We start from the raw sequence: 52992 nt of genomic DNA on the forward strand, positions 1-52992 counted from the left end.
CACGGGGGGGGGCGGGGCACCGCGGGCCCCGCCCCGCCCGCGGGGGCGCGGGCGCCCCCGGGCACCCGGGCCCCGCGACCTTCCCGTCTCCGCCCGCTGGCCGGGCTCACCCCGCGGAACGCCGTCCGCGAGATCCTCGCCGGGATCACGCTGCTCGCCATCGCCATCCCGCTCAACATCGGGTACGCGCAGATCGCCGGGCTCCCGGCGACCGCCGGGCTGTACGCGCTCGTCGTCCCCGCCGTGCTCTACGCGCTGACCGTGTCCTCGCGGCAGCTGGTCGCCTCGCCCGACGCCGCCGCGGCCGCGCTGGTCGCCTCGTCGCTCGGCGGCCTCGCGGTCGCCGGGCACCAGGACTACATCACCCTCGCGCTCGCGCAGGCCCTCATCGGCGGCGTGCTGTTCCTCGCCTGCTCGTTCTTCAAGCTGGGCTTCCTGGCGAACTTCCTCTCCAAGCCGATCCTGGTCGGCTTCGTCGGCGGGCTCGCGCTCGACATCCTGGTCTCGCAGGCCGCGAAGATGCTCGGCGTGAAGATCGACTCCGGTGGCGAGTTCGTGGAGAAGCTGACCGGGCTGGTCACCGGGCTGCCCGGGGTCAACATCTGGTCGGTGCTGATCGCAGCGGGGGCGCTGGTCGTGCTGCTCGTCGGCCGCCGGATTGCCGCGGCCGTGCCGTGGGCGCTGATCGTGCTGATCATCGGGACGATCGTCGTCGTGCTCGGCGATGCCGAGAAGGCGGGCGTCTCGGTCCTCGGACCGGTGGACGCGGGGCCGCCGACGCTCACCTGGCCCGTGATCGAGTGGGGCCAGTGGGCGGCCCTCATCCCGTCCGCCATCGCGCTGACCGTCGTGACGATGGGCGAGGGACTGCTCGTCTCCCGCTCGTACGGCGAGAAGCGCGGCTACCCGACTCGCCCCAACCGCGACCTCTTCGCCTTCGGCGTCGCGAACCTGGGAGCAGGCATCTCCGGCGGCTTCACCGTCGGATCGTCGACCTCGCGGACCGCGGCGATGGACCAGGCCGGATCGCGCACCCAGCTGCCGACACTCATCACCGCGCTCGGGACGCTCCTCCTGCTGATCTTCGGCACCGCGCTCCTTGAGCACATCCCCTCCCCCGCGATCGGCGCGATCGTCGCCGTCGCCGTCGTCCCGCTGCTGGGCATCCCCGACTTCGTCCGGCTCTGGCGCCTGGACCGCTTCGAGTTCGTCATCGGCGCCGTCTGCTTCCTCGGCGCGCTGCTGATCGGCCCGATCGCCGGCATCGTGATCGCGTTCGTGCTCGCGGTGATCAACGTCACGCGCCGGGCGGCCAACCCGCCGATCGACACCCTCGCCGCCGACGGCGACCCCGACCACTCCCTGCTGGAGGCCGCGCCTGTCGGGTCGCCGACCGTGCCGGGCGTCGTGGTCGTCCGGCTCGCCGCTCCCCTCTTCTTCGCCAACTCCACGTCCTTCGAGCAGGCCGTCGAGCGCGCCGCCCGTGAGGCCGGCGCGCGCCACGTCGTGCTCGACATGGAAGCGGTGACCGACGTCGACGTCACCGGCGCCGAGTCATGGGAGGCCGTGCAGGCCTCGCTCACCGGTCGCGGGACGGACCTCGCGCTCAGCCGCGTGCGTCCCGGCATCCGCGACCGGCTCCAGCACCTCGGGCTGATGGACGGGGTGCGCGTCTTCGACACGAACAGGGAGGCCATCATGGCGCTCCGCACCGACGCCGCGGAGGAACACCGTGGCTGAGACGAGCTGGTGGCCCTTCCACCGTCGCCCCAAGGCTCCCGAGGCGCCACCGCCGGAGGGACCGGACCCCGACCAGCAGGCCGCAGAAGCGTCCGGCCGCGCGGTGCGCATCCTGCTCGGGCTGGCCGCCGGCGTTGTGGTCGCGGTCGGGATGCACGCGATCGGGAACATCCTCGCCCCGTCGCTGCTCGCCCTGGTGCTCACTATCTGCGCGCAGCCGGTGCGGGTCTGGCTCACCCGGCACGGGACGCCGACCGGGATCGCGACCGGCGCCGTCGCGCTCACGACGTTCGCGCTGCTCGCCGCGTTCGCAGGCCTGATGATCGTCGCGCTCGCCCAGTTCGTGGGGATGCTGCCGCAGTACAAGGACCAGCTCGACCAGTTCGGTTCCGACGTCGCCACGTGGCTGCAGAGCATCGGCGTCAGCCAGCAGGAGGTCCAGTCCGTCGCCGCCGGCTTCGACCCGACCAAGCTGGTGAACTTCTTCACCGGTCTGCTGGGCGGCGCGTTCGGGTTCGTCGCCTTCGGGGTGATCGTGCTGACCATGCTGATCCTGATGCCGGCCGACGCCGCGTACACCCCGACGCTGCTGCGGCAGCTGAAGCCGACGAAGCCCAACCTCGTCTACGCGATGGGCGGCTTCGCGCACAGCGTCCGGCGCTACATGGTGGTCACCACCCTGCTCGGCATCGCGCAGGGCGTCATCAACGGCCTCGCACTGCTGGCGCTCGGCGTCCCCGCGGCGCTGTTGTGGGCGATCCTCGCGTTCCTGTGCTCGTTCATCCCGAACGTCGGCTACTTCATCGCCATCGTCCCTCCGCTCGTCTTCGGCTACCTGACCGGCGGCTGGGGCACCGTGGTCGCGATCATCGTCGTGTACGGGATCATCAACGCCGTCGTGCAGTCGATCGTCCAGCCGAAGGTGGTCGGCAACGCGGTCTCCCTCAGCCAGACGCTCACCTTCTTCTCCGTGCTGTTCTGGGCCGTCGTGCTCGGCCCGATCGGCGCCATCCTCGCGGTGCCGCTGACCCTGCTGGTGCGGGCGGTGCTCGTGGACTCCGACCCGCGCGCACGGGTCTGGCGCGCGGCGATCGGCGACCTGGGCGAGACACGCGAGCTGATGAAGGAGGAGTCGGCGGCCGCGAAGGCGCAGCGCCGCGAGCTCAAGGCCGGCCACCACCCCGGCCCGACGACCGGAGAGGACACGAGGTAGACGTTCATGGGAAGCGCGATCGGCGACACCCTGCCCCTGGCCCTCGGCATCGCGATCAGCCCGGTGCCGATCATCGCGGCGATCCTGATGCTGCTCTCGCCGAAGGCGCGCGGCACCAGCGTGGGCTTCCTGCTCGGCTGGGTGGTGGGCATCGTGGTGGCCGTCGTGGTCTTCACGCTGCTCTCCGGGCTGCTGCCCGAGAACGACCCGGACGCCTCCAAGCCGATCGCGGGGACGGTCAAGATCGTGCTCGGCGCCCTCCTGCTGCTGCTCGCGCTGCGGCAGTGGCGCTCGCGGCCGCGGCAGGGCGAGCCCGAGAAGCTGCCGAAGTGGATGGACGCGATCGACTCGATGACCGCCGGCCGCGGCTTCGTGCTGGCGTTCATCCTCGCCGCGATCAACCCCAAGAACCTGCTGCTGGCCGCCGGCGCCGGCGTCGCGATCGGGACGGCCGGCCGGTCGGTCGGAGCGGCGACCCTGGTGATCGTGGTCTTCGTCGTGATCGCGGCCAGCTCGGTCGCGATCCCGGTGATCGGCTACCTGCTCGCCGCCGACCGGATGCGCGGACCGCTGGATTCGCTGCGCGGCTGGCTGGTGCACAACAACGCGGCGGTCATGGCGGTGCTGCTCCTGGTGATCGGGGTCGTCCTCATCGGCAAGGGGATCGCGAGCTTCTGAGGCCGGCGATTAGCGGAGCTCGATGAGCTTCTGACCGCTTTCCACCACGGTCACGATCTCGGCGATCAGCGGCTCGAACCACGAGAGCAGGGCGGCGCGACGCGTATTACCGATGCGAACCCAGACGACCGCGGCCGGTTCGCCGCCCAGAGCGAACAGCAGCGAGAAGTCCTCATCCTTTGTGACGATGACGGCATCGTTCTCCCGCGCGAACTCCCACAGGGAGCGATCGGGGGCATCGCCCGGCCCGATGTCGTTGACATGGTCGGCCTGGTGTCCGTGCGCCCGCAGCAGCGACGCCAGCGCCGGAGGCAGCTGGGCATCGACGAGGAACCGCACGGGTCAGGATGCGATCAGGATCGTGTGGTCCACCTGCGCTGCGGCGTACTCCAGGCAGGCGGTGACGTCCTCGCCGCTCAGGTACGGGTAGTCCTCGAGGATCTCGGCCTCATCGGCGCCCGCGGCGAGCAGCGCGAGCACATCGCTCACCCGCATGCGTGTGCCGCGGATCACGGGCCGGCCGTGGACGACCTCGGGGTCGATCACGATCCTGTCGAGGTGGGACATACCGCGATGATACCGGCACCCGTCGTCTTCCGTCAGGAGCGCCGCCTCGTTGCCGCCGCCGCGCCGCCAGTGGCTCGGCTACGTAGGCGCCGTACATGTGGCGCAGATGCCGGTCGCGGCGGCCTTCCGACCGACACTCGGCGCAAATGTCGTCCACGGCAGACTGGTCGCCCGACGGGAGAGGGTGGCGCAGCTCAGTGCTGCAGCGACGTCTTCAGCACGATCACGACGACGCCGAAGAGGCCGGTGACGACCGCGCTGGTCAGGCAGACCAGGACCGGGCGCCCCCGCACCAGGAACACGAGATACCCGAGCAGCGCCAGCATCAGGACCATCAGCCAGAGCGAGAGCAGCACCCCCAGGTCTGCCGGCAGCACGTGCAGCGCCGCCAGCAGGAGCGGGATGCTCGGGATGATCGCGGCCTCCAGCATCCCGCTCGACTCGCGCAGGGCGTGCCGGAACGAGTCGCGCAGCCGGTCGCCGATCCGGTCCGCGTCGCCGTGGAAGCCGAGCGCCGTCGAGTAGACGTGCGCGACCCAGAAGACGACGATGCTGACGACGCTGAACACCAGCACCTGCACCGCGGACGCGTGACCCTGATTGCCGATCGAGGAGGCGGCGACGACGCTCGCATAGACGATCGTCCCGTAGATGGCCGCCGGCGTCCCCCAGTGCCGCCAGAGCGCGCGGTGCAGCCGGACGTCACCGCCCTCGCCGGACGGCGACTGGTTCAGGTCGAAACCGTCGTCCTGGCCGCGCTCCGCCTCCCCGCCTGCCGTCACGCCATCGCCTCCACGGACAGGTCGCTGCCGCCTTCCACGGTGAGCCGCCTGCCGACGCGCACCAGCTGCGGCTCGTCCGAGAACGCCCCGGCGAAGAGCGCCTCGCCCTTGCGGAACGACGGCGACTGCTCAAGGAGGTGCTGCGGGACGAAGCCGAACACGTTCGCGATCTCGCCAAGGTCGCGCGGCGAATTCATCCGCATCAGGCCCAGGTTGTCGCACTGTGAGAGCACGTTCGGGTGGATCTTGGTCGGCCGCTGCGTCGACAGGAACAGCCACAGCCCGAACTTGCGGCCTTCTGCGGCGATCTGGATGATCTGCTCGGTCAGCTGGGCCTCCACGCTGTTCCGCGGCGACGGCGGGCAGAAGTTGTGGGCCTCGTCGATCACGATGAGGATCGGGTTGCGGTCCATCCTCCGCTCCCACAGGTGCTCGAGGACGCACAGCGCCGCGGCCTGCGGTTCGGCGGGATGCGCGAAGCCGCCGACGTCGAGCACGGTCACCCGCGACCGTTCGTCGATCGTGTCGACCGCGGACTCTCCGCCGAACGCCCACAGCGGCCAGTCCAGGATCTCCAGGTTGTCGATGCGCAGGCCGAGCCGCCGCTGCGCCGGGTCGTCCGAGGTCAGCAGACGCTCGAGGAACCGGCCGCGCTCGTAGTGCTCCGGGCTCTTGTCCAGGTGCAGCAGGGCGTTGTACTCCTCCTCGTCCGCGATCGGGTCCAGCCGGCCGATGGCGGCCTGCGACCGCACGCTCAGGTCGACGAACCGGGCGTGCAGCTGCGGCTCCTCGCGGGTGCTGGAGTGGAAGACCCGGATGTCGATCCGGCCGAACCGCTCGCGCAGCTCCGGCTCCACCTCGTCCCGCAGCCGGTGCAGCCGGGCGAAGTCCGCGTTCGGGTCCAGCACGGCGACGGGGAGGATCGTCTCCAGCAGCAGCTGCTCCAGGACGACGCCGAGCGCGTAGGTCTTGCCCGACCCGCTCTGACCGCACCAGAACGTGTGCCGGTTGAACCGCGAGCCGTCGATGACCGCCGGGCGGTCGGGGGCGTCGGCGCTGGTGCCGATGGTGAGGGGGATCATCGTGCTCCTCGGGTGGTGAGGGCCGCGTCCAGGGCGATCGCGGCGCGGATCAGGGCGAGGTGGGTGAACGCCTGCGGGAAGTTGCCGAGCTGCAGGCCGCTCTGGTCGATCTCCTCGGCGTACAGGCCGAGGTGGTTGCCGTAGGTGAGCATCTTCTCGAACGCGTACTGCGCCTCGTCCAGCCGGCCGGCGTCGGTGAGCGCGCACACGTAGAAGAACGAGCACAGCGAGAAGGTTCCCTCCGAGCCGGCGAGCCCATCCGGGGACGCGGACGGGTTGTAGCGGTAGACGAGGCTGTCGGCGACGAGCTCCTCGCCGATGGCGTCGAGCGTGGACAGCCACATCGGGTCGTCGGGCGAGATCATCCCCACCAGCGGCATCAGCAGGGTGATCGCGTCGACGACGTCCGTGCCGGGATGCTGTGTGAACGCCTTCCGCTCCGGGTTCCAGCAGCGCGTGAAGACCTGCTCGTAGATGGCGTCACGCGCGGCGATCCAGCGCTCCAGCGGTGCCGGCCTGCCGCGCTTCTGCGCGAGCTTGATGGCGCGGTCGAAGGCGACCCAGCACATGATCCTGCCGTAGGTGAAGTCCTTGCGTCCACCGCGGGTCTCCCAGACCCCCTCGTCCGGCTGGTCCCAGTTGTCGGCGAGCCAGTCCAGGATGCCGACGAGCTTGATCCAGCCGGGGTGCCCGATCGGGCGGAAGCCGTCCGCGATGGAGAGCGCGTCGATCGCCTCTCCGTAGATGTCCAGCTGCAGCTGGTCGGCGGCGCCGTTGCCGATGCGCACCGGCTGCGACCCGGCGTAGCCCTCGAAGTCGTCCAGCGTCAGCTCCTGAAGGTCGGAGGAGCCGTCGATGCGGTACATGATCTTCAGCGGGCCGGAGGCCTCCCCCGCCTGCTCGGCGACGCGGTCGGAGATCCACAGCGCGAACCCGATCGCCTCCTCCTCGTAGCCGAGGGCGAGCAGCGAGTACACCGAGAACGAGGCGTCGCGCACCCAGGTGTAGCGGTAGTCCCAGTTCCGCTCGCCGCCGAGCTGCTCGGGGAGCGCCGCGGTCGGCGCCGCCACGAGCGCGCCGGTCGGCGCGTACTGCAGGAGCTTGAGGACCATCGCCGAGCGCTCGACGGCCTCCCGCCAGCGGCCGGAGTACCCGCTGCGGGACAGCCAGTCGCGCCAGAACGCCACCGTCTCGCGGAATCGGCGGTTCCCACGGCTGCGGGCGAAGTCGCGCGGCTCACCGCGCGCCTCGGTCTCGAAGCCGAACAGCCGCAGTCCGCCCTCCTCCAGGGTGAACTCGGTGTCGACGTCGATGCCGTCGAGCGCGTCCGGCTCGACGCCGTGCAGGGCGGCGCTGGTCGTCCCGTCGTCGAACCGCACCCCCCGCTCGGACGCGGTCGCGGTGTGCTCGCTGCGGCCGTAGTCGAAGCGCGGCCGGCACTCCAGCCGGAAGGTGAGCGTCCCGCGCACGACGCGCACGGCGCGCACGATCAGGCGGTTCGGCGTCGCGACGGTCGGCTCATCGGCGACCGGCATGAAATCGATGACCTCGCCGACGCCCTCCGACGACATGAACCGCGTGATCAGCACGGCGGTCTGCGGGAAGTACATCTGCTTCACCCGCACGCCGTCGCCGAGCGCGTGGATGCGGAAGTAGCCGCCCTTCTCCCGATCCAGCAGCGCGGCGAACAGCGACGGCGAGTCGAACCGCGGAGCGCAGAACCAGTCGATCGAGCCGTCCGTGCTCACGAGCGCGACCGATTGCAGGTCGCCGATGATGCCGTGCTCGGCGATGTCGGGGAAAGGAATGGTCACGTCGCCGCCTCCTTTTCCGATTCGGTCTCCGGCACGCTCGCCGGCAGATGGCGTGAGAAGAACAGCGCGGCGCACGAGATGAGCGCGAGCGCCGCGAACGAAAGCCGCAGCGCCTCCAGCTGCGACTGGCTGTACAGCGCGGCGAGCTCCTCGCCCTGGGAGGAGGACAAGCCCTGCTCCTGCGCGATGTCGGCGACGCCGGAGACCGGGACGACCCCGACCCCGTGCTGCGTCTCCTGCTGCACCTGCGTCTGCACGTCCTGCGGGAGATCGCTCGCGGCCACGTTGCCCGCGAAGGCGGTGGAGAGCGCAGCGATCATGACGGAGCCGACCAGCGCGGTCCCGAGCGACGAGCCGAGGTTCTGGAACACGCCCTGGACGCCGCCCGCCTCGCTCAGCTGCTCCGGCCCGACCGCCGACATCGTCACGTTGCCGAGCTGCGACGCCAGCAGTCCGAGCGCGGCCCCGGCGAGGAACATGCCCACCCCGAAGACGAACGTATCCAGCTGCGGGTCCACCGATCCCAGCAGGATCAGGCTCGCACCGACGAGGGTGAGCTGGCCGATGCGCGCGATCCGCTTCGCCGACACCCTCCTGGCGAGGATCGTCCCGAGGATCGAGAACAGCACGAGCGCGACCGAGAGCGGGAAGATGCGCAGCCCGGTCGTCAGCGCGTTCAGGCCGAGAGTCAGCTGCAGGTAGATCGGGACGACGAAGAACAGGCCGGCGGTCACGGTGTACTGCAGTCCCAGGCTGCCGACTCCGGCGCGCAGCTGCCTCAGGCCCAGGATGCGGGTGTCGAGCAGCGGCGCCCGACCCTTCTCGAGCAGCCGGCGCTGCCGGAGGAAGAAGAGCCAGAGCACCACGGCCCCGCCCGCGACCATGAACGGCACCGGGGACAGGCCGAGGATCGACGTGTCGGTGGTCGGCAGGATCCAGCCCCAGACCTTGGTCTGCAGCATGCCCCACACGATCAGCACCAGCCCGACGGCCGACAGCGCGACCGACAGCAGGTCGATCCTGACCGGGACCCGCGCCCCGGAGTCGTGCACCAGCCGGTTGAACAGCAGCACGACGGCCATCACGACGACCTCGCCGGCGAAGACGTAGCGCCAGCTCGCATACGTGGTCAGGAAACCGCCGATCAGCGGGCCCGCGGCGACGGCGACGCCCGATGCCGCGCCGATGACGGCGAACGCGGTGACGCGCGCGTGCCCCTTGTAGTTGTCGGCGATGAGCGCCGCGATAGCGGGGATCACGAGCACGGCGCCGAGTCCCTCCACCACCGACCAGCCGATGAACAGCACCGCGATGTTCGGGCTGATCGCCGTGGTCCCGGAGCCGACGGCGTACACGATCGAGCCGATGACGAGGGCCCTGCGCCTGCCCCAGACGTCGCCGAGCTTCGCGCCGAGCAGCATGAAGGCGGCCATCGTGAGCGTGTAGAAGGTGATGGTCGTCTGCATCGCGGCGATCGTCGTGTTCAGGTCGGAGACCACGGTCGAGATCGAGACGTTCATGACGGTGCTGTCCAGCACCATGACGAACTGCGCGGCACCGAGGACGGTCACCGCACCCCACCGCTGAGCCATCGCGCCGCCTTCCACCCCACCAGCCGGATGCCGACTAGCCGGATGCTAGCGCCGGGCCTTCGCGCCGCACTAGCCCCGTCCCCCGGGCGGCTACGGAAGCGGTCGCAGGGTGTCCGGCATCGGGAAGGGCAGGGTGAAGTAGACCTGCGGGATGCCGACGGCGCCGAAGTCGTCCTTCTTCGCCACGATGCGCGTCGGAGAGACCTCAGCCAGCCGCACGCGCAGCAGACTGCCGTCGTCCAGGCGCAGCTCGAACATCCCGGCGAGGTAGCCGATCCCGGTCTCCTCCAGCAGCTCCTCCGCCGCCAGCCAGTCGAGGGGGCCGCTCAGGTCGCGGCCGAGCAGGTCGACGGGGACGAACTTCTCGCCCTCCTGCCGCATCCAGCCCAGGCGTTCGCCGTCGCCGCGGCGGTGCTCGATCCAGTCCTCCATCGGCCTCTACCCTAGCCGCCGGGGCGGGAGCTACCATGAGCGCGCTGCGCAGGAGGTGGGACATGACGACGATCGCGACCCCGCTCACGGAGGCCGAGCTCTACGAGGCGGGACGGGCCGCCAGGGCCGACGTGCCGCGCTCGGCCCAGGCCGAGTACACGCCCTCCCCCGACCGCGACCCGCTCGGCATCCTGCGCACGCAGCACGAGTCCCGGCTGCCGTGGCTCGTCCAGCTGCGCATCGAGCGGATGAGCGCCGACCCGTTCGCCTTCTACCGCGGCACCGCCGCGATCCAGTCCGCCGACCTGCACGACGGCGTCGACTCGGGAGCCGAGGTCATCATCTGCGGCGACGCGCACCTCGCCAACTTCGGCGTCTACCGCTCCCCCGAGCGCGCGATGGTCTTCGACATCAACGACTTCGACGAGGCGTTCATCGGCCCGTGGGAGTGGGACGTGAAGCGCCTGCTCGCCAGCGTCGTCCTGGCCGGCCGGTCGCTCGGGATGGACGACCCGCAGCTGCGCCCGATCGTGCTGTCCGCGTCGGCGATGTACCGCAACGCCCTGCGCACCGCGCTGCGGCTGCCGCTCTACGGCCGCTACTTCACGCCGACGGACATGAACAACCGTCAGGTGCTCTCCCCGGACTCGGAGCGGATGGTCAAGCGCACGCTCAAGCAGTCGGAGAAGCGCACGAGCGAGCGCGTCGCCGCGCGGACGCTGGAGGAGGGCGGCGACGGCACGATGCGGTTCGTGGAGCGGCCACCGGTGCTCACCCGGCTGGAGCCGGAGATCCGCACGCTCATCGACGGTGTGTTCGCGGCGTACCGCGCGAGCGTGCCGCCGAACCTCGCGCTGATGCTGTCGCAGTACACCGTGCTGGACGTGGCGCGCCGCGTCGTCGGGGTCGGCAGCGTCGGCACCCGGTGCTTCATCATCGCGCTCGGCGACCCGACGGGGGACGTTCTGATCCTGCAGCTGAAGGAGGCGGGCGCCTCCGTCGTGCAGCAGTTCGGGCAGGTCTCCCCCGTCTTCGGCTACCTCGACCCGGTGCTGTTCGACCAGCACCAGGGCTATCGGGTGGTCGGCTGCCAGCGGATCCTGCAGGCGGTCTCCGACCCGTTCCTCGGCTACCTGAACGTGGAGGACTACGGCTTCTACATGCGCATCTTCCGCAACCGCAACGCGTCGTTCGAGATCTCGGAGATGAACGCGACGCAGTTCACCGACTACGCGCAGGCGTGCGCGATCGTGCTCGCCAGGGCGCACGCGCGCTCGCCGAAGGCGGCGTTCGCCGCCGGGTACATGGGGACCGGCGGCGCGTTCGTCCGCGCGGCGGCGCAGTGGGCGCACGCGTACGCCGACCAGGCGGAGCAGGACTACGAGCTCTTCGTGGACGCGGCCCGGCAGGGCTACTTCGCCTGATCGGCGCCCCGCTCAGCTCAGCGGGTGCGCGGTGCGGATGACGCCCTTCGGGTCGTAGGCCGCCTTCACCGCGCGCAGCCGATCGAGCGCGTCGGCCGGCCAGAGCCGGGCTGCGGGGACGGAGGTCTCGCGGAAGTTGGCGTAGTCGCGCTCCGCCGCCCACGGCGCGAGCGCCTCCCTGACCGCGTCGACCGCGGCCGAGACGGCGGGGGCGAGCGCGGGGTCCGGCACGATGCCGACCGCGTAGACGAGGAACCGGCCGGGCAGGTGGTCGACCGCCCCGCCGCCCGGCGCCGGCCGGCCGGCTGCGCCGCCGAGGTTGCGCAGATCGACCGCGAGCAGCGGCGTCTGAGCGTCGGGCCCTGCCACCGCCAGCAGCCGCTCGATCGCGTCCTCCGGCAGGTCGTCCAGGATCGTCCCGTCGCCGATCGCCGGCACCGGGGTCGGCGGGTCCATGTTGATGACGCCGAGCGCGGACGCGGGCATGGTCGCGAACGTGTCCAGCTCCGGGCCGAGGGCGCGCAACCCGGCGAGCAGCTCCGCCGCCTCGGCTTCCGGGAGGTCGATCGCGCCGTTGACGCCGACGAAGGCGCGGCCGCGCAGCGGCTCGGGGACGTCGGGCAGCGGCGGCACCCGCAGCAGCCGGACGCACGTCGTCGCGGCCTCGGTCAGCCCGCGCGTCCAGTGCTCGTACGCGCGCACGACCTCGCCGGCGCGCTCCAGCGGGAACAGCAGCATCCCCGCGTAGATCGTCGCCAGCGGCAGCACGCGCATGGTGATCGCGGTCACGATGGCCGTGTTCCCGCCGCCGCCGCGGAGCGCCCAGAACAGCTCCGCGTCGTCCTCCGCGGTCACGTGACGCTGCGCACCGTCCGCGGTCACCACATCGAGCGCGATCACCGACGTGCAGCCGAGGCCGTGCTCGCGGGCGAGCCAGCTGTAGCCGCCGCCGAGCAGATAGCCGGAGATGCCGACGTCGGGCGACGAGCCGGCGAGGGCCGCGAGCCCGTGCGGGGCGAGCGCGGACGTGACGTCGGCCCACACGCAGCCGGCGCCGGCGCGCACGACGCGGGCGTCCGCGTCCACCTCGACGCCCCGCAGCGCGGACGTGTTCACGAGGACACTGCCGGCGAGATCGCCGAGCGGCGCCGCCAGGTGGCCGGTTCCCTGCGGGACGACGGTGCGCCCGGTCTCGCCCGCGAAGGCGAGCGCGGCGGCCACATCGGCGGGGCCGGCCGGCACGACGACGACATCGGGATGCTGGTCGAAGGCCAGGTTCCAGGCCCGGCGGACGGTGTCCCACTCGGGGTCGGACGGGGTGACGACGGAGCCGGCGACGCGACCGGCGAGGTCTCGGAAGGCATCCGAGACGTCGGTCTCGGTGAGAGACATAGTGGTGCTCCTGTTCGGGTTTCGGGTTCTCTGGTGTGCGTCGCCGCGGCACCCCACGGCGACGGCACCAAGGATGCTCCTGCCCGGTCGGCTCGCACCACCCCCCAATCGACACGCATCCGATCTCGATCCGGCCCGTGTGATATATTGGCAGGACAACCCCCGGTGCATCGCCGCCGGGTCTAGGGCCTCTTCGGAGGCCCTATTTTCTTGGGTCGCCGTCGCGGGAGTCCCTGATCGCCGCACGGTCGAGGTCCGGCAGCCACTGCGCGGGTCGGAAGAGGGGCGTCCGGCCGGACATGACCGGATTCGGCAGCTGACTCGCCGCAAGCTTGCCCGCACTGATCCAGACCACGCGCTCGTGCCCGCATGTCATGAGATCCCGGCTCTCGAATCCGTGTGGGAAGATCAGGAAGACGCGCTTCCCCAGCTCGGACGCGACGATCCGAACGGGTGCCTCCAGGTCGGAGTCGTTGCTGACAACGACGAAGACGTCCGCCTCGCGCCTGAACGCGTCCCGCACTAGGTAGGTCGCCAGGTTGACGTCGGACCCCTTCTCCTCCGGGCGCCACACGTCGACCAGCGCCGACTCGCCCGGGGCCGGACGCCGGCGGCGGTACCGGCTCGCGCGCACTTCGAAATGACCGCGATGGATGTGCAGCCTGTCGAGAGTCGCCAGCGCCCGCAGGTAGACCTGCTGCCGCTTGACGATCCCGGGATCGTCCGGGCTTGCCTTGCCTTTCAGATCTGCCGTGAAGTAGCGGACGAGTCGGACCTCGTACGACGGGAACACGGTGTCGAACAGGGCGACGAGGTCCAGCCAGCGATGGTCACCGCCACGGAGCAGCCCGTTGTAGAGGTTGAAACCATCAACATAGACGTTCATCGACGGCCGCTGCACCGCGCCAGTGTAGCCGCGCGCTCGGCGGCGGGCCTGCCGTCCCGGCAGGATTCCGTGTCCCGTAGCCGACGGACCCGTGGGAACGGACGCCGGCGACCGCATCCGACGCGCCGGCGCAACCTCCCCTCAGTGCCGCTGCCCCTCCGGGAGCAGGAAGTCGCGGACCGCATCCACGACGGTGGGGGTGTCCAGGTGCAGGCCGTGGCGGGCGTCCAGCTCCAGCAGGTGGGCGTGCGGGATGGCGTCCGCGAGCCGGCGGGCGTGCGCGATCGGCGTGAGCGCGTCGCGCTCGCCGTGGATGACGAGGGTGTCGGCGCGGATCCGGGCGAGGGCGTCCGTGGCGTCGTGGTCGCGGCTGGCGGCGAAGTGGCCGCGCAGCGCCGGGCGGGAGGCGACGCGGTGGAAGAAGCCGTCGACCGCGGCGGGATGCGCGGCCGCCCAGGCGTCGTCGAAGAACAGCGGGAGCATCCTGGCGCGGTCGCCGCTGAGCAGGTCGGCGATCGCGGCCGGGTCCCTGCGCTGCGCCGGTCCTCCCGCCCTGTCGGTCGCGGTCGTCGCGATCAGCACCAGTCTGCGCACGCGCCCCGGGTCGTCCGCCGCGAGCCACTGGGCGACTCTGCCGCCCATCGAGTGCCCGACCACGTGCGCCGCCGCGACGCCCGCCGCGTCGAGCACCGCCACCGCGTCCGCGGCGAACGCGCGCGTCGAGTAGCGCGCCGCATCGCCCTCGCCGCTCGCGCCGATGCCGCGGTGGTCGAAGACGATCACGCGGAAGTCGCGGGCCAGCGCGTCGGCGAACGGCCCCCAGCCGTGCATCCCGGTCGCCTGCCCGGCGATGAGCAGGAGCGGGACGCCGCTGCCGTGCTCCTCGAACGCGATCCGCTCGCCGTCGTCGGCCGTCGCGAACGCGATCACGCGCGGTCCCCGTCGCCCGGGCGGGACGGCCGCGCGCGCAGGTGCACGCGCTCGCCCTGCTTGCCGAACAGGCTGAGGAACTCCACGGCGTCCCGGCCCGCGCGCTCGAACCAGTGCGGAACGCGGGTGTCGAACTCGGCCGCCTCGCCGGGACCGAGCTCGATGTCGTGCTCGCCGAGCACCAGGCGCAGCCGGCCGTTCAGGACGTAGAGCCACTCGTAGCCTTCGTGCGTCTTCGGGTCCGGGACACCGGGCGCGGGGCTGCCGCCGGGGATCACCGTCTTGTAGGCCTGGATGCCGCCCGGCCGACGCGTGAGCGGCACGACGGTGCGATCGCCGTGCCGCACCGGCCGCAGGTGCACCCGCGGGTCGCCGGTCTGCGGCGCGTCGACCAGCTCGTCCAGGGTCACGCCGTGGGCCCGCGCCAGCGGGAGCAGCAGTTCGAGCGTCGGCCGGCGCGTCCCCGATTCGAGACGCGACAGGGTGCTGACCGAGATGCCGGTGCTCGCCGCCAGGTCCGCGAGGGTCAGGTCGCTGCGGGTGCGCAGGGCCCGCAGCCGTTCGCCCACCGCGTCGAGCGTGCGGTCGGGTCCGGGGCCGGTGTCATCGATCATGGTCGCCATTTTGCCACTCTGGCAACAGAACTTGCCAATTCCGACATCTCCGCCGCAGCCTGGATGCATGGACGACTTCGATGTGATCGTGATCGGCGGCGGCGCGGCCGGACTCAGCGCCGGGCTGATGCTCGCGCGGGCCAGGGTGGCCGTACTCGTGGTGGACGCGGGGGCACCGCGCAACGCGCCGGCCGGCGAGGTGCACGGCCTGTTCGGCCGCGACGGCACGCCGCCGGCCGAGCTGCTCGCCCGCGGGCGGGACGAGGTGCGCGGATACGGCGGCACCGTCCTGGACGGCACCGTGACGGACGCGCGCGCCGCCGGCGACGGGTTCGTGGTCACCGTGGACGGCGGCAGGCGGATCGGCGCGCGCCGACTGATCGTCGCCACCGGCCTCGTCGACGATCTCCCGGACCTCCCCGGCCTGCGCGAGCGCTGGGGTTCCGAGGTCGTGCACTGCCCGTTCTGCCACGGCTGGGAGGTGCGGGACACCGCGATCGGCGTCCTCGCGCTGAGCGAGCGGGCCCTGCACCAGGCGCTGCTGTTCCACCAGTGGAGCCCGGACGTGACGGTGTTCGCCAACGGGCAGCCCGGCCTCGCCGAGCAGGCGGTGGAGCGCGGCATCCCCGTCGTCGAGGGGGCGGTCGAGGCGGTCGAGCTGCGGGACGGGCGCGTCGCGGGCCTGCGGGTGGCGGGGACGGTCCACCCCGTCGAGACGGTCGTGATCGGTCCGCGTTCGCGCATCGACGCGCCGTTCCTGGCCGGTCTCGGCCTCGCGGCGGCCGAGCACCCGGCGGGGATCGGCGAGCACCTGCCCGCCGACGCCCAGGGCCGCACGGCCGTCCCCGGCGTCTGGGCGGCGGGCAACGTCACCGATCCGTCCGCCCAGGTGGGGATGGCCGCGGCCTCCGCCGCGCTGGTCGCGGCACAGCTGGCGATGGAGTTCGCGCTCGAGAAGGTGCCCCGGCGCTAGCATGCGGGCATGCTGGTTCGACTCCGCGCGGTCAGGGACGACGACGCCGACGCGATCTTCGAGATGATGCGCGACCGGGAGTCGATCCGGCTGGCCGCGTTCACCGTCGCCGATCCCGACGATCGCGCTGCGTTCGACGAGCGCCTGCACCGGATGCGCACCTCGCCGTCGATAGCGGTGCGCGCCGTGGAGGCGGACGGCGTCTTCGCCGGCACAGTCGGCGCGTTCACGCTGGGCGGCGAGCGCGAGGTGACCTACTGGATCCGCCGCGAGCTCTGGGGCAACGGCATCGCGACCGCCGCGCTCCGGCTGCTGGTCGCGTCGGAGCAAGAGCGGCCGCTGCACGCCAGGGTCGCCGCGGCGAACGTCGGCTCGCTCCGCGTTCTCGAACGCGCCGGCTTCGCCCGGGCGGGCAGCGAGGCCTCGTTCGCCGCCGGCACCGGCCGGGAGGTCGAGGAGCTGCTGCTGCAGCTGGGCTGAGGCCGCTACCCGCCGACCCGCTCGCGCACGGCACGGGCGCTCCAGCGGCCGTCCGCGCGCTCCACCCGGATCGGATGCTCGAAGGCGCGAGTGACGTTCTCCGTGGTGATCGCGTCCGCGATCGGCCCGACGGCGACGATGCGGCCGTGCGAGATGAGCAGCGCGTGCGTCGTGGTCTCCGGCAGCTCCTCCAGGTGGTGCGTCACGAGCACGGAGGCGAGCTCCGGCGCGCTGTGCGAGAGGTCGTCGATCGTCTCCAGCAGCTGCTCGCGCGCGGCGACGTCGAGTCCGGTGGTCGGCTCGTCGAGCAGCAGCAGCCGGGGGTCGGAGATCAGCGCCCTGGCGATCAGGCTGCGACCCCGCTCCCCCTGCGAGAGCGTCGGCCAGCGCGACTCCCGGTGGTCGTCGAGCCCGACCGTGTGGATGAGCTCGCGCGCGCGGGCGAGCTCGGCGGCGGTCGGCTCCCAGCGCATCGGCCGCTCCAGCGTCCCGGTGATGCCGGTGAGGACGACGTCCGTCACCGACAGCGGCGAGCGCACCGGGTGCCGCGGGTTCACGTGGCCGATGTGCCGCCGCAGCTCCTGCAGCTCCACCCGGCCGAGCCGCCGGCCGAGCACGTCCACCGTCCCGCTGGTCGGGAAGGTCAGCGCGCCGCAGAAGCCGAGCACCGTGCTCTTGCCCGCGCCGTTCGGGCCGAGAAGCGCCCAGTGCTCGCCGGCGCGGACGGTCAGGTCGATCCCGTCGAGGATCCGTGTGCCGTCGCGGCGGAAGGTGACGTCGCGGAGTTCGAGGACTGTGTCGGTCATGGCTCTCCTAGGCGAGTCTGGTCTTCAGGGAGGCGAGGTGGCCGCGGCTCTGCCGGGCGGCGGCCTCCGGGTCCTGGCGGGCGATGGCGTCGACGAGCGCGGCGTGCGCGTCCTGGTCGGCCGCGGCGTCAGGCGCCGGGCGCAGGCGCAGCAGCTGCACCATCGCCTCGCGGGAGCGCGGCACGAACCCGTCGAACAGCTCGCTCAGGATGTCGTTGTGCGCCGCGGCGACGACCGCGCGGTGGAAGGCGGTGTCGGCGTCGACGTGCGCCTCGATCGTCGCGGCCGGGACGGCCCTGGCCTGCAGCGCCCTGCGCAGCGCGCGCAGCTCGGTCGGCGTCCGGCGCTCGGCAGCGAGGGCGGCCGCCTCCGACTCGATCGCGGTGCGCGCCTCGATCACGGAGACGATGCCCGCCCTGCGGAGCACAGCGTCCCAGTCCTCCGGCACGTCGAGCGCCGTGACGAAGACGCCTGCCCCCTGGCGCGACTGGAGGACGCCGCGGCCGGCGAGCTGGCGGATAGCCTCGCGCACGGTCGACCGGCCGACGCCGAGCTGCGGCGCCAGGGTGGTCTCGCCGGGCAGGCGCTCGCCGAGCGTCCACTCGCCGGCGCGGATGCGCGCGAGCAGCGCGTCTGCCGCCTGGTCGGCGAGCGGGGAGCGGAGGACGGTCACGCGCCCATCCTAGCGCGGCCCCTCGCTTGCACTTGTCTACTTGTCTGAGGAGTGCTACGGTCGCTGCATGCACATCGGACGCCTCCTCCTTCCCCGCCGCGGCGGGGTCTGACCGGCGCCCCGCCGCGGAGTCCGCGGGTTCCTCGTCGCGCCGGTCGCCGACCGAACGCGAGAGAAGAGAAGGACCCGTGACCGAGACCACCGCCCCCACCGCCGCATCCTGGAACCGCCAGCGCCCCTCCGGGATGCCGTCGCACCGCTACCGCGACGTCCACACCCGCGTCGACGTTCCGCTCACCGACCGCAGCTGGCCGTCCGCCCGCATCGCCGCCGCCCCGCTCTGGGTGCCGGTCGACCTGCGCGACGGCAACCAGGCGCTCGCCGAACCGATGGACCCCGCGCGCAAGCGCCGGTTCTTCGAGCTGATGGTGCGGATGGGCTACACCGAGATCGAGGTCGGCTACCCCAGCGCCTCGCGCACCGACTACGACTTCGTTCGCCTGCTCGCCGAGGAGCGGATCGCGCCGGAGGACGTCACCATCGTGGTGTTCACCCCGGCCAGGCGCGACCTGATCGAGCGCACCGTGGAGTCGGTGCGCGGCCTGCGCAACCCGGTCGTCATCCACCTCTACACGGCGACGGCGCCGATCTGGCGGGACGTCGTGCTCGGACGGCAGCGCCGGGAGCTGCTCGACCTGATCCTGGCCGGGGCGGACGACGTTCTCCGGCTGGCCGGCGACCGGCCGGACACCCGCTTCGAGTTCTCGCCGGAGGTGTTCAACCTCACCGAGCCGGAGTTCGCCCTGGAGGTCTGCGACGCGGTGACCGCGCGCTGGCTGGCGACGCCCGACCGGCCGGTGATCCTCAACCTGCCGGCGACGGTGGAGGTGGCGACGCCGAACGTCTACGCCGACCAGATCGAGTGGATGCACCGGAACCTCGCGCGCCGCGACTCCGTGATCCTGTCGGTGCACCCGCACAACGACCGCGGCACCGGCATCGCGTGCGCGGAGCTCGCCGTGCTCGCGGGCGCGCAGCGCGTGGAGGGCTGCATCTTCGGCAACGGCGAGCGCACCGGCAACGTCGACCTCGCGACGCTCGCGCTGAACCTGCACGCGCAGGGCGTCGACCCGATGGTCGACTTCTCGCGCATCGACGAGGTGCGCGCGGTGGTCGAGGACTGCACGCGCATCCCGTTGCACCCGCGCCACCCGTACGTGGGCGAACTCGTGCACACCGCGTTCAGCGGCACCCACCAGGACGCCATCCGCAAGGGATTCGCCGAGCACCGGGCGCGCGCCGCGGCGACCGGGGTCCCGGAGGCGGAGCTGGAGTGGCGGGTGCCGTACCTGCCCATCGACCCGGCGGACCTCGGCCGTAGCTACGAGGCGGTGATCCGCGTCAACTCGCAGTCGGGCAAGGGCGGCATCGCGCACCTGCTGGAGGAGCAGGGCATCGTGCTCACGCGCGAGGAGCAGGTCGCGTTCGCCCGCGTCGTGCAGGAGCACACCGACCGCACGGGAGCGGAGCTGACCGGCGCGCAGCTGGCGGAGCTGTACCGGGCGCGGGCCGGGATTCCCGGGGCCCTGGCAATCCCCTGAGCGGGACTCGATCGGGGGCGGAAACGGGTCTACCGTGCGGAGTCGGTCTGCGAACTCCCCCGTTCGCCGGCCCGGAAGGAGTCCCGTGGCCCTCAATCTGCCCCTGCCCCCGCACCTGAGTGCGCGCTTCGGCACCGACGCGACCGGCGAGCTGGTCGTCGACGGCTCCCGCGAGGAGTTCGCCGAGGCGAGCACGGAGCGCCTGCGCGAGGCGGTGCTGCGCCGCGTCGGCGAGATCGCCGCCTCCGCCGGACGCCCGGTGCAGCTCATGGTCTCCGACGAGGAGGGCGACTGGCTGCTCGTCGTCCACCCCGACGGCTCGATCGGCGACGAGGAGCCGCTGCCGGAAGGCGCCGGGGACGAGGAGGCGGCCGCGCCCGTCGCCGCCGCGCCCGTCGCCGCCGCGCCTGCCGCCTCCGCACCCGCCTCCGCCGCACGCGCCGCCGGCGCCGGCCAGGAGACCCCGTCCGCCCCGGTGACGCTGCTGCCGCGGCCCGCGCCGGAGCGCGAGTCCTTCCTCTACGTCGAGAACCCGCGGCCCGACCGGGCGAAGCAGGGCGTGCGCGGCGCGCTCGCCCGCGCAGGCATCCCGCTGGCTCCGTCCGCCGCCGAGCTGCGCGAGCGCGCCGAGCTGGATGCCGTGAGCAGGCACTGGGCGGGTCCGCGTACGATCGCGATCGTCAACGGCAAGGGCGGCGCCAACAAGACGCCGACCACCGCACTGCTGGCGGCGGTGTTCGCCAGGAACGGCGGCGCCGGCGTGCTGGCGTGGGACAACAACGAGACCCGCGGCACGCTCGGCTGGCGCACGGAGCAGGACGCACACGACGCGACCGTGCAGTCCCTGCTGCCCGCGACCGACACCCTGCTCTCCGCCGGCGCGCGCACCGCGGACATCGGCCACTTCGTGCACCATCAGAACGCCGACAAGTACGACGTGCTCCGCTCGAACCCGACCATGCTGGCCACCGAGCAGCGCATCTCGTCGGAGGACTTCGACCGGCTGCACGAGGTCGCCACCAAGTTCTACCGGCTGGTCATCATCGACAGCGGCAACGACGAGTCGGCCGAGCGCTGGCTGCGGATGATCGACCACACCGACCAGCTCGTCATCGCCACCACGGCGCTCGGCGAGCACGCCGAGGCAGGCGCCCTGCTGCTGGAGGCGCTGATGCAGCGCGACGCGCAGTCCGCCCGGCTGGCACGGGATGCGGTGGTGATCGTCTCGCAGTCCGAGCGCACCGGACCGGCGTCCGACGTGCGCCGCGTCGCCGCGGGCTTCGAGCCGCTCGCGCGCCGCGCGGTGACCATCCCGTTCGACCCGGAGATGCACGGCGGCCGGCTCTCGTTCGACACCCTGGCCCCGCGCACCCGCCGCGCGTGGCTCCATGCCGCCGCCGCCGTCGCCGAGGGCCTCTGACCCGCCGAGTACGCAGAAACTCGGGCCGTAACGGTCGAGTACGCAGAGAATTCGCGTACTCGACCGGTGGGAGGCGGGAATCGGGGAGGCGGGGACGGCGTTGGGAGGGGGCATGACGACGATCGGTTTCATCGGGTCCGGACACATCGGTTCTCAGCTGGCGCGGCTCGCGGTGGCGCGAGGGTACGACGTGGTGATGAGCAATTCGCGGGGACCGGAGACGCTCTCCGCCCTCGTCGGCGAGCTCGGAGAGCACGCCAGGGCGGCCACGCCCGCCGAGGCGGCAGCGGCCGCCGACATCGTGGTGGTGACGACCCCGCTCGCGGCCGAGGCGACCCTCCCGGTCGCCGAGCTCGCCGGCAAGATCGTGATCGACACGAACAACTACTACCCGCAGCGCGACGGCAACATCCCGGAGCTCGACGACGAGTCGACGACGGTCGCGGAGCGGCTCCAGGCCGTGCTGCCGCAGAGCCGCGTCGTGAAGGCGTTCAACCACATCGGCGCCGCCGCGCTGACCGCGGAGAGCGCTCCCGCGGGGACGCCTGGCCGCCGGGCGCTCGCCGTCGCGGGCGACGACCCCGACGCCCGCGCCAGAGTCGCCGCCCTGGTCGACGAGTTCGGCTTCGACGCGGTGGATCTGGGCGCGCTCGCCGAGGGCTGGCGCGTGCAGCGCGACACCCCGGGATACGTCGTCCGGCTCGACGCGGACGGCCTGCGCGAGGCCGCCGCCGCCGCGAAGCGCTACCGCGACATGTGAGCGCCGGCCGCCCCCGCGGGGTGGAGGCGCCAAAGTGAGTCTGTACATTTGCATAGGGACGTCACACAATGACATAACATGAGCGCCCCTCATGTAATCAGGACTCCCGATCAGCGATTACGGATCTTCGTCTCCTCCACCCTGCAGGAGCTCGCGGCCGAGCGCCGCGCCGCCCAGACGGCCATCGAGCGGCTGCACCTGGCGCCGGTGATGTTCGAGCTGGGCGCCCGTCCGCATCCCCCGCGCGAGCTCTACCGCGCCTACCTGCAGCAGTCCGACGTGTTCCTCGGGCTCTACTGGGAGCGCTACGGCTGGGTCGCGCCGGAGGAGACCGTCTCCGGCCTCGAGGACGAGTACAACCTGTGCCCGGACGACCTGCCGCGCCTGCTCTACGTCAAGGCGCCCGCCACGAACCGCGAGCCGCGGCTGAGCGAGCTGCTCGACCGCATCCGGAACGACGACCGCGCCGCGTACAAGTACTTCGAGACGCCGCGCGAGCTCGCCCGGCTGGTCGAGGCCGACCTGGCGACCCTGCTCGCGGAGCGCTTCGACCAGAGCCGCACCTCGCCCATCCCGGTGCAGCGGGGCGCGGAGGCGGCAGCGGACCCGGTCCGGCTGCCGACCCCGCTCACCGGGCTGGTCGGCCGGGAGGGCGACGTCGCCGCGCTCACCGGGATGCTGCGCGGCGGGACCCGGCTGGTCACCCTGGTCGGCCCCGGCGGCATCGGCAAGAGCCGGCTCGCGATCGCGGCGGCGCGGGAGGCGGCGCCGGACTACGAGGACGGCTCCGTGTTCGTCGACCTCTCCGCGGTGCACGATCCGGCCCGGGTGCCCAGCCGCATCGCGCAGGCGCTCGGCGTGCGCGACACCGGTGACGCCCCGATCATGGAGAACCTGTCGACGGCGCTGCAGGGCCGCAGCATCCTGCTCGTCCTCGACAACTTCGAGCAGGTGCTCGACGCCGCGCCCGCGCTCACGACGCTGCTCGCCGCGTCGCCCGACGTCGCCATCCTGGTCACCAGCAGGGCGCTGCTGCGGGTGAGCGCCGAGCAGAGCTACGAGGTCGGCCCGCTCGCCGACCAGCAGGCGCTCGACCTCTTCGTGGAGCGCGCGCACGCGGTGAAGCCGGACTTCGAGATCACCGACGACAACGCCGCCGCCGTCGCCGGGGTGTGCGACGCGGTGGACGGCGTCCCGCTCGCGATCGAACTGGCGGCGGCACGCGTGCGCGTGCTCTCCCCCGCCGAGCTGCTGGACCGGCTGGACCGCCGGCTCTCGGTCCTGGTCGGCGGCTCCCGCGACCTACCGGAGCGCCAGCAGACCATCCGGCGCACGATCGAGTGGAGCACGCAGCTGCTCGACGACGACCAGCGCCTGCTGCTCGCCCGGCTCGGCGTCTTCGAGGGCGGCTTCACGCTGGAGGCGGCGGAGTTCATCGGCGGGCAGGACGCTGACGTGCTCTCCGGCCTCGCCGCGCTCGTGGACAGCAGCCTGGTCGGCCAGCACGACGGGGAGGACCGGCCGCGGTTCTCCATGCAGGCCATCGTGCGCGAGTACGCCAGGGAGCAGCTGGCGGCGAGCGGCGAGCAGCCGGCGGTCCGCGACGCGCACGCGCGCTACTTTCTCGCGCTCGGCGATGCCGCCCGCCAGGACCTGAAGGGCCCGGGCCAGCGCGAGTGGATGCAGCGGCTCGGCGACGAGCGCGACAACCTGCGGGCGGCCGAGCGCTTCCTGCTCGACGGCCACGACTGGGACCGCGCGGCGCAGCTCGCCTTCAGCCTGTACCTCTACTGGTGGGTGACCGGCCTGCTCGGCGAGGTGCGCACCTGGATGGACGAGGCGCTCGCCTCGCGCGATCCGCTCGCCGACCATACCCGCGCGATCGCGCTCTACTTCAGCAGGACCATCATGTTCTGGAAGGACCCGGACGGCAGCGTCGCCGCCGACCTCACCGAGAGCGCCGACCTCTTCCGGCGCACCGGCGATCCCGACGGCGAGGGGCTCGCGCGGATCTCGCTCGCGCTCGCGCTGCTCGCGGGAGAGCAGCCGGACACCGACCGGGCGCGCGAGGTGATGGAGACGGCGCTGGAGCTGTTCCGCGGCGTCTCCAGCGTCTGGGGCGAGTCGATGGCGCTCGTGCTGCTCGGCAGGGTCGCGCTCCGCCAGGGCAGGCTCGACGAGGCGCAGGACCACTTCGCCGCCAGCCTCGCGCTCACCCAGCACGCGGGCGACCGCGTCGGCGAGCGGATCGCGAGCTACCACCGCGGCTGGACGGAGCTGATGCGCGGGGATGTCGCCGCCGCCAGGGCCGACTTCGCGCTGAGCGTCACCGTCTCCGCCGCACTCGGCCACGTCGAGGGGATCGCGTACGGGCTGGAGGGGATGGTGGCGGTGGCCGCGCTCTCGGGCGACGCGGAGCGCGCCGGCCGGCTGGCCGGAGCGTCGCGGGCCCTCCGCGAGCGCAGCGGTCTGCACAACGGCCCGACGTTCACCTTCCACCAGCGCTACCTGGACGACCTGCTCGCCGGAGAGCACGCGGCCGAGGTGGCCGAGGCGATCACGGCCGGCCGCGAGCTGACGGTGGAGCAGGCGGTCGCCGAGGCGCTGGCGGGCTGAGGGACCGCGCGGCGGCGCAGCGCGCCTACGGCTGCTCGGCGGCCGCCGGGCCGCTCAGGAGCACCGCGCCGACGACCGCGGCGAGCAGCGCGACCGCGGCGACCACCGCGTCCACCACCGCCAGCCCGAGCTGGCCGGGCGGATTGGTCACGTAGAGGGCCACGGCCGCCACCGCGACGAATCCGAAGAGCGCGACGACTCCCCACCACGTCTGCTTCATGCGTCTCCCTCCCCCGAAGGATCACGCGCCCGGCACGGGCGCCCGCACGCCCCAGTGTGCAGCCCGCGGCCGCCTCTGGCTAGCCCCACGCTGCGCGGGCGCGCCGGCGCGGAGGGCGTGAGAGCGCGGGGTGGCTCACGGCAGCACGATGTCGAAGCCGGGATCGCCGGCGTCCAGCACGCCCGTCAGCGTCTCCAGCACGCCGGGGTCGCCCTCGACGGTCAGCCCATCCGGGCGGGTGTCGCCGCCGACCAGGGTCAGCAGCCGCGGCTTGGTCAGACTCAGGTGCAGCTGGGCGTCATCCCTCGGCTCGCGCTCCACGGTGACCAGGACGCCGTTGTGCAGCGTCAGCCGGAAGCTGCGGCCCAGGTCGGTGAGGGTGATGTCGATCGCCAGGTCGAGGTCCCACGCCCGCGGGCCGTCGACGCGGATCGCGACCGCGTCGAAGAGCTGCTCCGGCGACAGCTGCGCCAGGATCGCCGGGGCGTCGGCCGACGTCGGCGTCCCGAAGTTCCCCTCGCGCAGCTCGGTGGCGCCGGAGAGGAAGAAGTTGCGCCAGGTGCCGTTCTCGGCGCCGTAGCCGAGCTGCTCCAGGGTGTCGGCGAGCAGCGCCTTCGCCTCCTCGGCGTCCGGGGCGGCGAAGACCGCGTGGTCCAGGAGCGTCGCGGCCCAGCGGAAGTCCCCGCCGTCGTACGCCTCGCGCGCGAGCTCGACGACGCGATCCAGCCCGCCGATCGCGGCGACGTAACGGGTGGCGAGCTGCTGCGGCGGGTGCGGCCAGAGCCGGGCCGGGTTGCCGTCGAACCAGCCCATGTAGCGCTGGTAGACCGCCTTGACGTTGTGCGAGACCGATCCGTAGTAGCCGCGCGTGCTCCACTCCGCCTCCAGCGCGGGCGGCAGCGGGAAGTCCTCGGCGATCTCCGCGCCGGTCAGCCCCTTGTTGAGCATCCGCAGGGTCTGGTCGTGCAGGTAGGCGTACAGGTCGCGCTGCACGCCGAGGAAGTGCACGACCCGCTCCGCTCCCCAGGTGGGCCAGTGGTGGGACGCGAACAGCACGTCGGTCTCCGCGCCGTACCGCTCGATCGCCTCGGTCAGGTACTGCGACCACACGTGCGGGTCGCGCACCAGCGCGCCGCGCAGCGTGAGCAGGTTGTGCAGGTTGTGCGTGGTGTTCTCCGCCATGCACAGCGCGCGGTAGCGCGGCAGGTGGAAGTGCATCTCGGACGGCGCCTCCGTCCCCGGCGCGAGCTGGAACTCCACCTCCAGGCCGTCGAAGGTGTGCCGCTCTCCCGTCGCCCGCACGTCGATGGTCGGCACCAGGATGCCGGGGTTCCCGGTCGAGGTCGTCTGCCCGAGGCCGGCGCCGACCTGACCGGAGGGACCGCGGTCGAGCGCGGCGCCGTACATGTAGCCGGCGCGGCGGCCCATCGCGGTCCCGGCGTACACGTTCTCGGCGATCGCGTGCTCCAGGAACCCGACCGGGGCCACGATCTGCACGCGCCCGGCGTGCACGTCCTCGGGGTCGAGGATGCCGAGCACGCCACCGAAGTGGTCGATGTGGCTGTGCGTGAAGATCACCGCGACGATCGGCCGCTCGCCCCGGTGCGCGCGGTACAAGCCGAGGGCCGCGGCCGCGGTCTCCTGGGAGATCAGGGGGTCGACGACCACGACGCCGCCGTCCGTCTCGAGGAAGGACATCACCGAGAGGTCGAGCCCCCTGGCCTGGTAGACGCCCTCCACCACCTCGAACAGGCCGTGCTTGGCGACCAGCGCGGACTGCCGCCAGAGGCTCGGGTTCACCGTCGCCGGCGCCTCCCCGGTCACGAAGTCGTAGCGGGAGGCGTCCCACACCACCGACCCGTCTGCCGCACGGATCACCGGGTCGTCGAGCGTGCCGAGGAAGCCGCGATCGGCGTCCTCGAAGTCCTGCGCGTCGGCGAACGGCAGGCTCTCGGCGAGCGCGCGGTTGGCGGACGCGATGACGGCTGCAGGCAGGTTCTGCTTCATGGGGGCTCCTTCGCCGGTGGCTGTGCGCCGAGGCTCCCGCATCCGCCCGCCGCGCGTCTAGACCCCGCCTGCGCCCGCGCAGGTCGTGCGGGGGCGACGCCCGCCCGGCTCACACGGGCCGCGCGTCCCGCCACATCGTGGTGACCGCCGCCTGGTCGATCACCGAGCGGAACCCGCCGACCGGCCGGAAGCCGGCGCGCGCGTAGCGGTGGTCGTTGCCGGGGTTGGTCGACTCCAGGTACGCGGGCAGTCCCTCGGCGTCGAAACGGGCCAGGGTGTCGGCGAGCAGCCGCTGCCCGATCCCGCGGCCGCGGTGGTCGGGATGGGTCGCGAGCAGGCTGAGGTACATGTGCTCCTGCTCGTGCGGGTGCGCGTCGTCGAAGAGCGTCCAGAGCCGCTGGTAGTCCGCGAACCGCTCGGCCGTGAGCGTCGACGCCATCAGCGCATCCACCTCGCGCTCCTGCTCCTCGGTCAGCTCCGGTACGCCCGGCGGCAGCCAGACCGCGACGGTCGCGGCCTCGCCGGCAGGCCCGTCCTGCAGGAACACCCTGCCGTGCGGGACGGCCCCGGCCACGAAGAACCGCCAGAACGCCTCCAGGTGCGAAGTCCCGCCGTCCGCGCTCGCGAGCGCCGGGCCCCAGACCGGGTCGTCGAGAAAGGCGAGCGCGATCGCCGTGGTCACCGCGTCGATGTCGTCCTGGCCAGCGATCCGTGTCTGCATAGGGGAACTGTATCCAGCCGCCGCGCGGTCGTCACTGCGGGTGCGGGGTCTCCCCGCGCTCCAGCATTCCGACCAGCTTCGCGATGCGGTTCGCCCTGCTGGTCGCGCTCGGCGCGGTCGTCACCCGGTGCAGCACGGAGTACCGGTTCGCGCCGTTCAGCCGGCCGAACAGCTCGGCGGCGGCCGGCGACCCGGCGAGCGCCGCGGCGAGGTCGTCCGGGAGCTCGATGGTGGCGGCGCCAGAGTACGCCCGCCCCCAGCGTCCGTCGGTCTTCGCCCGCTCGATCTCGGCATGGCCGCGTTCACGCATCCTGCCCGCGTCGATGAGCGCCGTGACGATGCCGATGTTGCGCTTCGACCACAGCGATGCGCCCCGGCGCGGCGTGTAGCGCTGCAGGAAGGTGGTGTCGTCCCTGCTCTTGCGCTGGCCGTCGATCCAGCCGGAGCACAGCGCCTCGTCGAGCGCCTCCGCATAGCTGAGCGAGGTGGGGTCGGTGACACCCTTCTTGGCGAGCACCAGCCACACGCCGTCCGAGACGTCCTCGTTGGCGTCCAGCCACCCGCGCCAGGCGGCGACGTCGGGCAGGATCAGTGGAGCGCTCTCGTCGGCCATGCTGCCGATGCTAGGGGACGCGACCGACACCGGACCGTCGCGGGCTGCCCGCGTAGGCTCGGAGGATGACACCGCCGAGCCCAGCCGTCTCCCGTCCCGTCGCCCTCGTCACCGGAGCCTCCCGCGGGATCGGCCGCGCGGTCGCCGAGGAGCTCGGCCGCACCCACCACGTGCTCGTCGGCGGCCGGGATGCGGACGCCGTCGCCGCGGTCGTCGCCGCGCTGCCGTCTGCGGAGCCGTTCGTCGCGGAGCTGACCGGCGGCGAGCTGCCCGCGCTCCCCGAGCGGCTGGACGTGCTCGTGCACTCGGCGGGCGTCGAGGACGGCGACACCGTGGAGGCGACGACGCTGGAGACCTGGCGGCGCGTGTTCGAGGTGAACGTGTTCGCCGTCGCCGAGCTGACCCGGCTCGCACTGCCGGCGCTGCGCCGCGCCGAGGGCATCGTCGTCGTCATCAACAGCGGCTCCGGCCTCGCCAGCGGCGCGGGAAGCGCCGTGTACTCCGGCTCGAAGTTCGCGGCGAGGGCGCTCACCGACGCGCTGCGCGAGGAGGAGCGCGGCCGGGTCAGGGTCAGCAGCATCCACCCCGGCCGCGTCGACACCGACATGCAGCGCGCACTCGTCGCCAAGGAGGGCAACGCGTACGACACCGACTTCACGATCACCCCGGAGATGGTCGCAGCGACCGTGCGCGTCGCCGTCGACCTGCCCGCCTCCGGCACCGTGGAGTCGCTGAGCGTGCGCCCGGTCCGCCGGCGCTGAATCCCGCACGCCGGGCGGAGGGACGCGGTGCCAGACTGGGCGGCATGACCGAACCCGTCCTGCTCATCACCGGAACGTCCTCCGGAATCGGCCTCGCCACCGCGGTCGCCGCCGCCCGCGCCGGCTTCCGGGTGGTCGCGACCATGCGCGACACCGGCAAGGCCGGCCGGCTGCGTTCCGCGGCCGCCGACGCCGGCGTCGACCTCGACATCCAGCCGCTGGACGTCACGGACCCCGGCTCGGTCGCCGCGTGCGTCGACCGCATCGTCGGCACGTACGGCCGGCTGGACGCGCTGCTCAACAACGCCGGCGCCGGCCACGTCGGCACGATCGAGCTGGAGACGCTGGACGAGGTCAGGGCCGTCATGGAGGTCAACTTCTTCGGCGTGGTCGCGGTCACCAAGGCGGTGCTCCCGCTGCTGCGCGAGAGCCGCGGCCGGATCGTCACCGTCTCCAGCGTCGGCGGCGTCGTCGGGCAGCCGTTCAACGAGGCGTACTGCGCTGCCAAGTTCGCCGTCGAGGGCTTCCTCGAATCGCTCACGCCGGTCGCGGCGACGCTCGGCGTCCGGGTGACGGTCGTCGAGCCGGGCGCGGTGACCACCGAGTTCGTCGCCAACGTCGGCCTCGACGAGACGCCTGCCGCCGTCGGAACGCCGTACGAGCCCGCACTGCACGCCTACCTCGACCGCACGGCGTCCGCCTTCGACCCGTCGGTCGCGCAGACGCCGGAGGGCGTCGCCGAGGTGATCGTCGGGGTGCTCACCGACGACGCCCCGCCCGCGCGCGTCCAGACCTCCGAGCTCGCCGCCCGATTCGCCGGCGTGAAGCTCTCCGACCTGGACGGCGCCCACGTGCAGCACGTCACGGCCGGCTGGGTGCGCGAAGCGCCGGCGGCCTGAGGGGCGCTCAGCGCGTCGCGCGTTCCAGCTGCTGCAGGATGTGCTCGTACGGCCGGCCCGTCGCCCGGGTGAGGCCGAGCTCGCAGGTGCGGTTGAGCGAGGCGTAGAGGTCGTGCTCTCCCGCCGCCACCTCGGCGGCCTCGCGCGCGGTCGCCGACGCCGTGAGCTCGGGATGCAGCAGCCCGCGGTCGCCCGCGAACCCGCAGCAGTTCCAGTCGACCGGCACGTCGACCCGTTCGGCCACCGCCCCGGCGATGGCGTGCAGGTCCGCGTCGATGCCGAGCTGCACGGACGAGCAGGTGGGGTGCAGCATGAGCGACCCTGCCCTCGCGGTGACCGTGAGCGCCGGCAGCAGCCGTTCGCGGGCGAACGCGACCGCGTCCAGCACCCGGACGCCGGCCCCGCCGAGCGCGACGATCAGCCCCTCCGTGCAGCTGCTCGCGTCGCACACCACCGGCAGGCGGCCGCCCTCGGTCGCCGCGAGCAGGTCGTCGCGCAGCCGATCGGACATCCGGGCGTAGCCGGACAGGTGGCCCTTCGACTTCCACGGCGTGCCGCAGCAGAGCCCGCCGATCCCGTCCGGCACGCGCACCGGCACACCGGCCCGCTCGCACAGCGCGAGGAACGCCTCCGAGACGTCGGGACCGTCGGCGCTGCCGAACATGGTGCCGACGCACGCGGGCAGGTACACCGCCTCCGCGTCCGGCGAGGGGCGCGGACGGCGGCCGCGGCCGCCGCGCGGCAGCTCGGCCGAGTACGCCGGCACCTGCTCGGCGCCGAGCACCGCCCTGGCGGCACCGGTCACCGCGGCGACGGCCGGGGCGGGCAGCGCGTCGGCCACGGTGAGCGCGGCGGACACCGCGCGCGTCGCCGGCCCCCAGGCCAGCGACGCCGCCGACCAGGCCGCGTCCGGGACGCCGTGCGCATCCTCGGCGCGGAGCGAGCGCACCAGGTCACCGGTGTTGATGCCGACCGGGCAGGTGGTCGCGCACATCCCGTCGACGGCGCAGGTCTGCACCCCCTGGTACGTGTAGTCGGCGCGCAGCCGGGCCGCCAGCGCGTCGTCGCCGCGCTCCTGCGCCTGAGCGATCTCGCGGAGCAGCACGATCCGCTGGCGCGGGGTCAGGGTGAGGTCGCGGGACGGGCAGACCGGCTCGCAGTACCCGCACTCCACGCAGCGGTCGACCACCGGGGACACCGCGGGGGTCGCCTTGAGGTCGCGCAGGTGCGCCAGGGCGTCGTCGGTGATCACGACGCCGGGGTTCAGGATGCCGTGCGGGTCGACGAGCTCCTTCAGCTCCCGCATCACCGCGTACAGCTCCGGCCCGTACTGGCGCTCGACGAAGGGCGCCATCACCCGTCCGGTCCCGTGCTCGGCCTTGAGCGCGCCGCCCAGGTCGAGCACGAGCTCGACGATCTCCTCGGTGATGCGGGCGTAGCGTTCGACCGCGGCCGGCCCGTCGAAGCGCTCGGTGAGCATGAAGTGCAGGTTGCCGTCCTTGGCGTGGCCGAAGATCACGGCGTCGCGCTGGCCGTAGCGCTCGAAGAGGGCGGTGAGCCGCTCACACGCCTCCGCCAGGTGCTCGACCGGAACGGCGATGTCCTCCAGCAGGGCGGTCGTTCCGGTGGGACGGGCGCCGGCGACGGAGGTGTAGAGCCCCTTCCTGATGTGCCAGAGCGCGCCGCGCCGCTCCGGCTCCCTGCTCAGCGCGTCCGCGAAGCCGAGCTCGGCGAGCGCACCGGCCGAGCGTTCGGCGGCGGCCAGCAGGGCCTCGTCGTCGCGCTCCTGCAGTTCGACGAGCAGGGCGGCGTGCCCGGCGACATCGAGCGCCGCCACGTCCGGCGTGCACTCCGGCAGCCCCTGGGCGACGCGCAGCGCGGTCGCGTCCATCAGCTCGACGGCGGCGAAGCCGGCAGCGGCCAGAACGGGCGCCACGGCCGCCGCGGCGGCGAGCGTCTCGAAGACCAGCAGGCCGGTCGCGACGGCCGGGCGCAGCGGCAGCGTGCGCAGCGTCGCCTCGGCGACGAAGCCGAGGGTGCCCTCGCTGCCGATCAGCAGATGGGCCAGCAGGTCGACCGGCGTCTCGAAGTCCAGGAACGCGTTGACCGCGTATCCCATCGTGTTCTTCCTGGCGAACAGCCGCCGCACTGTTGCTACGGACTCCGGGTTCGAGCGCACCCGGTCCCGCAGCCGGAGCAGCCCGGCGTGCAGTCCGGGCTCCGCCGCGACGAGCGCAGCGTCGGCGTCGGCTTCCGCGGTGTCCAGGACGGTGCCGCCCGGCAGCACGACGATCAGCGACTCGAGCGTGCGGTACGCGTTGTGCTCGACGCCGCACGTCATTCCGCTGGAGTTGTTCGCCAGCACGCCTCCGATCGTGCAGGCGACCTCGCTCGCCGGGTCGGGGCCGAGCATCCTGCCGTGCCTGGCGAGCGCGGCGTTCACCCGGCGGACGGTCGCGCCGGGCCCGACGCGCACGCGCGTTCCGCCGTCGAGCACCTCGACGCTGCGGAAGTGCCGGCGGGTGTCGAGCAGGACGTCGTCCGTCACGCCCTGGCCGCTCAGGCTCGTGCCTCCCGACCGGAAGGTGATCGCCCGTCCGGCCTCCCGCGCCTTCGCGAACTCCGCGGCGACGGCGTGAGCGTCCTCGGGCGCGAGGACCGTCTTCGGCACCAGGTGGTAGTGCGAGGCGTCTCGCGCGACGGCGTGCCGTCCGGTGTCCGCGGACGGCACCCGTCCCGCCGCCGGGCTCACGGACCCGCGAGCTCGAACTTCGAGCTGCCGCCGCGCGCGAAGCCGCACGCGCGCTCGACGCCCGCCAGGCAGCCGCGTGCCGACATCATCGCCGTGTAGTAGTCGATGTAGCGGAAGCCGTAGGTCTCGCCGCGCGCGAAAGCCTGGCCCTGGATCGCCGCCGACCAGCGCTGGAAGGCCTCCTCCGGGATCGGCACGTACACGTCGGGGTCGAAGCCCTCCGCGTCCTCCCAGTTGTCCGCGTGCAGGAAGGTGGCGACGCTGTGCCGCCCGAGCGGGCTGTCCACCGGCAGCGAGGCGAGGAACCGCGCCCGCTCCGCGAGGGTCGCCGCGTGCTCGTGGTCGCGGTGGATGCTCTTCGTCCAGTGCGTGATGATCGTGTCCGGCTTCTCGGTGCGGATGATGTCGGCGATCTGGTTCGCCGCCTCATCGTCCGCGGGCAGGAACCCGTCCGAGTAGTCGAGCACCCGGAACTCGGCGCCGATCCCCGCGGCGAACTCCTCGCCCTCGCGCACCTTCTGCACGCGATACTCGTCCGGCGAGAGCCGCGGGTGGCCGCGCTCCCCGTAGGTGCAGGCCAGGATGATCGTGCGCGTGCCCTCCAACGCCAGCTTCGCCAGCGTCGGCCCCGCCGTCAGGTCCATGTCTCCGATGTGCCCACCGATGGCCAGCACTGTCCTCATGCGATCCTCTTTCGTCTCTCTCGTGTCGTCGTCCGCGTGTTCACTTCATGCCGGAGAGCACGACGCCTCTGACGTAGTACTTCTGCAGGAAGAGGAACAGGATCAGCACCGGGAGGGTGCTGATGACGATGCCGGCCATCACGATCGGCATCGTCCGGTTGGGGTCGATGAAGCTCTGCAGCAGCTGGATGCCGACCGGGAGCGTCATCAGGTCCGGGTTCGTGGAGGCCATCAGCGATGTCCAGATGTACTCGTTCCACTGGCCGACGAAGGTGATCAGGCCCAGTGTGATCGCCACCGGCTTCGCCTGCGGCAGCACGACGCTCCAGAACAGCCGCCACTCGCCGGCGCCGTCGATGCGCGCCGCCTCCAGCATCTCGTTCGGCACGCCGACCATGAACTGCCGCATCAGGAAGATGCCGAAGCCGCTGACCAGGAACGGCAGCATCAGCGAGACGATGTTCGTCGTCATGCCGCCGTCGCCGCCCTGGCCGAGGATGTTGTTCCCGCCGACCAGCGGCCAGTTCAGCATGATCAGGAAGTCGGGGATGAGCAGCAGGAACGGCGGCAGCATCATCGTGGCGAGGATGAACCGGAAGATCACGTCCCTGCCGCGGAAGCGCAGCTTGGCCAGGGCATAGCCGGCCATCGCAGAGGTGATCAGCACGGACGCCGTGACGGCGACCGTGACGATCACGCTGGTCAGGAACAGCTTGCCGAGCTGCAGCTCCTCGAACGCGGCCCCGTAGTTGCTCCAGGTGAAGTCCTGCGGCAGGAAGTGGTACGGCAGGATCCCGTACTCGCCGGAGCCCTTGAAGGAGCTGGAGACCATGTCGAAGAACGGCAGCGCCATCGCGACACCGCCGGCTGCGACGACGATGTAGGAGAACCACGGGGTGCGCACGCGCTTGTTGCGGCGGCCCGTCCGCGGCCGGCTCTGCGGCCTCGTCCGGCTCGTCAGTGTGCTCATCAGTCGTCGTCTCCCGCTCGTCGGCTGACCCAGAGCTGGATCAGGGTGATGATGAAGATGATCAGGAAGAGCACCATCGCCATCGCGCTCGCCGTTCCCCAGGCACCGAACTTGAACGCCTGCTGGTACATCTCGAACGCGGCGACGTTCGTCGAGTTCACCGGGCCGCCGTCCTTCGTCATCACGATGATCAGGGCGAACGACTGCAGTCCGGCGATGCACTGGGTGATGAAGACGAAGACCAGGGAGGGTCGCAGCAGCGGCAGGGTCACCCCCCAGAACGTCGTCCAGCTGTTCGCCCCGTCGAGCTCGGCCGCCTCGTAGACGCTGCGGTCGATCGCCTTGATACCGGCGGTCAGGATGAGCACCGCCGCGCCGATGGATGCCCACGCCTGCACCACGGCGACCGACGGCAGCGCGATCTTGGGATCGGACAGGAAGCCGATCGAGTTGACGTGCAGCGCGTTCAGCAGGCCGTTGATGAGCCCGGACGGCTGGTACATCATCTTCCACACGTTTCCGATCGCCACGACGGTGGCGACGACCGGCAGGAAGTACAGGAAGCGCCAGAACCCCTGGAACTTCAGCCGCTCGATGCACTGGGCGACGATCAGCGAGCCGCCGACGGCCAGGATCACCGAGAGCGCCGCGAACACCAGGGTGTTCACCAGGATCGGCGAGACGAACGTGCTGTTGAAGTTGAGGATGTCGCCGTAGTTCTTCACGCCGATGAAGTGGATCTGCGTGAGGTCGTATCCTCCCCACTGCGAGAGCGAGAGGAAGATCGCGAAGAACGACGGCAGGATCAGGAAGACCGTGAAGAACAGCAGCGACGGCGCCAGGAAGAGGTAGCCGGCCCGTCCTTCTCTCCTGAACCTCCTGCTCGTCGCCCTGGCGCGTGGCCGGGCCGCCTGGAGCTCGCTCGCCGCCTCCCGGGTGGCGCTCGCGACTGTGCCTGTCATCGGTCTGTGCCTGTCATCTGTGTCTCCGCGGTGCGGGAGGGGTGGTGGGGGGACCGCCCCTCCCGCAGTTCGTGTCGGGCTACTTACGGTTGATCTCTGCGACCAGGTCGTCGAACGTCTTGCCGACCGGTGCGTTGTTGACGAGGATCTGGTCGAGCGCGTTGTGCAGCGAGGTCTTCGCCTTGTACGCGTTCGCCGCGTTCGACTCCGCCATCGCGTAGCCGGCCGCCTCGTAGATGGGCTTCAGGTTGGGGTCATCCGCCTGCAGCTTCGGCCCGAGCGCGTCGGCGTCGGCCTTGCGCGGCGGGATGAGCCCGTTGCTCGCGAGGAAGTCGCCCATCTCGGTGACGCCGGCGGAGTTCTTGTTCGAGTTCAGCCAGGTCAGGAACTGCCAGGCCTGCTCCTTGTGCTTGCTGCCCGCGTTGACGCCGGTGAAGAACGCGTACGCGAGCGAGCCCTGCTCGCCGGCTTTCGGGCCGGGGACCGGAGCGGTACCGACGTCCGAGTACTTGTCCTTCATCTGCGCCTTGAGGCTGCCGATCCACCAGCTGGCCTGGATGGCCATGGCCACCTGGTTCGCCGGGAACGCCTTGGTCGGCATGATCGACGTGGTGGTCGCGCCCTTCTTGGCGAGCGTGGACTCGAGCTCCATGACCGCCTTCGCCTTGGAGTCGAGCGCCGAGTCGCCGTTCGGCTTGAGGAACTTCCCGCCGGCGGCGTCCAGCAGCGACAGGAACGGGTGCGCCGTCTGGTTGTCACCGTCCTGGATGAGCGAGATGCCCTGCACCTGGTAGTTGCCGGAGGAGTCCTTCTTCGTGGTCTTCTCGGCGATCTCCTTCAGCTGCGCCCAGTCGGCGGGCGGGGAGTCGTAGCCGGCGTCGGCGAGGATCTTCTTGTTGTAGTAGAGGACGTAGGTGTTGAACTCCGTCGGGTATCCGAAGACCTGGCCGTTGCCGCCGGTGACCGCCGCTGCCGCCGCCGAGCTGTAGTTGCTCTTGATGTCCTTCGCCACATCCGCCGGGGGCTTGTCGAGCACGTTGTTGGCGGCGAGCTGGCCGCCCCAGAGGGCGTACGAGCTCAGGATGTCGGCGCCGCGGCCGCCGGTCTGGCGGACGTTCAGGGTGGTCAGCAGGTCGTCGAACTTGACCGTCTGCTGCTTCACCTGGATGTCCGGGTGCGAGGAGTTCCACTCCTCGATGAGTTTGCTGATGCCGCTCTTCATCGGCTCGTCGCCGTAGTGGCTGAGGAAGGTCAGCGTGACCTTCCCGTTGTCGTCGCCGCTCGAGCTGCCGCTGCAGGCGCTCATGACGAGGGCGGTCGCTGCGGCGACGGCCGCTGCGGCGGCCAGCCGGCGGCGTCGTCCGGACAGAACTGTTCTCATGATCTTCCTCTCGGTGGGGGTCGCCGCGCCGCTCAGGCGGCCAGCGGCGCGTGCAGGATCGTGAAGGTGCGGGTGACGCTGAAGCCGGTCTTGAGGTACAGGTGGCCGGCGGCCGAGGTCTCCTCTGTCCACAGGAACCAGGCGCTGTGGGCGCCGAGCGCGCGCATGCGCTCCAGGGTGAGGTGCAGCAGGATCTCGCCGAGGCCGGTCCCCCGGCTCTCGGGAAGGACGCCGAACGGACCGAAGCGCTCGAGCACGTTCTCGTACGTGCCGTGCATGGCCCAGCCGAGCATCCTGCCCTGCGGGTCGCGGACCGTGACGATCCGCTCGAGCGACTGGCCGCCGAGGACGCCCTCGCGGATGCCGCGCGCCCAGTCCGGGTTGAACCGGCTGCCGGCGATGGCGATCAGCTCGGGCAGGTCGTCGCCTGTCGGCGAGCCGAACCGCCAGCCCTGCGCGGTCAGCTCGTCCGCTCGTTCCCGGATGCGCTCGGGCATCGCGTAGTCGTTCAGCGTCCTGTCCATGGCCACCGAGTCGTACTGCGTCGTGAAGCCGAGGGCGTTCAGCAGCCGGGCGGCGTCCGGGTAGCGCTCGGCGTCGAGGCCGGGCAGGAAGTAGTTCGGCGTGTACGACGAGAAGTACGCGGTGCGCGCCCCCTGGCGGGCCAGCCAGTCCATCGTGGCGCGCAGCAGGGCGGTGCCGACGCCGGCGCGGCGGGCCTCGGGCGCGACGAAGAAGAACGGGATCCAGCCGGACTCCGGTTCGAGGTCGGCGCCGTCCGCCGCGATCAGGCGACGGACGCCGTACGCGGCACCGATGAGGCTGCCGTCCTGCTCCGCCACGAACAGGCCGTCCGCATCGAAGTTCCTGTCGAGCAGGAACATGTCGCGGAAGCGCAGGGCGGTGATCCCGTCCGCCGGCGCGGACCGGGTCCAGGCCTCGGCGATGCGGGGGCCGTCTCCGGTGCGGAACGTGCGGATCGTCGTGTCGGTGGTGGTCTGAAGCATGTCTCTCCTCGCGCTCACTTCGCTGTGGGGCTCGACGTCGGTGCGATCGAAATTACCTTCATGGTCTAGATCATGTCAAGCATTTTCAGACAATAAAAGCTCTCTGGCAATCATTTACGCGAACGTCACACCGACGAAACACGCGGATAGAGCAGGACGTCGTCGCCATATGCGTCCGTGACGGCGCGCGGAGGCCCGACGAGGCCGCTCGCGGAGCCGCCGGCCTCGACGGTCCGCCGCAGCCCGTCCGAGCCCCAGAGCAGGTCGACGGCGTGCCGGCGGTCGGGGCCGTCGAGCCGCTCCCCCGGCGGCAGAAAGCGGAAGTCGTCCGGGTAGAGGTCGGCGATCGCGTCCAGCACGGCGAGCCCGGTCGCCACGGGGCGGTACGCGCGCCGGTCCGTGACGTGCAGCTGGACGCCGCGCACGGTCGTGCCCGCGTACTTGTGGAAGGTCGGCGCGAACCACACCTCGCGGAAGAGCACGCCCGGCAGCTCGCGCTCGCGCAGCCGCGCCGCCAGCCTGCCGTCGATGTACGGTGCGCCGAGCGTCTCGAACGGGCGCGTCGTTCCCCTGCCCTCGCTCACGTTCGTGCCCTCGAACAGGCCGGTGCCGCAGAACGCGAACGCCGTGTCGACCGTCGGCATGTTCGGCGACGCCGGCACCCACGGAAGCCCGGTGGCGTCGAAGTCCCCGGCGGGATCCCAGCCGTCGACCCGCACGACGTCGAGGTCGAGCGCCAGCCCGCGCGCAGCCAGGTCCCGTCCCGCGAACAGCCGCGCCAGCTCACCCGCGGTGAGGCCGTGCCGCTGATGGATGTCGCTGCGGCCGACGAAACTGGAGAAGCCCTCCACCGCCAGCCCCTGACCCTCGACCACCGCGCCGCCCAGAGGATCCGGGCGATCGAGCACGACGAAGCGCAGGCCCGTCCGCGCCGCGGACTCCATCGCATCGAACATGCTCCAGATGTACGTGTAGTAGCGCACCCCGAGGTCCTGCATGTCGAAGACGACCGTCTCGACCCCGGAGCCGGCGAGCACGTCGTCCAGTGCGTCGCCCGAGCGCAGGTAGGTCTCCACGATCGGCAGGTCGGTGCGCGGGTCGTGCGTCTGCGCCTCGGTCTCCCCCGCCTGCACCGAGCCGTTCAGCCCGTGCTCGGGGCCGAACAGCACCGTCACGGGCGCGCCCGCGGCGACGAGCGCCTCGGAGGTCCTGCCGAGGTCGGGGAGCGTCCCGGTGAAGTTGGTGAGCAGGCCGATCGGCCCGTCCCCGAGCAGCCGGATGTCGTCGACGGCGCGCTCGGCGCCGGTCCTGGTGCGGGTCATGATCCTCCTGTGGTCGCGCGCCGCCGGACCCGCGCGGACGGCACAGGGCGGATCAGCGCTCAGCTGTCGTCGCGGAGCTCCTTGACGATCTCGTAGGTGCTCTTCAGAGCCTGGACGGTTCGGTCGTAGCGCCCCCGTGCGACGCCGACGAACAGGTAGTCGACGATCGTGAGCTGCGCGATCCTGCTTGCCATCGCCCCCGAGCGGAACGTCGTCTCCCGCACCGCGGTGCGCAGCACGTCGTCCGCCAGCTCGGCGAGCGGCGAGTCGGGGACGTTCGTGATGGCGGCCGTGTACGCGCCGTTGCGTCCTGCGGCGCTCAGGAAGGCGAGCGTCTCGCGAGTGCGGCCGTTGTGCGAGAAGCCGATGGCGACATCCCCCGGCTCCACCAGCGCCGCGGACACCAAGGCGTCGTGGGCGTCGTGGAAGGCGAGCGCGACGTGCCCGATCCTCAGCAGCTTGTGCGCGAGGTCCTGCGCACCGGCGTTGCTCGCGCCGACGCCGAACAGCACCACGCGCTTGGCCCGCTCGAGCTTCCGGATCACGCGCTGCAGCACCTCCATGTTGAGGCTGTCCGCTGTCTCCCTGATGCCGAGGATCTCGCTGCCTGCGATCTTCGCCACCATCTCGCCGAGGGTGTCGGAGGGGCTGATGTCCGCGCCGTACGCGCCGTCGGCGCTGCCGCCGAATTCGGCGGACTCCTTCGCCAGCTCCGCGGCGAGCTGCAGCTTGAGCTGGGGGTAGCCGGTGAAGCCCAGCGCCCGGCAGAAGCGCACGATCGACGCCTCCGAGGTGTCGCACGCGCGGGCGAGCTCGCTGATGGTGTTCTCCATCACGATCTGCGGACGCTCCAGGATGACGTCCGCCACCCGCCGCATCGTGGGCGGGAACGAGTCGACGTGAGACTGGATGCTGGTCTGAATACTCACGCTGAGAACACTAGTGACGTTGTCGCTCAGTGCCACGCGTCCTCCTTCCAGCGGTGTCGTCGTGTCACGCTACTGGGACGGGCCGATTTCTGTCAATCATTTACTTACATTGTCTTCGTGATGTAACTTGTCTTCATCCTGAACACGGAGGAACCAGTGACCCCTGAGCCCGGACCGCGCATCGTCGCCGTCGACCTCGGCAAGACGACGTGCCGCGTGCGCGTCGCAGCCGCCGGGCGCGAGCACACGCAGTCCGGCCCCGGGGCGCCCGGCCTCGCGGCCGAGCACGGGACCGAGCGGGCGTTCGACGCCATCGCCGCCCTGCTCGACGCGCGGGAGGCCGGCACCGACGCGGACGCGGGCCCGCTGAGCATCGGGATCGGCGCAGCCGGCGCGGAGGCAGCACCCGATGCCGCCCGCAGGCTCGCCGAACGCGTCTCGGGCCGCTGGTCCGCCTCCGCCGTCGTCGCCTCGGACGTGCTCACCGCCCACCTCGGCGCCTTCGACGGCGCGGCGGGGACGGTGCTGATCGCGGGCACCGGGGCCGTCGCCGTCGGGATCGGGACGGACGGCGAGCGCCGGCGCGCCGACGGCTGGGGCCCCTGGCTGGGCGACGACGGCAGCGGACGCTGGATCGGGCAGCGCGGCCTCGCCGCCGCACTGCGCGCCGGCGACGGCCGCGGCGAGCAGACGGTCCTCGCCGAGGATGCGGTCGCCCTGGCGGGTTCCCTGGACGCCCTGCCCGGCTTCGTCGGCGATGGCGACGCCGCCCGCCGGCTCGCCTCCTTCGCTCCCACCGTCCTGAGGCGCGGCACCGATGGCGACCCGGTCGCCTCCGGCATCGTCGCAGAGGCGGTGCGGCTGCTCGCCGGAACAGCGGCCGCCGTGACGCCGCGGGGCGGCGTCGTCGCCGTCGTCGGCGGCCTGGCCGACGACGCGCTCTTCCTGCACGCCCTGGAAGCCGCGCTGGACCGGGCGGGCCTCGCGCCGCGCCGGCCGCTCGGCTCCGCCATCGACGGCGCGGCGATCCTCGCCCGCCGCGCCGACCTGCCCCACGAAAGGTACGCCATCCGTGTCTAGACCGATCGACCTCACCGGACGCCTTCGCGACGACCTGCACCGCGAACTGGATGCGCTGACCACCGAGACCGTCGCCGCCGACCTCGGCGACCTCGACACGTTCGAGACCGGCCGTCTCGTCGAGCTGATGAACGACAACGACAGCGAGGTGCCCGCTGCGGTCCGCCGCGTCCTGCCGGCGGTCGCCGCCGCCATCGACGACATCGCCGAGCGGATGCGGGCCGGCGGCCGGCTGATCTACGTCGGCGCAGGCACGGCCGGCCGGCTGGGCATCGTCGACGCGAGCGAGTGCCCGCCCACCTTCGACATCGATCCGTCCCGCGTCGTCGGCATCATCGCAGGCGGCGACACCGCCATCCGCACGGCCGTCGAGGACGCGGAGGACGATGACGCCGCAGGAGCCGCGGCGATGACGTCGATCGCGGTGACCGCGCTGGACTCCGTGGTCGGGCTGTCCGCCTCCGGTCGCACCCCGTACGTCTCCGGGGCGCTGGCCGCCGCGCGGAGCGCCGGCGCTCTGACGGTCGCCGTCGCGTGCAACCGCGGTTCCGTCATCGGCAAGGGTGCCGACCACGCGATCGAGGTCGTCGTCGGACCGGAGTTCATCGCCGGCTCCACCCGGCTGAAGGCGGGGACGGCGCAGAAGCTGGTCGTGAACATGATCTCGACCGTCACGATGGTCAGGCTCGGCAAGACCTACGGCAACATCATGGTGGACCTGCGGGCCACGAACGAAAAGCTGCGGGCGCGCGCGGAGCGCATCGTGATGCTGATCACCGGTTGCGACGCCGACGAGGCGGGCGCCGCCCTCGAGGGGGCGGGCGGCTCGGTGCAGACCGCGGTGCTCATGCTGCTGCGCGGCCTGGACGCCGCCGACGCGGCCGCGATCGTCGCCGCGAGCGGCAGCCTGCGCGAAGCGCTGGCCACGGCCTAGCGTGGACCGCGCCGCTCCGGAGGGCGTCGGGGCCTGGACGGTGCGCGGCTTCGCGCCCGGCGACGAGGCCGCCCTGAGCGCTGTCTGCCTGAGGACGGGGGACGCAGGAGGCGACGCGACCGGCCTTTACGCGGACGACGGCCTGCTCGCGGACATCTTCCTGCTGCCCTACCTCGCGTTCGAGCCGGGGCTCGCGACCGTCGTCGTCGGGGACGGCCGCCCGGTCGGCTACATCGTCGCGACCGCCGACAGCGTGCGCTTCGCCGCCCGCTACCGCCGCGACTGGCTGCCCGGCTTCGCGCTGCGTCACCCGCACCCGGGCGGGATCGTGACGTTTCAGGACCGCATCCTCGCCCTCGGTCACGCGCCGGAGCACGCGATCGGGCCGGACCACGAGGAGTTCCCCGCCCACCTGCACATCGACCTGCTGCCCGAGGCCCAGGGCAGAGGAATCGGCCGCACGCTGGTCCGCCGGCTGCTCGCGCAGCTGCGGGCCGCCGGCGTCCCCGGCGTCCAGCTGGGCGTCGGCGAGCGCAACCGCGGAGCGCAGGCGTTCTACCGCCGCCTCGGCTTCGCGCCGCTCCCGTCCACCCCCGACGACCCGCTGCGGCTCGGCATCGCCACCGACGCCCGCGTGTAGTTCCGGAGTTCTCGCGCGTTCCGGCCCGGACGACCGGACGAACGAAACCCGCCCGGCGTGCCGCACGCCCCTCCGGAGCTGCGGACGCCACCCTCAGCCGCGCCGCCCTCCCGCGAGCGTGTACAGCAGCGGGAGGACCGACGCCGCCATCAGCACCGTGCCGAACACCGCATCCCCGGCGTGGATGATCGCGCCCGCGATCAGCAGCGCACCGAACAGCACCGCGCCGACCAGCCGCTTGCCCACCCGCTCCAGCCGGGCCACCCGGCGCTCCAGGCGCGGGCTCGCGACCTGGATGCCGCCCTCGTCCACGCGCGTGACCAGCTCGTCCAGGCGCTTCGGCAGCCGCCACGCGATCCCTGCGATCTCCAGCGCCTGCCTGCCGAGGTCCTGCGCCAGACCGCCGCGCTCGTCGCGCAGCAGCTGCGCCGCGTACGGCTCGACCGAGTCCCACAGGTTGAAGCCGGGATCGAGCGCGCTGCACACCCCGGAGGTAAGCGACATCGCCCGCACGATCAGCAGGAAGTCCTCCGGCAGTTGGAACGGCAGCGACCGGACCACGTCGCCGAACTGCGCCGCGAACGCCCGGAACTCGCGCGGGTCCACCTCGCGCAGCTCGGCGAAGCCCATCCCGCCGAAGCGCGCGAACAGCTGCGTCATCGCCCGCTCGAGCTCGCTGGTGTCGGCGGAGGGCAGCAGGACTCCGACGTCGAGCATCGCGTCGACGAGGCCCTTGCCGTCCCGCGCCGCCGCCGCGATCAGCAGTTTGCGCAGGCCGCCGCGAAGCCCGGCCGGCACCTCCCCCATCATCCCGAAGTCGATGAAGGTGAGCTTCCAGGGATGCCCGGCGGAGTCCGGCGCGGCGGGCGTGACGAAGATGTTCCCGGGGTGCGGATCGGCGTGGAAGTAGCCGGTGCCGAACAGCTGGTCGAACATCACCGCGGCGAACACGGGCGCGACCTCGGCGGGGTCGATGCCGGCCGCCCGCAGCGCCGTCGCGTCCGTCACCTTGATCGCCGTGACGTCCTGCAGCGTCAGGACCCGCCGCGTCGTCCGCTCCCAGACCACCTCCGGAACGGCGACCCGCTCGTCCGCGGCGAAATCGGCCGCGAACCGCTCGGCGTTCGCTGCCTCGTGCAGGTAGTCGATCTCCTCCAGGCTGGTGGTGGCGAACTCCTCCACCAGCGCGGGCATGTCGACGCGGTCGGACACCAGCCGCACCCTGCTGAGCCAGCCGCCCACCTTGCGGAGGGCCGCCAGGTCGACGTCCACGATCGCGTCGATGCCGGGACGCTGCACCTTCACGACGACGGCGTCCAGCCCGGTCTCCTCCGCCTCGGCGGGCGCGAGCACGGCGCGGTGCGCCTGCCCGAGCGAGGCGGCGGCCACCGGCGTCGCGTCGACGGACGCGAACGCGCGCTCGAGCGGGACGCCGAGCTCCGCCTCCGCGAGCGCCCGGATCGCGTCGAACGGGACCGGCGGCACCTCGTCCTGCAGCCCCTCCAGCTCGGCCGTGATCTCCGGGGGCAGGACGTCCAGGCGCGACGACATGAACTGGCCGACCTTGATCATCAGACCGCCGAGCTCGACGGCCAGCGCGTGGAAGCGCTGCGCGAACCGCCGCATCCGCTCCGACCGCCCGCGCGCGGCCAGTCTGGCCAGGCCGATCCGGGGCAGGAACAGCTCGAACCACCAGGCGATGGTGAGCTGCCATCCCGCGAAGCGCAGGATGCGTCGGTAGCGGGCGCGGGTGCCGGCCGCGTCAGGCGCCGCCACCCGCGTCAGTCCTGCGCGAGGATCGAGTAGAGCCGGCGCCTGGCCTCCTCGAGGACAGCGGTCGCCTGCTGGATCTGCTCGGGCGTCCCGGTGCGGCGGACCTGGGCGACCGCCTGGGCGAGCTCGATGCCGGCCTTGGGAAGGGGCCCGAAGCCGCTGCCGTCAGTTCCCCCGTCGGCGGACTCCCACGGCGCCGGCCCGGCCTCGGCGGGCTCGGGGCGGCCGGCCGCGGTGAGCGCGTAGGTCTTGCGTCCGTTCGCCTCCTCCGCAGTGATCAGCCCCTCGTCGGCGAGCAGCTGCAGGGTCGGGTAGACGGAGCCGGCGCTCGGCTTCCAGCTGCCGCCGCTGCGGTCCTCGATCTCGCGGATGATCTGGTAGCCGTGCATCGGCTTCTCGGCGAGCAGAACGAGCACGGCGGCCCGGACGTCCCCGCGGCCCATGCGACCGCCGACACGCTTCTCGAAGCCGGCGCGCAGCTGTTCGAACGCCTGCCAGATGCTCTCGGGACCCGATCCGGCGCCGAAGCCACCCGCGGTGAATGCGCTTGCCATGATGTCCTCCTTCGGAGTTCTCGACGATAGTCAACGATATATCGTTGAGGGGCCCGTGGCCACGGTTCACGGCAGGGCCGAAGGTTCCGTTCAGCGACGCCGCGCGCCCGCTCGCCCGCTCGCCCGCTCGCCGGGACCGCAGATTTGGCGCAAATCTCGCCACGCACCCGGCCAGGGGCCCGATTTGGCGCAAATGTCGGCGATGCGGCGGCTCGGGCGGCTCAGTCGGCGGGGTCGGCGGCGTCGTCGAGCCGGCGGCGCAGGTCGTCGTTCTCGTGCTGGAGGCGCAGCACGTGGCCGACGCCCGCCAGGTTGACGCCGTCCTCCTGCAGGCGCGCGACCTCCTGGATGGTGGCGATGTCGTCGTCGCTGTACCTGCGCGTCCCTCCCCCGGTGCGCGAGGGCGTGATGAGGCCCTTCTCCTCGTAGAGCCGCAGGGTCGCCGGGGCCAGGCCCGCCAGCTCCGCGGCGACGGCGATGCTGTAGACGGGGGTGGCTCCCGAGCGACGATCCATGCTGAAAGTGTGCGCGACCGACTTGCATTCTGTCAATGCCGGGTGTACATAATCTGTAGCAACTGATGCAGATTACCTGCATCGCATCCATCCATTCGACAGGAAGGAAGTTTCGATATGTCCATGTCGTTCGATCCTTTCAGCCAGCTGGATCGCATCGCACAGAGCATCTTCGACACCAGCAACCAGCCGCGCACCATGCCGATCGACCTGGTCAAGGACGGGGACCGCTACCTCCTCAACGCCGACCTCCCCGGCGTCGACCCGGGTTCGATCGACGTGGATGTCGACGGACACCTGCTGACCATCCGCGCCCACCGCTCGGCCGGCGACAGGGACGACCGCCGCTGGCTCGTGCAGGAGCGTCCGCACGGCGCCTACCTCCGCCAGTTCACGATCGGCAACGACGTGGACGCGGAGGGCATCAACGCCAGCTACGACGGCGGCGTGCTGAGCGTCGTCATCCCGATCGCCGAGCGGGCCAAGCCTCGCAAGATCACCGTGGAGTCCGCGTCCGACCCGGCGCGGAAGTCCGTCACCGCCTGACGGACAGCCCTCACGGCTCGCACGGCAGGCCGGACCGCATGATGCGGGCGGCAGCACTGCCATTCCCGACGAGCCGATCGCGGCCGCCGCCAGGGCCCGGCGGCGGCCGCCGCACCCGTCCCGACCCGCCCCGAGAGCATCACAGCACCGAGATGACCAGCTTCACCCTCCGCCCCTCCTTCACCCGCCCGACCAGGGCAGACGCCGCCGCCCGGCTCCGCCCGCACCAGCCGCTGCTGCGCCTGGCGGCCGGCCTCCTGCTCGCCGGAACCGCCCTCGCCATCCTGTTCGTCGCGTGCGGCGCCCTGCTGCTGGAGGCCGCGAGCCCGGCGATCACGACCGTGGTGGACGCGCTCGATCTCACGCTCTGAGCGTCCAGATAGGCTCGATCGATGCGCGCTTTCCCCTCGGCCGATCGAACGACGACGGAATCCACCCCGACCGCAGCCGAGGGGGCACTGCTCGGGCGGCTCCGTTCGACGCCCTTCTCCGACCTGGCGTCCTCGACTCCGACGGTCCGAGGAGTCGGCTCCGACATCGCGGCGATCGCCGAAGCGGACACCGGGTGGTGCGAACGGCTCGCTCCGCACATCGCCATCGATGCGGAGCTGACCGCCAAGCTGAGCCTGCTCCAGACGAGCATCGCCCCGGTGGTCGAGAGCAGGAACGTCGTCATTCCGAGCCTGACGTACGCCCTCCTGGTCGGAGGCTTATCGACCGCATCCGCTCTGCTTGGCACGATCCCGTGGCTCGGCATCGCCTGGGCCGCGGTGCTCCTCCTCGGGGCGGTCGCGCTCTCCGTCGTGGGATTCGCCTGGCGTCGCTACGCCAGGCTCCGCGACCACGTGGCGGCGCTGCGCGCCGCAGTCGAAGCGTCCGCGGCCACCCATCGCGAACCCCGGCGGATTCGCCTCCTGCATTTCCGGTCCTGATCGGAGCGCGAGATCTTCCCCGCGATTTCCGCTCATTCGAACATATGTTCTAATACTTGCATGACGCGCCCGAAGCCCATCCGCTACGACAGGGACACCTGGCTGGTGATGCGCGACGACGCCGTGCTGCCGAAGGCGGTCATCCGCCGATACACCGACAAGCGCGGGCGCGACCAGTACCTCGTGATCCGCTGGGACCTCGACCCGGCCCAGCGCCGGCTGATGTCGGTGTGCGACTCGCTGGAACGCGCGGACGAGCTGGTGCTGTGGGACAACAACGCCGTCCACGGCTACTGGGACGGCCCGCCGAACCCGCATCCCGGCGGCTGACCGGGACCGCCCATCAGGACTCGACGAACTGCAGGCCGACCGCGCTCTCCAGGGTGGCCCCCGCCGCGTGCAGGGACACACCCCAGGTCTGGTCGCCGACCACGCCGTCCACGGCGACGTGCCCCCAGCCCTGGAACGCCTCGACGGCGGCACGGGTGTGCGGCCCGAAGATCCCGTCGACGCCCTGCGGCGTGACGCCGCCCCACTGATCGGCGCCGTTGGTGAGGATGGTCTGCAGGTTCGTGACGACCGGCCCTGTCGACCCTTCGCTCAGCACCGGCATCGGCCCGCCGTCGGGCAGGGCGGCCCAGGTGTGCGGGCCGACGATCCCGTCGGCGGTCAGCCCCGCCCCCTCCTGGAACGCGACGACGGCCGCCCGCGTCTGCGGCCCGAACACCCCGTCCACGACGATGTCGGGATCCGGCGTGCGCCGCAACGCCCGCTGCGCCCGCTTGACGACATCGCCGTGGTCGCCCTGCTGGATGGTCGGCTGTCCCGGATTCGACATGATGGCCCCCTTCGCCCCTGCGCGTCCGCGCCCCCGCAGTGTGGCAGACGGCGCGGCGCGCGGCAATGGGGGCGGGGATCAGCTGGCGGGAGATCGGCCCACCCACTCCGGTCGCAGCTTCTCCACCCCGTCCAGGATGAGGTCGAGCCCGGTCTCGAACTCGGCGTCGTAGTCGTAGCCGGCGGTCGCCAGCTCGGCGACGACCTCCAGCAGGTAGGGGAACCGGGCGGCGAGCTCCGCGGGCTGCTGCTCCAGCTTCTGCTGGGCGACATCCCCCGACTGCTCCGCGGTGTCGAACGGGAGGGTCTGCTGCTGCAGTGCGAACCCGTAGACGTAGGCGTCGAGCACCGAGGTCACGTGCACGGTCGTCCGGAAACTGAAGCCGGCGCGGCGCAGGCAGCCCATCATCGCGTCGTGCTGCGTGAGGTTCGCGGGGCCGGGGCGCATCCTGGTCTCCAGCAGGCCGACCGCCCACGGGTGCCGGCGCAGGGTGTCGCGCAGGGACACGGCCCGCGCGTGCATCGCGGCCCGCCACCCGGCGGGGTCGCCGGCGGCGTCCGGAGCCTCCACCTCCGCCCAGACCAGGTCGACGATGCCGTCGACGAGCTCGTCCTTGTTCGCGACGTGCTTGTAGAGCGCCATCGGCACGACGCCGAGCTCGGCGGACAGGGTGCGCATGGTCAGGCCGGCGCTGCCATCGCGGTCGGCGATGGCGAGGGCCGTGCGCAGCACGAGGTCGCGCGACAGGCGCTGCCGCGGCCGCGGACGTTCGGGCTTCGTAGTGGACATGCGCCTCCGTTCCGGCGTGGATGCGTACGCGGGTCTTGACCGAGTGTATGCCGTACACCTATGCTCGGGCGAAAAGGTGTACTGCGTACACCTCCCCGACCCGAAGGACCAGAAGGACCCGACATGGACATCGCAGCGACTCTCCCCTCGCCAACGTCGCCCGCGCCCGGCGCGGACGCGCAACACCAGCGCCGCGCCCGCATCGCGGGCGTGCTCTTCCTCGTGACGTTCGTCTCGGCGATCGCCGGCGCCCAGCTGTACGGCGCCGCTCTGACCGACCCGGACTTCGTACTCGGCGACGCGTCCGACACCGGCCCGCTCCTGGGAGCGGTGTGCGAGCTCATCCTGATCGCCGCGAACATCGGCACCGCGCTGGCGCTCTTCCCGCTGCTGCGCGGCCGCTTTCCCGCCTTGTCCCTCGGCTACGTGGCGGCCCGCTTGGTGGAGTGCGGCTTCATCGCGGTCGGCATCCTCAGCGTGCTGACGGTGGTGTCCCTGCACCGCTCCCCCGCCGACGACCCGGCGACTGCGGTCACCGCCGGCGCCTTCGTCGCCCTGCACGACTGGACGTTCCTCCTCGGCCCCGGCTTCGTCGTCGGCGTCGGCAACGGCCTCCTCCTCGGCTGGATGATGTACCGCTCCCGACTCGTCCCCCGCTGGATGGCCTGGTGCGGCCTGATCGGCGGCCCCCTGGTCGCGCTCTCGGGCATCGCGGTGCTCTTCGGCGCGTACGGCCAGTTCTCCCCGGTGTCGGCGGTGCTGACCCTGCCGGAGATCGTGTGGGAAGGGGCGCTGGGCGTGTGGCTGGTGGTGAAGGGGGTGCGGCCGAGGGCTCAGGAGGACACCGGGCGCCTCACCACTTCGCACGGACGTCAGCGCTGAAGCCGATCAGCTGCGGGCTGTACCCCTGCCAGTCCAGCTCCCGGCCCCGGTTCCCTCCGACGTCCCCGGCCGCAGGGTCCACGAGCTCGATCGCGCCCCCGCGCACACCCGCGCGAGCGCCCGCTTCGACATCCCACTCGGCGACCGGGCGCGTCTCCCACACCCCGAGCACACGCACGGGCTGGACGGCGGCGGTGGAGACGGCGACAAGGTACCGGATGTCGTCACCGCGTGCGACCGCGGCACCGATCGGCCAGTATCGACGGCAGCGCTCCGCCGCTGCGGCGCTGCCCGTGAGACCGCTGACGACGTCGCGCTGGGCGTCGATGCGAGCCGGATGGATCTTCACGAAGATGGCGTTGCGGAATTCCTCGTAACGCACGACGCCGTCGGACTGCGGCACGAGTGGCACGAACGCGCTGGAGTGCACGAGCTGAGCGCGGTTGACGAGATCGGATCCGTTATCGCCGAGCACGCGGATGAGCAGGGACTCGGCCAGCTCGGCGTCCTTCTCCGACGAGAACGGGACGGCGGTGATCAGAACGTCCGATGAACGCGCACGCGCCAGGTCGTAGTCGTCGTTGTGCGGCTGATACGGCCGCTGCCTGGTGCCCTTCCCGACATAGACGATCCGCCCCTCGGGATCGCGGAGCAGGTAGACGTACGCGTTCTCGGACATGATCCCCCGTGTCCCGTTCGGTGCCTCGGTGTTCTCGGAACAGCTATCGACCCGAACAGCCGTCCGGTAAGCCCGATCGACCACCCGGAGCGTTTCTTCTCGAGTACGCGGCGGTACAGAACGAGGAGGTCGCACTGTGCGTGGCTCCATCGTCGAGCTGCAACGACAGCGCGGCGCGGCGCCAGGCCCAGGACGTGTCGGTGTTCCAGACGCAGACGTAGCGGTCGGCCGCCGCGTCGTAGCTCAGCCCGCTTGCTGTCGCGGTCACGGTCGGCATCGTGTCACCGGTCGCCGTCGCGTCGCAGGCGCCGACGCGGACCGTTCGCGAGGCGTCCGCGAGGATGCAGCACGGTGCGGGCGGGGTGAACGGCGCCCGCTCGCGCTGCGGCGTGCAGCGCCCCGGCCGGCGGAGTGTGCCCGGTCTGGTAGATTGCACACATGGATGTGATTGAGGTCGACAGAATCTAGCCACCGAACGTTCGGTGGCTTTCACGCGCGCAGACGTCGTCCGCCGCCCGTGATCGACACTCTTCTCCACGCACCGCAGCCCATCCCGTCCGAGGACGGTTGACATGCTGCGTGCGACTGCCGACACGTTCTCCCCACACCGACCTCAGCGCAGTATGTGTGACCGCGAGCCGCGCCTCGCTGTCGGCTGACGGCGTCATCGCCGCCTTCCAGACGGAAGCGGCGCGCCGTCACCGGGGTGCTCCCTGCTGTGCCGTGTGCGAGACGTCCTGCCTCGACGGTCATTGTCCTGTGGTCGGGCTTCCTGCCAGCTCTGCTGGCGTCATCCCCGAGCCAGAAAGGCACTACTATGCAGCACCGCAAATCTCGTTCCCGCACCGGTCACCGTCGCGCGCATTGGAAAGCCGGCGTGGTCGTGCTCACGACCTGCACCAACCCCGCATGCGGGGAGCAGACTCCGCCGCATCGCGCCTGCCAGCACTGCGGCTTCTACCGCGGCCGCGAGGTCGTGTCCCCGGCCGGCGGTGACACGTGAGCTTCGCCCTCGCGACGAGCAGCCGCTGGATGCGCATCCGCGACCACCTCACCCGACTCGGCGAACCGGCCTTCCGATTCCGACAAGTCATGTCCGCCTGGCAGACCTCGTCAGCCGAGACGTTCGCGGACGTCCATGCTCTCCCCGCGTGGCTGCGCGCCGAGCTCTCGGAGCAATTCGGTTCGCGTCTGCACCCGATCTCCGAGGTGCTGGTCCAGCGTGACGAGCACGTCGAGAAGGTGCTGTTCGCAACAGCGAGCGGCGCACGCGTCGAGACGGTCGTCTCGCACTACCGCGCCGGATGGGACTCGATGTGCGTCTCGTCGCAGGCCGGATGCGGGCTCGACTGCACGTTCTGCGCGACCGGAGCCGTCGGCTTGGTCCGCAACCTCACCGCGGATGAGATCGTCGCGCAGGTGATGCACCCGCGCTGGACGCAAGCCGGCCGTCCGAGACCGGCAAGCATCGCATTCATGGGGATGGGCGAACCGCTGGCGAATCCGCACATATTCGACGCCCTGACCCTGCTGACGGCACGCGTCTACGCGGGCATGTCGACCCGCCGAGTCACCGTGTCGACTGTGGGGTTCGCACCGAACCTCGACCGCCTGGTGACGGAACACCCCCAGGTGAACGTCACGCTCTCCGTCCACTCGCCGTTCCCCGGGGAGCGGAAGGGGATCATCCCGCTCGAGGAGCGATTCCCGTTGGCCCAGAGCCTGGAGATCCTGGATCGGCACACGGCAACGCGCAGACGGAAGGCGTACCTCGCCTACCTTTTGATTGCGGGCGTCAACGATACCGACGACCACCTCGCAGCTCTCGCCGAGCTTGTCCAGCGGCAGACCAGGCCGGATCTGTTCCACGTCAGCGTCATCCGCTACAACAAGGCGGCCGGGGCGACTCCCGAGTACCGCGCACCATCGCCGACCGGGGTGGACGTGTTCGTGAACGGCCTCGTGGCCCGCGGCATCCACGCGACGCGGCGCCGTCAGCTCGGCTCCGGCATCGATGCGGCCTGCGGCCAGCTGCATGCGGACTACCTCAGCGCCCACGCGGCCGGCGACCGCCGCCGGATCCCGCTGTCGGCCGCAGCGGGCTGACGACAAAACCGGATCGTCGCCACCGTGCGGACGACGTCCGAGACCGGCCCGCCGGCGGGCTCTCCCCGCCGGCGGGGCGGGCGGCCTCCAGGGGGCCACGGCCCGGTTGCTCGCCGGCTAGGAAGGGCTGCACCCGGCCGATCGGGGTCGAGCAGCCTCGGCCACCCCTCCGACGACGCGCACGTCGTCGGCGAAGATGGTCAGAGCCGTCGCAGCAATGGCGATCACCGGCCTCCCGTCGCCGCGTTCCGGGCTAGCCATTGATGATGCCCCGGGCGCGACTCAGCGATTCATCGAGGTTCTCGCTGAGCTGAAGGATTCTGTCCTTGTTCTCGACGAGCCAGACCGACGCCCGCTCCACGAAGAGATCCTCCAGCTTCTCTGCGAGTTGGACGGAACTCTGACACCGGAAGTCGGCGACAGCCATGATGCTCTCGTCAGCGGATGGCCGGGAGCCCGTTGCACGGTAGTGACCGAATGTCGCCTCGGCGACCTGGGGCGCTGTGAGTCCTTCGACGTCATGGCCGGCAGCGGACATGCAGGATTCGTACTCCGGCATCAGCTCCTTGAGGGTCGCGTCGAAGTCGCCCCGATAGGCCTGCGTCTGGGTGCCGACATCGTTCGCGAACAGCTCCAGCATCATCGCGTCACGCACGGAGCCGTACACAGCCCCGTCTGCATCTGCCGCACAGCCGACGGTGCTCTTGGCGAACTCCATCCCGTTGTCCACCACCAGCGTCTCCCGAGGCGCATCCTCTGGTCCCCAGAGTGCCTCGTCGAACCGGTCCCGGTCTGCGCTGGACAGGCCGGCTTGGAAATCCTCGAGGCTCGTCGATCCCTCGTCTTCGAACGTCGTGTTGTAGCCGTTCTCCCGCGCGGATCGCTCGGATGAGAACACCCCGACCACACCGACCGCAACGTGCCTCGTCGCGTTGGTGAGCGAGGAGCTGGCATCGAAGGGGATGTCGAATCCCGCCCGATTGAGGCAGCGATTCACGCTGATGCCGTGGGCCAGGTAGAGG

General features: G+C 71.9%; 55 protein-coding genes. 22 read left to right on the plus strand and 33 right to left on the minus strand.

The window, feature by feature from the left end; all coding sequences use genetic code 11:
• Nucleotides 1-132: 132 nt before the first annotated feature.
• The 3 genes from ACTHMF_RS07850 to ACTHMF_RS07860 are packed head-to-tail and all read left to right on the plus strand — an operon-like array spanning nucleotide 133 to nucleotide 3631.
• Entirely contained in the window at nucleotides 133-1740 is a 1608-nt protein-coding gene (locus ACTHMF_RS07850) for a SulP family inorganic anion transporter (RefSeq protein ID WP_440317025.1), read from the plus strand.
• Nucleotides 1733-2953 carry an AI-2E family transporter gene (locus ACTHMF_RS07855; RefSeq protein WP_314148631.1) on the plus strand — a complete coding sequence of 407 codons (1221 nt, stop codon included), beginning with the start codon at nucleotides 1733-1735 and terminating at the stop codon, nucleotides 2951-2953. Before ACTHMF_RS07850 ends, ACTHMF_RS07855 begins: the two co-directional genes overlap by 8 nt.
• 6 nt (nucleotides 2954-2959) lie before the next feature.
• Nucleotides 2960-3631, plus strand: a complete 672-nt coding sequence (locus tag ACTHMF_RS07860) for a GAP family protein (protein WP_440316985.1) — start codon at nucleotides 2960-2962, stop codon at nucleotides 3629-3631.
• 9 nt (nucleotides 3632-3640) lie between these two features.
• On the opposite strand, the gene ACTHMF_RS07865 is transcribed toward ACTHMF_RS07860, so the two are convergent.
• The 7 genes from ACTHMF_RS07865 to ACTHMF_RS07895 form a co-directional block, all read right to left on the minus strand.
• Nucleotides 3641-3970 (minus strand): DUF5615 family PIN-like protein, encoded by a 330-nt coding sequence (locus ACTHMF_RS07865; protein ID WP_440316986.1) that lies wholly within the window; start codon nucleotides 3968-3970, stop codon nucleotides 3641-3643.
• A gap of 3 nt (nucleotides 3971-3973) precedes the next feature.
• The gene (locus tag ACTHMF_RS07870) at nucleotides 3974-4198 is read right to left on the minus strand and encodes a DUF433 domain-containing protein (protein WP_314148634.1); all 225 of its coding nucleotides are present in this window, start codon (nucleotides 4196-4198) and stop codon (nucleotides 3974-3976) included.
• A 194-nt stretch (nucleotides 4199-4392) separates the two neighbouring features.
• Nucleotides 4393-4980, minus strand: a complete 588-nt coding sequence (locus ACTHMF_RS07875; RefSeq protein WP_440316987.1) for a hypothetical protein — start codon at nucleotides 4978-4980, stop codon at nucleotides 4393-4395.
• The gene (locus tag ACTHMF_RS07880; protein WP_440316988.1) at nucleotides 4977-6062 is read right to left on the minus strand and encodes an ATP-binding protein; all 1086 of its coding nucleotides are present in this window, start codon (nucleotides 6060-6062) and stop codon (nucleotides 4977-4979) included. The genes ACTHMF_RS07875 and ACTHMF_RS07880 overlap by 4 nt, the downstream gene beginning before the upstream one ends.
• Nucleotides 6059-7876, minus strand: coding sequence for a glycoside hydrolase family 15 protein (locus ACTHMF_RS07885; protein WP_440316989.1), 1818 nt, complete (start codon nucleotides 7874-7876; stop codon nucleotides 6059-6061). The genes ACTHMF_RS07880 and ACTHMF_RS07885 overlap by 4 nt, the downstream gene beginning before the upstream one ends.
• The gene (locus tag ACTHMF_RS07890) at nucleotides 7873-9468 is read right to left on the minus strand and encodes an MFS transporter (RefSeq protein ID WP_314148638.1); all 1596 of its coding nucleotides are present in this window, start codon (nucleotides 9466-9468) and stop codon (nucleotides 7873-7875) included. Before ACTHMF_RS07890 ends, ACTHMF_RS07885 begins: the two co-directional genes overlap by 4 nt.
• Nucleotides 9469-9558: 90 nt before the next feature.
• On the minus strand, nucleotides 9559-9900 hold the full coding sequence (locus ACTHMF_RS07895) for a hypothetical protein (RefSeq protein WP_314148639.1): 342 nt from the start codon (nucleotides 9898-9900) through the stop codon (nucleotides 9559-9561).
• Between the two features lie 62 nt (nucleotides 9901-9962).
• Between ACTHMF_RS07895 and ACTHMF_RS07900 the strand changes: the two genes are divergently transcribed.
• Entirely contained in the window at nucleotides 9963-11324 is a 1362-nt protein-coding gene (locus ACTHMF_RS07900) for a DUF2252 domain-containing protein (protein ID WP_440316990.1), read from the plus strand.
• Nucleotides 11325-11336: 12 nt separating this feature from the next.
• On the opposite strand, the gene ACTHMF_RS07905 is transcribed toward ACTHMF_RS07900, so the two are convergent.
• The 4 genes from ACTHMF_RS07905 to ACTHMF_RS07920 form a co-directional block, all read right to left on the minus strand.
• Nucleotides 11337-12716, minus strand: coding sequence for an FAD-binding oxidoreductase (locus ACTHMF_RS07905; RefSeq protein ID WP_440316991.1), 1380 nt, complete (start codon nucleotides 12714-12716; stop codon nucleotides 11337-11339).
• Between the two features lie 202 nt (nucleotides 12717-12918).
• Nucleotides 12919-13617 (minus strand): NYN domain-containing protein, encoded by a 699-nt coding sequence (locus ACTHMF_RS07910; RefSeq protein ID WP_440316992.1) that lies wholly within the window; start codon nucleotides 13615-13617, stop codon nucleotides 12919-12921.
• 126 nt (nucleotides 13618-13743) lie between these two features.
• Nucleotides 13744-14532 carry an alpha/beta fold hydrolase gene (locus ACTHMF_RS07915; RefSeq protein WP_440316993.1) on the minus strand — a complete coding sequence of 263 codons (789 nt, stop codon included), beginning with the start codon at nucleotides 14530-14532 and terminating at the stop codon, nucleotides 13744-13746.
• Nucleotides 14529-15146, minus strand: a complete 618-nt coding sequence (locus tag ACTHMF_RS07920) for a helix-turn-helix domain-containing protein (protein ID WP_440316994.1) — start codon at nucleotides 15144-15146, stop codon at nucleotides 14529-14531. The genes ACTHMF_RS07915 and ACTHMF_RS07920 overlap by 4 nt, the downstream gene beginning before the upstream one ends.
• 67 nt (nucleotides 15147-15213) lie before the next feature.
• On the opposite strand from ACTHMF_RS07920, the gene ACTHMF_RS07925 reads away from it, so the two are divergent.
• Nucleotides 15214-16119: an NAD(P)/FAD-dependent oxidoreductase gene (locus tag ACTHMF_RS07925; protein ID WP_440316995.1), complete on the plus strand. Its 906-nt coding sequence runs from the start codon at nucleotides 15214-15216 to the stop codon at nucleotides 16117-16119.
• Nucleotides 16120-16128: 9 nt separating this feature from the next.
• Entirely contained in the window at nucleotides 16129-16599 is a 471-nt protein-coding gene (locus ACTHMF_RS07930; protein WP_440316996.1) for a GNAT family N-acetyltransferase, read from the plus strand.
• A gap of 5 nt (nucleotides 16600-16604) precedes the next feature.
• On the opposite strand, the gene ACTHMF_RS07935 is transcribed toward ACTHMF_RS07930, so the two are convergent.
• On the minus strand, nucleotides 16605-17405 hold the full coding sequence (locus ACTHMF_RS07935; protein ID WP_440316997.1) for an ABC transporter ATP-binding protein: 801 nt from the start codon (nucleotides 17403-17405) through the stop codon (nucleotides 16605-16607).
• A gap of 7 nt (nucleotides 17406-17412) precedes the next feature.
• Nucleotides 17413-18078 (minus strand): FadR/GntR family transcriptional regulator, encoded by a 666-nt coding sequence (locus ACTHMF_RS07940; RefSeq protein ID WP_440316998.1) that lies wholly within the window; start codon nucleotides 18076-18078, stop codon nucleotides 17413-17415.
• A gap of 188 nt (nucleotides 18079-18266) precedes the next feature.
• Here ACTHMF_RS07940 and ACTHMF_RS07945 point away from each other — a divergent pair, with 188 nt between their 5' ends.
• From ACTHMF_RS07945 to ACTHMF_RS07960, 4 genes are all read left to right on the plus strand, one after another.
• On the plus strand, nucleotides 18267-19679 hold the full coding sequence (locus ACTHMF_RS07945) for a 2-isopropylmalate synthase (RefSeq protein ID WP_440316999.1): 1413 nt from the start codon (nucleotides 18267-18269) through the stop codon (nucleotides 19677-19679).
• 85 nt (nucleotides 19680-19764) lie between these two features.
• Nucleotides 19765-21099: an AAA family ATPase gene (locus ACTHMF_RS07950; RefSeq protein WP_440317000.1), complete on the plus strand. Its 1335-nt coding sequence runs from the start codon at nucleotides 19765-19767 to the stop codon at nucleotides 21097-21099.
• A 112-nt stretch (nucleotides 21100-21211) separates the two neighbouring features.
• Nucleotides 21212-21859: an NADPH-dependent F420 reductase gene (locus ACTHMF_RS07955; protein ID WP_440317001.1), complete on the plus strand. Its 648-nt coding sequence runs from the start codon at nucleotides 21212-21214 to the stop codon at nucleotides 21857-21859.
• A 78-nt stretch (nucleotides 21860-21937) separates the two neighbouring features.
• Nucleotides 21938-24475, plus strand: coding sequence for an ATP-binding protein (locus ACTHMF_RS07960; protein ID WP_440317002.1), 2538 nt, complete (start codon nucleotides 21938-21940; stop codon nucleotides 24473-24475).
• A 25-nt stretch (nucleotides 24476-24500) separates the two neighbouring features.
• Here the strand turns inward: ACTHMF_RS07960 and ACTHMF_RS07965 are convergent, their stop codons facing one another.
• From ACTHMF_RS07965 to ACTHMF_RS07980, 4 genes are all read right to left on the minus strand, one after another.
• Nucleotides 24501-24695, minus strand: a complete 195-nt coding sequence (locus tag ACTHMF_RS07965; RefSeq protein WP_314149625.1) for a hypothetical protein — start codon at nucleotides 24693-24695, stop codon at nucleotides 24501-24503.
• Nucleotides 24696-24830: 135 nt separating this feature from the next.
• A complete protein-coding gene (locus ACTHMF_RS07970) occupies nucleotides 24831-26702 on the minus strand; it encodes an alkyl/aryl-sulfatase (protein ID WP_440317004.1) in 1872 nt (623 codons plus the stop codon).
• Nucleotides 26703-26811: 109 nt separating this feature from the next.
• On the minus strand, nucleotides 26812-27423 hold the full coding sequence (locus tag ACTHMF_RS07975) for a GNAT family N-acetyltransferase (RefSeq protein WP_440317005.1): 612 nt from the start codon (nucleotides 27421-27423) through the stop codon (nucleotides 26812-26814).
• A gap of 31 nt (nucleotides 27424-27454) precedes the next feature.
• The gene (locus ACTHMF_RS07980; RefSeq protein WP_440317006.1) at nucleotides 27455-28036 is read right to left on the minus strand and encodes a YdeI/OmpD-associated family protein; all 582 of its coding nucleotides are present in this window, start codon (nucleotides 28034-28036) and stop codon (nucleotides 27455-27457) included.
• A 65-nt stretch (nucleotides 28037-28101) separates the two neighbouring features.
• On the opposite strand from ACTHMF_RS07980, the gene ACTHMF_RS07985 reads away from it, so the two are divergent.
• Nucleotides 28102-28797, plus strand: a complete 696-nt coding sequence (locus ACTHMF_RS07985) for an SDR family oxidoreductase (RefSeq protein ID WP_440317007.1) — start codon at nucleotides 28102-28104, stop codon at nucleotides 28795-28797.
• Nucleotides 28798-28841: 44 nt separating this feature from the next.
• Nucleotides 28842-29696, plus strand: coding sequence for an SDR family NAD(P)-dependent oxidoreductase (locus ACTHMF_RS07990; RefSeq protein ID WP_440317008.1), 855 nt, complete (start codon nucleotides 28842-28844; stop codon nucleotides 29694-29696).
• A 7-nt stretch (nucleotides 29697-29703) separates the two neighbouring features.
• Here the strand turns inward: ACTHMF_RS07990 and ACTHMF_RS07995 are convergent, their stop codons facing one another.
• The 8 genes from ACTHMF_RS07995 to ACTHMF_RS08030 form a co-directional block, all read right to left on the minus strand.
• Nucleotides 29704-32427 (minus strand): FAD-binding and (Fe-S)-binding domain-containing protein, encoded by a 2724-nt coding sequence (locus tag ACTHMF_RS07995; protein WP_440317009.1) that lies wholly within the window; start codon nucleotides 32425-32427, stop codon nucleotides 29704-29706.
• A 17-nt stretch (nucleotides 32428-32444) separates the two neighbouring features.
• Nucleotides 32445-33131 carry a PIG-L deacetylase family protein gene (locus ACTHMF_RS08000; protein WP_440317010.1) on the minus strand — a complete coding sequence of 229 codons (687 nt, stop codon included), beginning with the start codon at nucleotides 33129-33131 and terminating at the stop codon, nucleotides 32445-32447.
• A 40-nt stretch (nucleotides 33132-33171) separates the two neighbouring features.
• Nucleotides 33172-34101, minus strand: a complete 930-nt coding sequence (locus ACTHMF_RS08005; protein WP_314149377.1) for a carbohydrate ABC transporter permease — start codon at nucleotides 34099-34101, stop codon at nucleotides 33172-33174.
• Nucleotides 34101-35063: a carbohydrate ABC transporter permease gene (locus tag ACTHMF_RS08010; RefSeq protein ID WP_440317011.1), complete on the minus strand. Its 963-nt coding sequence runs from the start codon at nucleotides 35061-35063 to the stop codon at nucleotides 34101-34103. Before ACTHMF_RS08010 ends, ACTHMF_RS08005 begins: the two co-directional genes overlap by 1 nt.
• 79 nt (nucleotides 35064-35142) lie before the next feature.
• Nucleotides 35143-36444, minus strand: a complete 1302-nt coding sequence (locus ACTHMF_RS08015; RefSeq protein WP_314149375.1) for an extracellular solute-binding protein — start codon at nucleotides 36442-36444, stop codon at nucleotides 35143-35145.
• Nucleotides 36445-36476: 32 nt separating this feature from the next.
• Nucleotides 36477-37451, minus strand: a complete 975-nt coding sequence (locus ACTHMF_RS08020; protein WP_440317012.1) for a GNAT family N-acetyltransferase — start codon at nucleotides 37449-37451, stop codon at nucleotides 36477-36479.
• A gap of 125 nt (nucleotides 37452-37576) precedes the next feature.
• A complete protein-coding gene (locus ACTHMF_RS08025) occupies nucleotides 37577-38773 on the minus strand; it encodes an exo-beta-N-acetylmuramidase NamZ family protein (protein WP_440317013.1) in 1197 nt (398 codons plus the stop codon).
• A gap of 59 nt (nucleotides 38774-38832) precedes the next feature.
• Nucleotides 38833-39702: a MurR/RpiR family transcriptional regulator gene (locus tag ACTHMF_RS08030; RefSeq protein ID WP_314149372.1), complete on the minus strand. Its 870-nt coding sequence runs from the start codon at nucleotides 39700-39702 to the stop codon at nucleotides 38833-38835.
• A gap of 156 nt (nucleotides 39703-39858) precedes the next feature.
• Between ACTHMF_RS08030 and ACTHMF_RS08035 the strand changes: the two genes are divergently transcribed.
• The 3 genes from ACTHMF_RS08035 to ACTHMF_RS08045 are packed head-to-tail and all read left to right on the plus strand — an operon-like array spanning nucleotide 39859 to nucleotide 42356.
• A complete protein-coding gene (locus tag ACTHMF_RS08035) occupies nucleotides 39859-40782 on the plus strand; it encodes an N-acetylglucosamine kinase (RefSeq protein ID WP_440317014.1) in 924 nt (307 codons plus the stop codon).
• Nucleotides 40775-41716 (plus strand): N-acetylmuramic acid 6-phosphate etherase, encoded by a 942-nt coding sequence (murQ, locus tag ACTHMF_RS08040; RefSeq protein WP_314147117.1) that lies wholly within the window; start codon nucleotides 40775-40777, stop codon nucleotides 41714-41716. Before ACTHMF_RS08035 ends, murQ begins: the two co-directional genes overlap by 8 nt.
• Nucleotide 41717: 1 nt before the next feature.
• Nucleotides 41718-42356 carry a GNAT family N-acetyltransferase gene (locus tag ACTHMF_RS08045; RefSeq protein WP_440317015.1) on the plus strand — a complete coding sequence of 213 codons (639 nt, stop codon included), beginning with the start codon at nucleotides 41718-41720 and terminating at the stop codon, nucleotides 42354-42356.
• A gap of 93 nt (nucleotides 42357-42449) precedes the next feature.
• Here ACTHMF_RS08045 and ACTHMF_RS08050 read toward each other — a convergent pair whose 3' ends face one another.
• From ACTHMF_RS08050 to ACTHMF_RS08060, 3 genes are all read right to left on the minus strand, one after another.
• Complete coding sequence (locus ACTHMF_RS08050) at nucleotides 42450-44132, minus strand: ABC1 kinase family protein (RefSeq protein WP_440317016.1); 1683 nt, start codon at nucleotides 44130-44132, stop codon at nucleotides 42450-42452.
• Nucleotides 44133-44137: 5 nt separating this feature from the next.
• A complete protein-coding gene (locus ACTHMF_RS08055; RefSeq protein WP_440317017.1) occupies nucleotides 44138-44683 on the minus strand; it encodes a PadR family transcriptional regulator in 546 nt (181 codons plus the stop codon).
• Between the two features lie 221 nt (nucleotides 44684-44904).
• Nucleotides 44905-45198 (minus strand): MerR family transcriptional regulator, encoded by a 294-nt coding sequence (locus ACTHMF_RS08060; protein WP_314147121.1) that lies wholly within the window; start codon nucleotides 45196-45198, stop codon nucleotides 44905-44907.
• Between the two features lie 123 nt (nucleotides 45199-45321).
• On the opposite strand from ACTHMF_RS08060, the gene ACTHMF_RS08065 reads away from it, so the two are divergent.
• The 4 genes from ACTHMF_RS08065 to ACTHMF_RS08080 all read left to right on the plus strand — a co-directional run bounded on the left by ACTHMF_RS08065 (nucleotide 45322) and on the right by ACTHMF_RS08080 (nucleotide 47006).
• Complete coding sequence (locus ACTHMF_RS08065) at nucleotides 45322-45744, plus strand: Hsp20/alpha crystallin family protein (RefSeq protein ID WP_314147122.1); 423 nt, start codon at nucleotides 45322-45324, stop codon at nucleotides 45742-45744.
• A gap of 152 nt (nucleotides 45745-45896) precedes the next feature.
• Nucleotides 45897-46115 carry a hypothetical protein gene (locus ACTHMF_RS08070; RefSeq protein ID WP_314147123.1) on the plus strand — a complete coding sequence of 73 codons (219 nt, stop codon included), beginning with the start codon at nucleotides 45897-45899 and terminating at the stop codon, nucleotides 46113-46115.
• 21 nt (nucleotides 46116-46136) lie between these two features.
• On the plus strand, nucleotides 46137-46676 hold the full coding sequence (locus ACTHMF_RS08075) for a hypothetical protein (RefSeq protein WP_440317018.1): 540 nt from the start codon (nucleotides 46137-46139) through the stop codon (nucleotides 46674-46676).
• A gap of 60 nt (nucleotides 46677-46736) precedes the next feature.
• Nucleotides 46737-47006, plus strand: a complete 270-nt coding sequence (locus ACTHMF_RS08080; protein ID WP_314147125.1) for a hypothetical protein — start codon at nucleotides 46737-46739, stop codon at nucleotides 47004-47006.
• Nucleotides 47007-47019: 13 nt separating this feature from the next.
• On the opposite strand, the gene ACTHMF_RS08085 is transcribed toward ACTHMF_RS08080, so the two are convergent.
• Both ACTHMF_RS08085 and ACTHMF_RS08090 read right to left on the minus strand, forming a co-directional pair.
• Complete coding sequence (locus ACTHMF_RS08085; protein ID WP_314147126.1) at nucleotides 47020-47514, minus strand: peptidoglycan-binding domain-containing protein; 495 nt, start codon at nucleotides 47512-47514, stop codon at nucleotides 47020-47022.
• A gap of 78 nt (nucleotides 47515-47592) precedes the next feature.
• Nucleotides 47593-48303: a TetR/AcrR family transcriptional regulator gene (locus ACTHMF_RS08090; protein ID WP_440317019.1), complete on the minus strand. Its 711-nt coding sequence runs from the start codon at nucleotides 48301-48303 to the stop codon at nucleotides 47593-47595.
• A 123-nt stretch (nucleotides 48304-48426) separates the two neighbouring features.
• Here ACTHMF_RS08090 and ACTHMF_RS08095 point away from each other — a divergent pair, with 123 nt between their 5' ends.
• Complete coding sequence (locus tag ACTHMF_RS08095; protein ID WP_440317020.1) at nucleotides 48427-49185, plus strand: DUF4386 domain-containing protein; 759 nt, start codon at nucleotides 48427-48429, stop codon at nucleotides 49183-49185.
• On the opposite strand, the gene ACTHMF_RS08100 is transcribed toward ACTHMF_RS08095, so the two are convergent.
• Nucleotides 49157-49864, minus strand: coding sequence for a hypothetical protein (locus ACTHMF_RS08100; RefSeq protein WP_314147129.1), 708 nt, complete (start codon nucleotides 49862-49864; stop codon nucleotides 49157-49159). The genes ACTHMF_RS08095 and ACTHMF_RS08100 overlap by 29 nt on opposite strands.
• A 43-nt stretch (nucleotides 49865-49907) precedes the next feature.
• Nucleotides 49908-50438 (minus strand): PxKF domain-containing protein, encoded by a 531-nt coding sequence (locus ACTHMF_RS08105; protein WP_440317021.1) that lies wholly within the window; start codon nucleotides 50436-50438, stop codon nucleotides 49908-49910.
• Nucleotides 50439-50681: 243 nt separating this feature from the next.
• On the opposite strand from ACTHMF_RS08105, the gene rpmF reads away from it, so the two are divergent.
• Nucleotides 50682-50867, plus strand: a complete 186-nt coding sequence (rpmF, locus tag ACTHMF_RS08110) for a 50S ribosomal protein L32 (RefSeq protein ID WP_440317022.1) — start codon at nucleotides 50682-50684, stop codon at nucleotides 50865-50867.
• A 29-nt stretch (nucleotides 50868-50896) separates the two neighbouring features.
• Nucleotides 50897-51970 carry a radical SAM protein gene (locus ACTHMF_RS08115; RefSeq protein WP_440317023.1) on the plus strand — a complete coding sequence of 358 codons (1074 nt, stop codon included), beginning with the start codon at nucleotides 50897-50899 and terminating at the stop codon, nucleotides 51968-51970.
• A gap of 253 nt (nucleotides 51971-52223) precedes the next feature.
• Here ACTHMF_RS08115 and ACTHMF_RS08120 read toward each other — a convergent pair.
• Nucleotides 52224-52992 (minus strand): hypothetical protein (locus ACTHMF_RS08120; protein ID WP_440317024.1); only part of this gene is annotated, 769 nt, incomplete at its 5' end.

This window comes from Leifsonia sp. (assembly GCF_051955155.1).
In the GTDB taxonomy this organism is placed as follows: Bacteria; Actinomycetota; Actinomycetes; order Actinomycetales; family Microbacteriaceae; genus Leifsonia.

What these genes read in the sequence shown, in the direction of transcription:
- ACTHMF_RS07860 (WP_440316985.1), top strand. Translation starts at nt 2,960, where the DNA reads ATGGGAAGCGCGATCGGCGACACCCTGCCCCTGGCCCTCGGCATCGCG.
- ACTHMF_RS07870 (WP_314148634.1), bottom strand. Translation starts at nt 4,198, where the DNA reads ATGTCCCACCTCGACAGGATCGTGATCGACCCCGAGGTCGTCCACGGC.
- ACTHMF_RS07880 (WP_440316988.1), bottom strand. Translation starts at nt 6,062, where the DNA reads ATGATCCCCCTCACCATCGGCACCAGCGCCGACGCCCCCGACCGCCCG.
- ACTHMF_RS07890 (WP_314148638.1), bottom strand. Translation starts at nt 9,468, where the DNA reads ATGGCTCAGCGGTGGGGTGCGGTGACCGTCCTCGGTGCCGCGCAGTTC.
- ACTHMF_RS07895 (WP_314148639.1), bottom strand. Translation starts at nt 9,900, where the DNA reads ATGGAGGACTGGATCGAGCACCGCCGCGGCGACGGCGAACGCCTGGGC.
- ACTHMF_RS07900 (WP_440316990.1), top strand. Translation starts at nt 9,963, where the DNA reads ATGACGACGATCGCGACCCCGCTCACGGAGGCCGAGCTCTACGAGGCG.
- ACTHMF_RS07905 (WP_440316991.1), bottom strand. Translation starts at nt 12,716, where the DNA reads ATGTCTCTCACCGAGACCGACGTCTCGGATGCCTTCCGAGACCTCGCC.
- ACTHMF_RS07920 (WP_440316994.1), bottom strand. Translation starts at nt 15,146, where the DNA reads ATGATCGATGACACCGGCCCCGGACCCGACCGCACGCTCGACGCGGTG.
- ACTHMF_RS07925 (WP_440316995.1), top strand. Translation starts at nt 15,214, where the DNA reads ATGGACGACTTCGATGTGATCGTGATCGGCGGCGGCGCGGCCGGACTC.
- ACTHMF_RS07930 (WP_440316996.1), top strand. Translation starts at nt 16,129, where the DNA reads ATGCTGGTTCGACTCCGCGCGGTCAGGGACGACGACGCCGACGCGATC.
- ACTHMF_RS07935 (WP_440316997.1), bottom strand. Translation starts at nt 17,405, where the DNA reads ATGACCGACACAGTCCTCGAACTCCGCGACGTCACCTTCCGCCGCGAC.
- ACTHMF_RS07955 (WP_440317001.1), top strand. Translation starts at nt 21,212, where the DNA reads ATGACGACGATCGGTTTCATCGGGTCCGGACACATCGGTTCTCAGCTG.
- ACTHMF_RS07960 (WP_440317002.1), top strand. Translation starts at nt 21,938, where the DNA reads ATGAGCGCCCCTCATGTAATCAGGACTCCCGATCAGCGATTACGGATC.
- ACTHMF_RS07965 (WP_314149625.1), bottom strand. Translation starts at nt 24,695, where the DNA reads ATGAAGCAGACGTGGTGGGGAGTCGTCGCGCTCTTCGGATTCGTCGCG.
- ACTHMF_RS07970 (WP_440317004.1), bottom strand. Translation starts at nt 26,702, where the DNA reads ATGAAGCAGAACCTGCCTGCAGCCGTCATCGCGTCCGCCAACCGCGCG.
- ACTHMF_RS07975 (WP_440317005.1), bottom strand. Translation starts at nt 27,423, where the DNA reads ATGCAGACACGGATCGCTGGCCAGGACGACATCGACGCGGTGACCACG.
- ACTHMF_RS07980 (WP_440317006.1), bottom strand. Translation starts at nt 28,036, where the DNA reads ATGGCCGACGAGAGCGCTCCACTGATCCTGCCCGACGTCGCCGCCTGG.
- ACTHMF_RS07985 (WP_440317007.1), top strand. Translation starts at nt 28,102, where the DNA reads ATGACACCGCCGAGCCCAGCCGTCTCCCGTCCCGTCGCCCTCGTCACC.
- ACTHMF_RS07990 (WP_440317008.1), top strand. Translation starts at nt 28,842, where the DNA reads ATGACCGAACCCGTCCTGCTCATCACCGGAACGTCCTCCGGAATCGGC.
- ACTHMF_RS08000 (WP_440317010.1), bottom strand. Translation starts at nt 33,131, where the DNA reads ATGAGGACAGTGCTGGCCATCGGTGGGCACATCGGAGACATGGACCTG.
- ACTHMF_RS08005 (WP_314149377.1), bottom strand. Translation starts at nt 34,101, where the DNA reads ATGAGCACACTGACGAGCCGGACGAGGCCGCAGAGCCGGCCGCGGACG.
- ACTHMF_RS08010 (WP_440317011.1), bottom strand. Translation starts at nt 35,063, where the DNA reads ATGACAGGCACAGTCGCGAGCGCCACCCGGGAGGCGGCGAGCGAGCTC.
- ACTHMF_RS08015 (WP_314149375.1), bottom strand. Translation starts at nt 36,444, where the DNA reads ATGAGAACAGTTCTGTCCGGACGACGCCGCCGGCTGGCCGCCGCAGCG.
- ACTHMF_RS08020 (WP_440317012.1), bottom strand. Translation starts at nt 37,451, where the DNA reads ATGCTTCAGACCACCACCGACACGACGATCCGCACGTTCCGCACCGGA.
- ACTHMF_RS08025 (WP_440317013.1), bottom strand. Translation starts at nt 38,773, where the DNA reads ATGACCCGCACCAGGACCGGCGCCGAGCGCGCCGTCGACGACATCCGG.
- ACTHMF_RS08055 (WP_440317017.1), bottom strand. Translation starts at nt 44,683, where the DNA reads ATGGCAAGCGCATTCACCGCGGGTGGCTTCGGCGCCGGATCGGGTCCC.
- ACTHMF_RS08060 (WP_314147121.1), bottom strand. Translation starts at nt 45,198, where the DNA reads ATGGATCGTCGCTCGGGAGCCACCCCCGTCTACAGCATCGCCGTCGCC.
- ACTHMF_RS08065 (WP_314147122.1), top strand. Translation starts at nt 45,322, where the DNA reads ATGTCGTTCGATCCTTTCAGCCAGCTGGATCGCATCGCACAGAGCATC.
- ACTHMF_RS08070 (WP_314147123.1), top strand. Translation starts at nt 45,897, where the DNA reads ATGACCAGCTTCACCCTCCGCCCCTCCTTCACCCGCCCGACCAGGGCA.
- ACTHMF_RS08075 (WP_440317018.1), top strand. Translation starts at nt 46,137, where the DNA reads ATGCGCGCTTTCCCCTCGGCCGATCGAACGACGACGGAATCCACCCCG.
- ACTHMF_RS08080 (WP_314147125.1), top strand. Translation starts at nt 46,737, where the DNA reads ATGACGCGCCCGAAGCCCATCCGCTACGACAGGGACACCTGGCTGGTG.
- ACTHMF_RS08085 (WP_314147126.1), bottom strand. Translation starts at nt 47,514, where the DNA reads ATGTCGAATCCGGGACAGCCGACCATCCAGCAGGGCGACCACGGCGAT.
- ACTHMF_RS08090 (WP_440317019.1), bottom strand. Translation starts at nt 48,303, where the DNA reads ATGTCCACTACGAAGCCCGAACGTCCGCGGCCGCGGCAGCGCCTGTCG.
- ACTHMF_RS08095 (WP_440317020.1), top strand. Translation starts at nt 48,427, where the DNA reads ATGGACATCGCAGCGACTCTCCCCTCGCCAACGTCGCCCGCGCCCGGC.
- ACTHMF_RS08100 (WP_314147129.1), bottom strand. Translation starts at nt 49,864, where the DNA reads ATGTCCGAGAACGCGTACGTCTACCTGCTCCGCGATCCCGAGGGGCGG.
- ACTHMF_RS08105 (WP_440317021.1), bottom strand. Translation starts at nt 50,438, where the DNA reads ATGTCAACCGTCCTCGGACGGGATGGGCTGCGGTGCGTGGAGAAGAGT.
- rpmF (WP_440317022.1), top strand. Translation starts at nt 50,682, where the DNA reads ATGCAGCACCGCAAATCTCGTTCCCGCACCGGTCACCGTCGCGCGCAT.
- ACTHMF_RS08115 (WP_440317023.1), top strand. Translation starts at nt 50,897, where the DNA reads ATGCGCATCCGCGACCACCTCACCCGACTCGGCGAACCGGCCTTCCGA.